General features: G+C 34.4%; 56 protein-coding genes and 1 pseudogene (1 of these 57 running past the window's edge). 27 read left to right on the top strand and 30 right to left on the bottom strand.

The window, feature by feature from the left end; genetic code table 11:
- Positions 1-880: IS3 family transposase (locus tag A9G38_RS01170; protein WP_081297939.1), on the top strand; the 880-nt coding region annotated here is incomplete at its 5' end.
- Here the strand turns inward: A9G38_RS01170 and A9G38_RS01175 are convergent.
- The 19 genes from A9G38_RS01175 to A9G38_RS01265 form a co-directional block, all read right to left on the bottom strand.
- Positions 857-1,384, bottom strand: coding sequence for a hypothetical protein (locus A9G38_RS01175; RefSeq protein WP_051634257.1), 528 nt, complete (start codon positions 1,382-1,384; stop codon positions 857-859). The genes A9G38_RS01170 and A9G38_RS01175 overlap by 24 nt on opposite strands.
- 3 nt (positions 1,385-1,387) lie before the next feature.
- The gene (locus tag A9G38_RS01180; RefSeq protein WP_034913579.1) at positions 1,388-1,708 is read right to left on the bottom strand and encodes a hypothetical protein; all 321 of its coding nucleotides are present in this window, start codon (positions 1,706-1,708) and stop codon (positions 1,388-1,390) included.
- Between the two features lie 85 nt (positions 1,709-1,793).
- Positions 1,794-2,039, bottom strand: coding sequence for a hypothetical protein (locus A9G38_RS01185; protein WP_034913576.1), 246 nt, complete (start codon positions 2,037-2,039; stop codon positions 1,794-1,796).
- Positions 2,040-2,196: 157 nt separating this feature from the next.
- On the bottom strand, positions 2,197-3,324 hold the full coding sequence (locus A9G38_RS01190; protein ID WP_141671672.1) for a hypothetical protein: 1,128 nt from the start codon (positions 3,322-3,324) through the stop codon (positions 2,197-2,199).
- 97 nt (positions 3,325-3,421) lie between these two features.
- Positions 3,422-3,691: a DUF7710 domain-containing protein gene (locus A9G38_RS01195; protein ID WP_034913569.1), complete on the bottom strand. Its 270-nt coding sequence runs from the start codon at positions 3,689-3,691 to the stop codon at positions 3,422-3,424.
- Between the two features lie 41 nt (positions 3,692-3,732).
- A complete protein-coding gene (locus A9G38_RS01200) occupies positions 3,733-4,122 on the bottom strand; it encodes a hypothetical protein (protein WP_141671117.1) in 390 nt (129 codons plus the stop codon).
- Positions 4,112-4,444 carry a DUF7716 domain-containing protein gene (locus A9G38_RS01205; RefSeq protein WP_442902849.1) on the bottom strand — a complete coding sequence of 111 codons (333 nt, stop codon included), beginning with the start codon at positions 4,442-4,444 and terminating at the stop codon, positions 4,112-4,114. The genes A9G38_RS01200 and A9G38_RS01205 overlap by 11 nt, the downstream gene beginning before the upstream one ends.
- 101 nt (positions 4,445-4,545) lie before the next feature.
- On the bottom strand, positions 4,546-4,824 hold the full coding sequence (locus A9G38_RS01210; RefSeq protein WP_034913558.1) for a hypothetical protein: 279 nt from the start codon (positions 4,822-4,824) through the stop codon (positions 4,546-4,548).
- A gap of 33 nt (positions 4,825-4,857) precedes the next feature.
- Positions 4,858-5,187: a hypothetical protein gene (locus A9G38_RS01215; protein WP_034913554.1), complete on the bottom strand. Its 330-nt coding sequence runs from the start codon at positions 5,185-5,187 to the stop codon at positions 4,858-4,860.
- 168 nt (positions 5,188-5,355) lie between these two features.
- Positions 5,356-5,838, bottom strand: coding sequence for a hypothetical protein (locus tag A9G38_RS01220; protein ID WP_034913549.1), 483 nt, complete (start codon positions 5,836-5,838; stop codon positions 5,356-5,358).
- Between the two features lie 16 nt (positions 5,839-5,854).
- Positions 5,855-6,238 carry a hypothetical protein gene (locus A9G38_RS01225; protein WP_034913545.1) on the bottom strand — a complete coding sequence of 128 codons (384 nt, stop codon included), beginning with the start codon at positions 6,236-6,238 and terminating at the stop codon, positions 5,855-5,857.
- Between the two features lie 211 nt (positions 6,239-6,449).
- On the bottom strand, positions 6,450-6,755 hold the full coding sequence (locus A9G38_RS01230; protein ID WP_034913541.1) for a hypothetical protein: 306 nt from the start codon (positions 6,753-6,755) through the stop codon (positions 6,450-6,452).
- A gap of 78 nt (positions 6,756-6,833) precedes the next feature.
- Entirely contained in the window at positions 6,834-7,283 is a 450-nt protein-coding gene (locus A9G38_RS01235; protein ID WP_034913537.1) for a hypothetical protein, read from the bottom strand.
- 68 nt (positions 7,284-7,351) lie between these two features.
- Entirely contained in the window at positions 7,352-7,534 is a 183-nt protein-coding gene (locus A9G38_RS01240) for a hypothetical protein (RefSeq protein WP_202961573.1), read from the bottom strand.
- Positions 7,535-7,836: 302 nt separating this feature from the next.
- Entirely contained in the window at positions 7,837-8,307 is a 471-nt protein-coding gene (locus A9G38_RS11510; RefSeq protein WP_051634255.1) for a CPCC family cysteine-rich protein, read from the bottom strand.
- A gap of 138 nt (positions 8,308-8,445) precedes the next feature.
- Entirely contained in the window at positions 8,446-8,988 is a 543-nt protein-coding gene (locus tag A9G38_RS01250; RefSeq protein ID WP_218056473.1) for an SMI1/KNR4 family protein, read from the bottom strand.
- A 78-nt stretch (positions 8,989-9,066) separates the two neighbouring features.
- Positions 9,067-11,481, bottom strand: coding sequence for a glycerol-3-phosphate 1-O-acyltransferase PlsB (gene plsB, locus A9G38_RS01255; RefSeq protein ID WP_034913582.1), 2,415 nt, complete (start codon positions 11,479-11,481; stop codon positions 9,067-9,069).
- Positions 11,482-11,815: 334 nt separating this feature from the next.
- A complete protein-coding gene (aroD, locus tag A9G38_RS01260) occupies positions 11,816-12,580 on the bottom strand; it encodes a type I 3-dehydroquinate dehydratase (RefSeq protein WP_034913534.1) in 765 nt (254 codons plus the stop codon).
- Positions 12,581-12,690: 110 nt separating this feature from the next.
- A complete protein-coding gene (locus tag A9G38_RS01265) occupies positions 12,691-13,563 on the bottom strand; it encodes a shikimate dehydrogenase (protein WP_034913530.1) in 873 nt (290 codons plus the stop codon).
- A gap of 183 nt (positions 13,564-13,746) precedes the next feature.
- Here A9G38_RS01265 and A9G38_RS01270 point away from each other — a divergent pair, with 183 nt between their 5' ends.
- From A9G38_RS01270 to radA, 4 genes are all read left to right on the top strand, one after another.
- Entirely contained in the window at positions 13,747-15,090 is a 1,344-nt protein-coding gene (locus A9G38_RS01270) for a Na+/H+ antiporter family protein (protein WP_034913526.1), read from the top strand.
- A gap of 37 nt (positions 15,091-15,127) precedes the next feature.
- The gene (rsmB, locus tag A9G38_RS01275; protein WP_034913522.1) at positions 15,128-16,417 is read left to right on the top strand and encodes a 16S rRNA (cytosine(967)-C(5))-methyltransferase RsmB; all 1,290 of its coding nucleotides are present in this window, start codon (positions 15,128-15,130) and stop codon (positions 16,415-16,417) included.
- A 146-nt stretch (positions 16,418-16,563) separates the two neighbouring features.
- On the top strand, positions 16,564-17,538 hold the full coding sequence (serB, locus tag A9G38_RS01280; RefSeq protein WP_034913517.1) for a phosphoserine phosphatase: 975 nt from the start codon (positions 16,564-16,566) through the stop codon (positions 17,536-17,538).
- Positions 17,539-17,547: 9 nt separating this feature from the next.
- The gene (radA, locus tag A9G38_RS01285; protein ID WP_034913515.1) at positions 17,548-18,927 is read left to right on the top strand and encodes a DNA repair protein RadA; all 1,380 of its coding nucleotides are present in this window, start codon (positions 17,548-17,550) and stop codon (positions 18,925-18,927) included.
- Between the two features lie 99 nt (positions 18,928-19,026).
- Here radA and ppnN read toward each other — a convergent pair whose 3' ends face one another.
- Both ppnN and murJ read right to left on the bottom strand, forming a co-directional pair.
- Positions 19,027-20,403: a nucleotide 5'-monophosphate nucleosidase PpnN gene (gene ppnN / locus A9G38_RS01290; protein ID WP_034913512.1), complete on the bottom strand. Its 1,377-nt coding sequence runs from the start codon at positions 20,401-20,403 to the stop codon at positions 19,027-19,029.
- 229 nt (positions 20,404-20,632) lie between these two features.
- Positions 20,633-22,171 (bottom strand): murein biosynthesis integral membrane protein MurJ, encoded by a 1,539-nt coding sequence (murJ, locus tag A9G38_RS01295; RefSeq protein WP_034913509.1) that lies wholly within the window; start codon positions 22,169-22,171, stop codon positions 20,633-20,635.
- A gap of 510 nt (positions 22,172-22,681) precedes the next feature.
- Here murJ and cobB point away from each other — a divergent pair.
- A complete protein-coding gene (gene cobB / locus A9G38_RS01300; protein ID WP_034913504.1) occupies positions 22,682-23,365 on the top strand; it encodes a Sir2 family NAD+-dependent deacetylase in 684 nt (227 codons plus the stop codon).
- Between the two features lie 9 nt (positions 23,366-23,374).
- Here cobB and mtgA read toward each other — a convergent pair whose 3' ends face one another.
- Both mtgA and mobB read right to left on the bottom strand, forming a co-directional pair.
- Entirely contained in the window at positions 23,375-24,070 is a 696-nt protein-coding gene (gene mtgA, locus A9G38_RS01305; protein WP_034913501.1) for a monofunctional biosynthetic peptidoglycan transglycosylase, read from the bottom strand.
- 50 nt (positions 24,071-24,120) lie between these two features.
- Positions 24,121-24,615: a molybdopterin-guanine dinucleotide biosynthesis protein B gene (gene mobB, locus A9G38_RS01310; RefSeq protein ID WP_034913496.1), complete on the bottom strand. Its 495-nt coding sequence runs from the start codon at positions 24,613-24,615 to the stop codon at positions 24,121-24,123.
- A 576-nt stretch (positions 24,616-25,191) separates the two neighbouring features.
- On the opposite strand from mobB, the gene A9G38_RS01320 reads away from it, so the two are divergent.
- Positions 25,192-26,763 carry a hypothetical protein gene (locus A9G38_RS01320; RefSeq protein WP_141671675.1) on the top strand — a complete coding sequence of 524 codons (1,572 nt, stop codon included), beginning with the start codon at positions 25,192-25,194 and terminating at the stop codon, positions 26,761-26,763.
- A gap of 571 nt (positions 26,764-27,334) precedes the next feature.
- Here the strand turns inward: A9G38_RS01320 and mobA are convergent.
- Positions 27,335-27,922 carry a molybdenum cofactor guanylyltransferase MobA gene (mobA, locus tag A9G38_RS01325; protein WP_034911795.1) on the bottom strand — a complete coding sequence of 196 codons (588 nt, stop codon included), beginning with the start codon at positions 27,920-27,922 and terminating at the stop codon, positions 27,335-27,337.
- A 144-nt stretch (positions 27,923-28,066) separates the two neighbouring features.
- Between mobA and A9G38_RS01330 the strand changes: the two genes are divergently transcribed.
- Both A9G38_RS01330 and A9G38_RS01335 read left to right on the top strand, forming a co-directional pair.
- Entirely contained in the window at positions 28,067-28,336 is a 270-nt protein-coding gene (locus tag A9G38_RS01330) for a YihD family protein (RefSeq protein ID WP_034911797.1), read from the top strand.
- Positions 28,337-28,350: 14 nt separating this feature from the next.
- On the top strand, positions 28,351-29,064 hold the full coding sequence (locus A9G38_RS01335) for a DsbA family protein (RefSeq protein ID WP_051634209.1): 714 nt from the start codon (positions 28,351-28,353) through the stop codon (positions 29,062-29,064).
- 105 nt (positions 29,065-29,169) lie between these two features.
- Here A9G38_RS01335 and A9G38_RS01340 read toward each other — a convergent pair whose 3' ends face one another.
- Together A9G38_RS01340 and A9G38_RS01345 are read right to left on the bottom strand one after the other, a co-directional pair.
- Complete coding sequence (locus tag A9G38_RS01340; RefSeq protein ID WP_238552641.1) at positions 29,170-31,167, bottom strand: MacB family efflux pump subunit; 1,998 nt, start codon at positions 31,165-31,167, stop codon at positions 29,170-29,172.
- On the bottom strand, positions 31,139-32,320 hold the full coding sequence (locus A9G38_RS01345; RefSeq protein ID WP_034911860.1) for an efflux RND transporter periplasmic adaptor subunit: 1,182 nt from the start codon (positions 32,318-32,320) through the stop codon (positions 31,139-31,141). The genes A9G38_RS01340 and A9G38_RS01345 overlap by 29 nt, the downstream gene beginning before the upstream one ends.
- Positions 32,321-32,900: 580 nt before the next feature.
- Between A9G38_RS01345 and ftsY the strand changes: the two are divergent.
- From ftsY to rpoH, 4 genes and pseudogenes are all read left to right on the top strand, one after another.
- Positions 32,901-33,824 (top strand): annotated as a pseudogene (ftsY, locus tag A9G38_RS01350) (signal recognition particle-docking protein FtsY); the annotation flags it as partial.
- Positions 33,825-33,832: 8 nt separating this feature from the next.
- Entirely contained in the window at positions 33,833-34,492 is a 660-nt protein-coding gene (gene ftsE / locus A9G38_RS01355; protein WP_034911799.1) for a cell division ATP-binding protein FtsE, read from the top strand.
- The gene (ftsX, locus tag A9G38_RS01360) at positions 34,492-35,460 is read left to right on the top strand and encodes a permease-like cell division protein FtsX (protein ID WP_034911801.1); all 969 of its coding nucleotides are present in this window, start codon (positions 34,492-34,494) and stop codon (positions 35,458-35,460) included. Before ftsE ends, ftsX begins: the two co-directional genes overlap by 1 nt.
- 195 nt (positions 35,461-35,655) lie before the next feature.
- Positions 35,656-36,516: an RNA polymerase sigma factor RpoH gene (gene rpoH / locus A9G38_RS01365; RefSeq protein ID WP_034911804.1), complete on the top strand. Its 861-nt coding sequence runs from the start codon at positions 35,656-35,658 to the stop codon at positions 36,514-36,516.
- Between the two features lie 254 nt (positions 36,517-36,770).
- On the opposite strand, the gene ubiA is transcribed toward rpoH, so the two are convergent.
- Both ubiA and A9G38_RS01375 read right to left on the bottom strand, forming a co-directional pair.
- A complete protein-coding gene (gene ubiA / locus A9G38_RS01370) occupies positions 36,771-37,598 on the bottom strand; it encodes a 4-hydroxybenzoate octaprenyltransferase (protein ID WP_034911807.1) in 828 nt (275 codons plus the stop codon).
- A gap of 148 nt (positions 37,599-37,746) precedes the next feature.
- Entirely contained in the window at positions 37,747-38,304 is a 558-nt protein-coding gene (locus A9G38_RS01375) for a TorD/DmsD family molecular chaperone (protein ID WP_162162650.1), read from the bottom strand.
- A 546-nt stretch (positions 38,305-38,850) separates the two neighbouring features.
- Between A9G38_RS01375 and fdnG the strand changes: the two genes are divergently transcribed.
- From fdnG to A9G38_RS01415, 8 genes are all read left to right on the top strand, one after another.
- Positions 38,851-41,919, top strand: coding sequence for a formate dehydrogenase-N subunit alpha (fdnG, locus tag A9G38_RS01380; protein ID WP_080702331.1), 3,069 nt, complete (start codon positions 38,851-38,853; stop codon positions 41,917-41,919).
- Positions 41,920-41,935: 16 nt separating this feature from the next.
- Complete coding sequence (gene fdxH, locus A9G38_RS01385; RefSeq protein WP_051634210.1) at positions 41,936-42,910, top strand: formate dehydrogenase subunit beta; 975 nt, start codon at positions 41,936-41,938, stop codon at positions 42,908-42,910.
- The gene (locus A9G38_RS01390) at positions 42,903-43,595 is read left to right on the top strand and encodes a formate dehydrogenase subunit gamma (protein ID WP_051634211.1); all 693 of its coding nucleotides are present in this window, start codon (positions 42,903-42,905) and stop codon (positions 43,593-43,595) included. The genes fdxH and A9G38_RS01390 overlap by 8 nt, the downstream gene beginning before the upstream one ends.
- A 116-nt stretch (positions 43,596-43,711) precedes the next feature.
- Positions 43,712-44,620, top strand: coding sequence for a formate dehydrogenase accessory protein FdhE (fdhE, locus tag A9G38_RS01395; protein WP_034911809.1), 909 nt, complete (start codon positions 43,712-43,714; stop codon positions 44,618-44,620).
- A gap of 199 nt (positions 44,621-44,819) precedes the next feature.
- Positions 44,820-45,779 (top strand): ABC transporter substrate-binding protein, encoded by a 960-nt coding sequence (locus A9G38_RS01400; protein WP_034911812.1) that lies wholly within the window; start codon positions 44,820-44,822, stop codon positions 45,777-45,779.
- 260 nt (positions 45,780-46,039) lie between these two features.
- Positions 46,040-47,017 carry an ABC transporter substrate-binding protein gene (locus A9G38_RS01405; protein ID WP_051634212.1) on the top strand — a complete coding sequence of 326 codons (978 nt, stop codon included), beginning with the start codon at positions 46,040-46,042 and terminating at the stop codon, positions 47,015-47,017.
- A gap of 61 nt (positions 47,018-47,078) precedes the next feature.
- On the top strand, positions 47,079-48,023 hold the full coding sequence (locus tag A9G38_RS01410) for an ABC transporter permease (RefSeq protein ID WP_034911815.1): 945 nt from the start codon (positions 47,079-47,081) through the stop codon (positions 48,021-48,023).
- A gap of 2 nt (positions 48,024-48,025) precedes the next feature.
- Complete coding sequence (locus A9G38_RS01415; protein ID WP_034911817.1) at positions 48,026-48,820, top strand: ABC transporter ATP-binding protein; 795 nt, start codon at positions 48,026-48,028, stop codon at positions 48,818-48,820.
- A 67-nt stretch (positions 48,821-48,887) separates the two neighbouring features.
- On the opposite strand, the gene A9G38_RS01420 is transcribed toward A9G38_RS01415, so the two are convergent.
- The gene (locus tag A9G38_RS01420) at positions 48,888-50,237 is read right to left on the bottom strand and encodes a histidine-type phosphatase (protein WP_034911821.1); all 1,350 of its coding nucleotides are present in this window, start codon (positions 50,235-50,237) and stop codon (positions 48,888-48,890) included.
- A gap of 249 nt (positions 50,238-50,486) precedes the next feature.
- Here A9G38_RS01420 and dauA point away from each other — a divergent pair, with 249 nt between their 5' ends.
- Together dauA and A9G38_RS01430 are read left to right on the top strand one after the other, a co-directional pair.
- Positions 50,487-52,160: a C4-dicarboxylic acid transporter DauA gene (dauA, locus tag A9G38_RS01425; RefSeq protein WP_034911824.1), complete on the top strand. Its 1,674-nt coding sequence runs from the start codon at positions 50,487-50,489 to the stop codon at positions 52,158-52,160.
- A gap of 195 nt (positions 52,161-52,355) precedes the next feature.
- Entirely contained in the window at positions 52,356-52,898 is a 543-nt protein-coding gene (locus tag A9G38_RS01430; RefSeq protein WP_034911827.1) for an HdeD family acid-resistance protein, read from the top strand.
- 138 nt (positions 52,899-53,036) lie between these two features.
- Here the strand turns inward: A9G38_RS01430 and rsgA are convergent, their stop codons facing one another.
- Positions 53,037-54,065 (bottom strand): small ribosomal subunit biogenesis GTPase RsgA, encoded by a 1,029-nt coding sequence (gene rsgA, locus A9G38_RS01435; RefSeq protein WP_034911829.1) that lies wholly within the window; start codon positions 54,063-54,065, stop codon positions 53,037-53,039.
- 79 nt (positions 54,066-54,144) lie between these two features.
- Here rsgA and orn point away from each other — a divergent pair, with 79 nt between their 5' ends.
- From orn to A9G38_RS01455, 4 genes are all read left to right on the top strand, one after another.
- On the top strand, positions 54,145-54,711 hold the full coding sequence (orn, locus tag A9G38_RS01440; protein ID WP_034911832.1) for an oligoribonuclease: 567 nt from the start codon (positions 54,145-54,147) through the stop codon (positions 54,709-54,711).
- A gap of 5 nt (positions 54,712-54,716) precedes the next feature.
- A complete protein-coding gene (waaA, locus tag A9G38_RS01445; protein WP_034911835.1) occupies positions 54,717-55,988 on the top strand; it encodes a lipid IV(A) 3-deoxy-D-manno-octulosonic acid transferase in 1,272 nt (423 codons plus the stop codon).
- Between the two features lie 9 nt (positions 55,989-55,997).
- Positions 55,998-56,984, top strand: coding sequence for a ferrochelatase (gene hemH / locus A9G38_RS01450; RefSeq protein WP_034911838.1), 987 nt, complete (start codon positions 55,998-56,000; stop codon positions 56,982-56,984).
- A 199-nt stretch (positions 56,985-57,183) separates the two neighbouring features.
- Positions 57,184-57,671 carry the 5' portion of a CoA-disulfide reductase gene (locus A9G38_RS01455; protein ID WP_034911841.1) on the top strand. It continues 844 nt past the right edge of the window, so the window shows 488 of its 1,332 coding nt (coding positions 1-488); it begins with the start codon at positions 57,184-57,186; the stop codon falls past the right edge of the window.

A 57,671-nucleotide genomic window follows, 5' to 3' on the forward strand; every position in this document is an offset into this window, starting at 1 on the left:
TAAAGCAAGCAGCACTGATAATAGGACGAAAATCGCTATCCTAAAAGCAAATCGACATCGTTATAGCATAACAAAGCTATGTCAATATTTAGGATTATCAAGACATTATGCTTATTATCAGTGTAAATTGAATAGACAAAAATCAGTAGGGCTTTATGCCAATAAAATCGTGACGCTATTTAATCAGAGCTATCAGTCTTATGGTACAAGACGAATTCGTTTTGATTTACAGAAAGAGAATATTTGGGTGTCACGCCGTTACATTGCTCGGGTGATGAAAGCCTTATTGCTGGTATCAAAATACACCGTTAAACGTTATCAATCTCACACTACGGAAGTGAATGAAACCGCCATAGAAAATCACCTGCAACGACAATTTGATGTAGGTGATAAAAAACAAATTGTTGTTGCAGATTTAACCTATATTCAAGTTAAGCAACGTTGGAACTATTTATGTGTTTTAGTGAACTTATCCGATAGGCAAATTGTCGGTTACCATGTTGGTCAACATAAAACAGCAGAGCTTGTTATGTCGGCATTAAGCCAAATTAAACTGCCATTATCAAAATTGGATTTATTTCATTCAGACCGAGGCAAAGAGTTTGATAATCGGTTATTAGAGGCGTGTTTTAAGACATTTAATATCACGCATTCATTAAGCAAGAAAGGGGGTCCATATGACAATGCGGTAGCGGAAGCGACATTTAAAACAATTAAAACGGAATTTGTAAAAGGCCAACGTTTCAACTCAACGGCTGAATTACAACGCGCTTTTTCGGCTTATGCTTATTGGTATAATCATAAACGATTACATTCTTCGTTAGGCTACTTGCCTCCCGTTGAATTTAAAAAACACTTACCCCTTAATTTTTTTGTTTGAAAATGTGTTGCCATTCCAGGGCTTCCATTGAGAATAATTCGTGACATAAAGTTCATTAAGTTTTAAATCATAGGGGATGTCTTTTATATTATCAGCGATTTCATCGTAAGGTGAAGGTAGTGTGAAAGATAGACCATAATCATCATCAACAATCAGCATGCCAAGTAAGATAGCTCGAAACTTAGTTAGATAGCACAACTCTTCCATGGTAATGCCAGCATATAACTCGTTTTGATATTTATTTATATATTTGCCTTGGTAATTTTGGTTACATCCTATTCCAATAATGTCTCCGTCAAAAGTGGTAGTGATTGTCAATGTGCCATCGTTTAACGAATAGAAGCACCATCTATTTTGCTCACCAGGTGGAGAATACAATTCACATTCTTGACATTTAACATCAAAACGTTGGTACATTTCATCCAAATAAGTGAGAATGTTATCACCAATTTGAATGTTTCCTATTGATTTATAGCTAATAATGTTAGCATTCAATGCGATCATGACTTACCATCCTGATATTTGCCCATCGTCGTCTAATATTTTAATCTCAGTCTGACTTCTTATCCATGTAAATAACTGCGCTAAATCTTTTTCGATCCTAGGCGGATGAGCACTTATTTCAATAAAAATTTGAGTATCTTCCAAAAATAGTCTGACATCGAACAATCTACTCTTACTATTATCCCAATATGGTGAGCCTGATAAACAGTATGCGCTATTTTTAGCAATATAAGTGGGTAATGATAAAATTTCATTGGCGATATCACAGGCATTTTGCTGATACCATGTGTGATTTATAAACACTAATCTAAACTCGGCTGACATTGAGTGGTGTTATCCCTATCATAATAAGTTTTATTACTAAAACTTATGCTAACTATTTGATACTCATTACTCAATAACTAAATAGTTAATCACCCGTAACACGTAATTGTTTAATATTTTTTTGTTTGAGCGTGATGATGATCCGTTGCAGTTCAGGAGTAAAATTTTCAATTTGTGACATAATTTGCGTTAAATCAGTTATCAATATTGCCAAATTGCTAGCATTAAACACAACATTAACGGTGTAATAGTCACGAATTCTTTTTAATTGTTTAAGACTTTTCCAGCAGGTTGATGTACTAAATATTTTTCCATGAAGATCTTCGCTCATGGTAAATTATTTCTGATTGCTGATTGTCAAAGTTGATAATAAAATCTAGCGCCATAAATTTAAATACCTATTAGGTAATGAATAGTAAGATATTATCTTACATATTTACAAGATTACTGGATTAATATCTTTGTTTTTATCATAATTATCAGACAGATTAGAGGCTGTTAGATAAAAAAGGTTTATTCAGTTTTTTAGCTAATTTTTCTACACATTCTCTAGCTGCGATTTTGTAATTGATTGCATTTTCATAGGATTCATTTTTATCAACATATTCTTCAAATGTTTTAAGTGCACCTAAAAAACGAGCGGCAACAATAGTAAATTCATTATTGATCCAACAAGCGAAAATTGTTGAAGCAAACCCTTCAAAATTTTTATAATAAACAATATTTTCGATTTTTTTGATATCTAAAATCAGTACATGATTTACCTGTAAACTTTCTGGTAATCGTTTAATCTCTGTCTCATCAATGTATAAAGTTCCGTTTACGGATAAATTTTCGGGCAAGGTGTTAATTTTTTGATTTTGTAAACTTAGATAACCTCCAACTGATAAATTTTCTGATAATTTATTGATTTGCGTGTGAAATAAATCTAAATTACCACCTATAGTAAGATTACGTGGCAATGTTTGAATCTCAGTATATTCAAGTTCTAAACTTCCAGAAACAGAAAGGCCTTCAGGCAGGTTTGTTAATTTAGTGCCACTTAATGCTAAATTACCATTAATAGAGAACTTTTCTGGTAAACTTGTGATATTTGTATAGCTTAAATCTAATCCCCCACCAATTGATAAATATGTTGGTAATACTTCAATTTGAGTATCGTATAAATTTAAATTTCCCTTAACTGTGATATGTTCAGGTAATGCTTTTATCTTAGTATATTGCAAAATTAAGTTACCAAGTACGGTTAAGTTATCAGGTAACGATTCTATTTTTGATGAGTCTAAATCTAAATTTCCTCCACAAAAAAAAGTGTTAGGTAATGTTTTAATATCGCTGTAAGCTAAATATAAATTACCACCAACTGATAGATTATCAGGCAATGTCTGGATATGGGTATAATTTAAATTTAGATTGCCACCAATCGTTAAATTTTGAGGTAATTCTTCTATATGTGAATGAGCTAAATTTAGATGCCCACTAATTGATAAATTATTAGGAAGTGTCTTAATATTTGTATGATATAAGTCCACATTACCATTAATGGTTATTTTATTGTTTTTAATAAAATAATTTATTCCCTTTTTTTTAAGTAATATGAAAAATTTTTCCACCACTTATTTCCTTTTTTGTCAATGCGTTAATGGATTGTTGTGTACATAACTTGGCTTTTTTCTATACAGAATAGTTTTAATGATTAGTAATGTTTTAGTGCTATTGCTGTTGTCCTGCTTCAAAATGGTAGTGTTCCATTGAGGCACAGGTAAAAGATTCAATAAAGGCAGGTTTTGTATGCCACGTTTGTTTGGCAGTAAACAAATCATTAGCAATGGCCCAATCATACACCCCAGTATTCACAGGATAACGGGTTAACACACCAGATAATTGATGTTTTTCAATCCAAGTTTTAGCTTCAGTTAACGAGGTGAATATACCAGCAGGAAAGTTTGCTCCTTCACCATTAAATACCCATATTTCGTTCATTTTTGCTATCCTATTTAATCAATTCTGGTTGCAACATGGTATTATGCTATAAAATTAATATGCGATTTAAAACATGACAATAGTTTAAGAGAAATGTTGTCGAAAATAGATAATTCAAAATTATTAAGATTATCTTGATATTCCATTACTTTATCCACACCATAATTTGAATAGACAAGGCAAGTTATATGTATCATATCGTTTGTGATGCAAATATTAACAATATCATTATCAAATAGTTCCATACTGTTAATTGATAATTTGAAACGCAGATAAATTTGTTGTTTCAAGATATTAACATGTACATAACTAGCCATATCAGTTAATTTAAACTGCCTAGCAATATTCGATTGTAATAAAATACCTAATTGATTGAGTTTATCAGATAAGTTTGATATCAAGTCAACTGTTTTTTTATTGTTATAAATCATAATACTGTAAAAAAGCATCGTTTTCAAAATAAAAGACAAAAGAGCTAAATAAATCCTCTAATGTTGGGTTATTTAATTCATTGTTAGCCACGCTAATAATATCTTCAATTTCGGCTTTTTCTAGCGTTGGTATCCATCCTTCTTCTATAGCTTGTTTAGGCAGGTTTGAATCATCATCATCTAAAATATCTTCATCCTCAAGACTAAAAACTCCTTGGGTATTAAGTGCCCAAGATGAGTGATCAGCGGGAAGATAAAAAAAACTGTATGGCATGTCTTCTATGTTAGAAAGCATATCTCGTATAGTAATAAAATTCATCATTTTCAAAAAAATTAAAAGGTTAAGATACTTTCAGTATTCAGACATCAGTATAATGGCATATTAAATGATTGTCAGTATATTTCAATAAGCAATGTATTCATTTAATCACCATCGGCAATAATCACTTCGTCTTTACTCACAGCTTGCTTAAGTAGCATAATTAGTTTTTGGATTTCGCTGTCGTTATGTTTTTGTAACAAGTTGATTAATATTTTTTGATGATCGGGATAGATTCTGTTTCGACCATAGACATCAATCATGATGCCTGTTTTCCGCTTTAAATCGATAAAAGCTTGCTCAAGTAATTGCACTTTTTTATCACTTAAAACAAGAGATGGCTTACTGTCTTTTTGATCTGATAAGTAGGAAAAATCTAGCATCTTTTATATTCCTTGATATTGGTAATGCTTTGATTATTCTTGGTTACATAAATTAATAATATATTGAGGTGTCTTTTTTCGATAACGTATGCTCTGTTTTAAACCGATGGATCCTTGATTTGCACATTTTAGCAGATCCTCATCACTAATAATAAAATCACTATCTTCCAGAAAAATATCAATCACTGCTTCAGCAAATGAATCTGGAATGTGATTTAAGGCAAAGTTAAAAATACGATTTTTTGCGTCGTTATGTTGTAATATTGATTCAATGATGATCGATGCATTTTGCTGCCACTTTTCGGCAAACCGTAGAAAATCTTGCTCATTGAACGTATCTTGCAGAATGATCTTAGCTACCATTGAATCCCCTTAATAATATTGTATGGTAAATATAATTGTTATTTCAAGGTTGATCCTAACTAACAACAACGATCATCGCTATATTGATATACCAATATGCAAAAATATATAGATAATTATAAACAATTTTTCATCTTAACAACTATCTATTATTTCAATACAAAGATTTTAGTTAAGTGATATTTTATTCTTTTTAATCAAAAAATAGCGTTTGGAAGAAATTGGACGGAAAATGTAAGGTAGATATCTAAGTGCAAACGGAAAGGTTTTTATAGGTTTGTTAAAAAGTTCGAGTAACCAACCATCAGAATCCTTAAACGACATAAATTCAAAACTTATCGAATTATCGGATAAAATTTTAATATCACGAAGACAACAAGCACTGAGCCAAGCATATGCACTACCACCAATTCTGGCTCGGTCGACGATTTTATTACCTTTTAAATCAAGTAAATAAATATATAAAACTTCTTCCCAACCATCGCCGTATGACACAAAAAGTAAGATATAATTATCATTATAACTAAAAGCCGCTTCTAAATAGCCCCCTTTCAGTTTTTCATTACAGCCAACACCATCAACTTCAACAAGTGAATAGATTTCGCCAGGTTTCCTGAGAGGTAATCGCTTTACTACAACATTGGATATCATTTTTATCATACTTAATCTAAAAAATGTTATTTAAAATATCAATAGAAAGCCTATCAACACTAAACTTAATAAAATCACCACTTAAGTAAGCAAAATCATAAAATAAATCATCTTGAAAAACAAGATTCGATAGTATTAATCTATTTTCAAATAGATAACCATTAATATGATGAACAAAAGTATCAGCTTGTTGCATAATAGAAAAATGCTTATCTCCAGATAGTTCAGGCTTTATCTTGTCAATAAAACACAAATTAAGTTCTAATAGATAAATATTGCCCTGATTTAGCGCACAAGCGGAAGAATTGATAAAACAGCAAAGTTGATATTGACCAAAATCAAAAGTAGCCTGCTCCTCAATATATGGATCTATAGCAACTAGCTTTGCGTAATATTTCATTGTTTTTTCCATGTTTGATTGTGACTAGTGAGTGATCGCATAATTAGGGGATATAATAACAGAACATCCTGATGCATAAGATCACTAAAATTCAGTTGTATTATCCTATAATTATCTTGGTTTGTGATTGTATGATATTGATTGCATTATTTCGTGAAATGAATGATTTGATATAAAAAATGAATTTAATAACCTTAATACTTTTCCCAAATCAAAATATTATCTTTGATCCTTTTGCTGGCCCCAATTGATCTATATCAATACCAATAGAGCCTAAATAATCTATCATTTGTTGATACAAATTGAATTCATGAATTTCATCAATAATCGTTTCATGTTCGTCGAAAAAATCCACACCATCGACTAGTTTTATAACTTCGTAAAGAACCCTATACTTTTTATTTTTAAAATTTATAGCAATAGTAGTAAATTGTGAAGCATTATTGGGAAGATCATCAATAATTGTTGTTTGTAATGTTCGCCCTAATCGAATATATTCATCTTTAGTATATTTCATATAACCATAACCTTTTTATTCAATATGATTTTAGAGCCTAATAGGTTTGTCATGCACTAAAGCATAAAAACAAATCATTTACTCAGTCTGATACGTTTTATACAATGCTATTTCAGCCGATATGCATTGGCTAAATTTGCAATTTAAATTTTTTATTACGTCACCTTCTGTATAACAATAGACCATAGGATCATCATGCCTATCCATAAAAAATAGACTTGAATAACCTTGATGTAATAAAAAAGCAAAGAAATTAGTGGGAATAGAAATATTGTTCTCGACCAGTAAAACTAAAGAGCCTTGGTTTGTATCATCAATTTCATGAAATAATATAGCTGTACCAAGCTTAAAATCACCTGCATTAATGCCTAGTTTTGACAAAAAAATTTTATAATATACAGGAAGCCGACCATATTGGTGTTCAAGTTGAGCCAATTGTTGGTCATTACAGCCTTTGGTAACAAAACTTTTGGAAGTCAATATAGCAATTAATTGATTGAGTTGATGATTAAACTCCCATTTATTCAATGTGATTTTACCTTTATTTTTCTAGTTGGTAGATGTTTTTAGCTTGTAATTGTATTTTAAGACAGTAATTAAAGTACTTCAACAGTTGCCACTTGTTTAGGTCCCTCATAAATAATTATTTTAAACCCTTTATTGAGTAAGTAACAGGGCCCATTTTTCATTAAAAAATGCGCTTCACCAAAACCTATTCTTTCATGAGTATTAATGTTCTCATTATTTTTAACATTTATTACCAATGACCAACTTGTCATATCACCCTGCTTATCTTTAAGCGGTTCAGTGATCGGATAGTATTTTGTATTTATAGGAAGCGTTTTTTTCCACCTTGTTGTATGGATCGCCAATAAATTTTGACATTAACTGTCGAATGTAGCATTTTTAGATTCCTATTTAGTCATTTGTTATTCTGTTATTTTTTAATGTGTTTACCAATTTATTTAATGGCCTTCTTAATAATAAATTATCAAATTTTATTTAGCCATAAAGATTGTTTTTTGTTTAAAAAATCAGATTTTACACACTTTCATTGTGATAGGAAAATTTATATAGAAAATTACACTTGCTTCAATTTTAAGCTGGTAGGTGAATACCTTCTTATAAATACATCACTGTATTGCTCAATCAATTCTTTTGTGACGATATTATTTTTATAATCTGTTAAGTAACTTTTGTTTAATTTGCTATAACCATTTTTATCCAATGTATCCGTCTGCCAATTGCAAACAGGGCATATTTCAAAAATAGCATCTTCAGCATTTTCGAACACCACAAATTGGCAACAAGCACAAGCTACCCCTGATATTCCACTATCTGGGTGATCTATAATCTTTATTTTATTACCGGTAATTTGCTCTATTTTTGTTTCGAGATAACGATTTTTTAATAACGGTGAGGGTTTATAATTATCAAAAATATCATTATTAAATATTGCTTGTTTAGCATGCTCGCAAGATTGCTGGTTTATTATGCCATTTTCAAACAAATATGTTGTTCTAGCTTGTAAGCTTAAAACTAAATAACGCATGATAACTTAAAAAATTGATGACCTCATTACGCAAAAAAGATATACACATAATGTTGCTATGCCTCTATTAAGCTCATAATTAAATGAACGCTATAATGCTAATTATCTATTTAGCAAAAATATAATTATCACAAACGGTTATTTTTGGAAATAAATGTAAAGCGCAATTGAAGCAATAACCCAAACCCATATAAGAATATCTAGCTGGCGATCTTTCTTATATTTTTTGTCAAGAGATTGTAATATCTCATCCAAAAATAAAATAAAACAGTTAAATGATTCAAATTGCAGTGTTAATTTTTGCTCTATGACTGACCAGTAGTAAACACAACCATTATCTTGAGGCCTTAATGAAAGCAGGTAACAATTCAAGTATAGATCAGAAGCAAAAGGGAGCATATCTTGTAGCTGCGGAAAATCTCGCTTAAACTGCGCATAAATATTTTCTATTGTAAGGCCATATTTTATGCTAAAAAAATTAATCAAAAACTTGTCATCAACATAATTACTCATTTTACTATCAAGTTGTATAAAAGTTCCTCCGTTAAATTGGCGGTAAAAGTTGATAAAATCATCGGGAATTTTATTCCCAACGAATTGACTAAATTCGTTGAGTTCTTCATCAGTTAATTGTTGTTGTGTTTCTTCAAGTTTCAATATCATTTGTTTTTTCTTTTTCACCCAAACCATATTAACTAAAAAGCATGATTTATTATTTTTTTGTTTAATAGCTTCATTATGGACTTTTTATTATTTGAGTTATAAATTGATTTCGTCGATAGTTTGCATTACTCGTGCTGTAATTAGAGGCTTAAGTATTGTATTCATGGTTTCAATTTTTCCTAAGTTGGTATCATTCTGATCATCTAAATAACCTTGCTCTCGTAGTGATGCGACTAATGTTGAAAATACACCTTTGTCGAAGAATTCTGGAGCATTAATACCATGCAAAACAGATAACCGTTCAGCAATGAGACGCGCCTCTTTTTCTAGTTTTGCACGGCTAATAGTTGGATCTTTTTGCAATAAAGAAAACGCAATAGCATAACGTTGTAAAGTATCTTTAGAAGATGAAGCGATTAATTGTAATCCCGAAATTTTTAAAGAATTTACTGTCAATTTATCTGTCGAGTCGCTAATTAAATTCAATTTGGCATAAGTTTCTATGATTTGTTGTACATATACAGTTAGCTGTTCATCATTATGATAAAGGAATAGTTCTGATTTTATTAAAGGGAAAAACCGTCTTACTTGTTCTAATATTTCGCCAGATGATATTTGGTTATATTTGAGCACAATTCTAGCTACGATTGCAGGAATAATCAGTAAATGCTGAATATTATTTCGGTAGTAGGTCATTAATACTGCTTGTTCAGTTGTAAGTCCAACCATTTCACCAACTTCATCGGTAGTAATAATGAATTTACCCATTTGTTTGGCGTGTTCAAATAATTCTTCAGGTGTTTGATCTGGAATAGTTATCAAATCTGAATAAGGAATATTTTTTAATAATTTTAAAAAATAATCGATATGTTCCAGTAACCTTACTTTGGTTAGTGCGCGTTGGTCTGCGGCCAATAATATTGAACAGCATAAGTTCATCGCATTAATTGCTGCTGAAGAGTTAATATGCTCCATAATTTGTTTAGCAAGTAAATTGGTTGTTGGTGTTAACCAACTAGGGCGCTGTGTACCAGTTGGTTCAATTTCATTTCGCCAATCAGGAACTTGTTGGTTTAAAAATTGATTCAAAGGTATAGGTTGGCCAAAATTAACATAGCCAAACCCTAATTTTTTTAATTTGAAAAATGCTTTAATTGTGCGTCCTAAACTCTCTTTTTCTTTTTTTGCACCACGGAGTTCATTGGCATAAGTTGCAACTTCTAAAACATGTTCATAACCAATATAAACAGGAACAACAGTAATTGGTCGTGAATCACCACGCAATAATGTTTGGATTGTCATCATCAACATGCCTGTTTTAGGATCGAGTAACCGACCTGTGCGTGAGCGTCCACCTTCAATAAAATACTCAACAGAATAACCACGGATAAATAGTTCAGCCAGATATTCACGGAAAACGGCAGTATAAAGCTTATTTCCTCTAAATGAACGGCGAATAAAAAATGCACCTAATCGCCTAAAAATAGGACCTGCTGGCCAAAAGTTCAAATTAATGCCAGCAGCAATATGGGGAGGAACTAAACCTTGTCGATAAAGCACATAGGATAATAAAAGGTAATCCATATGACTACGATGACAAGGAGCATACACAATTTCGTGTCCGTTTTGCGCAAGCTCACGAACTGGATCTGCGTTTGTCACTTTAAGACCTTGATAGAGCCTATTCCATGCCCAAGTGAGCACAAAATCAGTTATTCTTAACATACGATAAGAAAAATTAGCGGCAATTTCGTTTAGCATTACTAAAGCATTTTTTTTCGCTTTATCAATATCAATATTTTTGCTTTTAGCCTCTTCTTGTATTGCTTCTGACAGTCCAGGATTATTTAATAATTTATTAAGCATTTCTTGGCGAATGGGTAGTTTGGGGCCGACAGAAGCTATCCTTTGCTTTGCAAAATGGATACGCGCAACGCGAGCCAATTTATGTGCTAACACTGAAAGATCTTGTTTATCGACATGAATATCTTTAAACGAAACAGTACGAGAAAAGCGTGTATAACAGTCTCTGCCTGATGTCATTATTTTTAATAATTTATTGGGTGCACCAAGTACTTGCAGTGAAAGTTTCTTTTCTCCTTCTTTATCAGGGCGGCGACCAAACATGACCGAAATAGGTAGCATCTGAATATCAAGATCATGATTTTGTTGATGTGCTGAAATATAATCTCTTAAAATTTCAATCGCTTTATTTTTTTGTTGATTGGATGCAAAAATACCAGGTCCTTTATCAATATAGATATAAGCAGGAATAACTTTATTATTGATATCTATGCCAACTAATGGATCAGGTAAACTATATTGCAAGCAAAGAGATCGAACCACCATCAAATCGATTTGAGAGTTATAAGGAAGTACGTATAAAATTGGCTTGTTGGTATCAAGGTCTAATTCTGTTATTGGATCGGTAGGAATTGGCTTGCTTTTAACAAAAAGCTTCACCAAAATTTGGATTAGAAAAAAATAAACTTTAGTCCACCAAGAAAACATAAAAAAATAAACCTCATACGTTTTTATTAATTATCCATTTAACTAACTTAGACTCTGCACTTTCTAACCAAACTGAGAAATAAATGTTTAGATTAAAAATTTAAAGCAGTTTTGTTTTTAGTCTGCAAAAGCACTTAATACTTAGTGAAGTATATACTTCTTACTGCTTGACTGTTAGTAAATTTGCACAATCTTTAGTCCATGTAAGTAGCTGATAAAAACAACTTATATAACAATATTAAAGTCTAATATAAAGGTTTATTGATATCAACTAAATGGATCTCTCTGTTTTTTCTTCTTTAGCTGATTGATTAATAAAATAGTTTCAGTTGAATTAACTACGACTTTGGTATAATGCATCTAAAATATATCGTAATTGTTTAACATCTAATTGACCTGGTGCCGATGGATTTTTAGCCGCTCCAAAAGTCATCGCTGAACCAAATGTCGAACCAGCAATACGACTAACAGTTCCAAGTCCAGCCATTGACATGGTAATAATCGGCGTAGTTGAGTGTTTTGTGTTCATTTCTGTGGTGGCAGCTAGTAAGGTTAATACATCATCCTCGGTGTTGGGCATAACTGCAATTTTGGGAATGTCTGCGCCAAGTTCTTGCATTTTTTTTAGTCGATAGACAATATCGCTCTTAGATGGCGTTTTTTCAAAATCATGATTTGATACCACAACAAATATCTGATGTTTGTGTGCGACATCGATAATATCTTTTACATAGTCATCACCAATAAACATCTCAACATCAATCAGATCGATAAGCCCACTACAAGCCATTTCTTTATTCAATTGGACATAAGATGTTAATGGCCATGGCTTAGCTCCACCTTCGTTTGCGGTTCTAAAAGTGAATAAAATAGGTTTATTTGGTAGTAAATCTGCTATTTTTTTAGCGACTAACTTTACAGTATTAAGATTATCAACGTGGATAAAGTGATCAACACGCCACTCTAAAACGTCAAAATCAATTGATTGTAAAAACTGTACTTCATCAATTAATTCTGCCTCAGTTTTACCGATAATTGGCACAATAATTTTGGGTGCGCCTGAACCGATTTCAAGTTTTTTGATGGTAAGTGTTTTCATTTTGTATCCTGTTAGCTAAAAATTCCGTTAATAGACCATAATTTTATCTGGTTTTAATTTTGTATTAAATAAAACAGTAGAATGAAGTCATTAGCATAAGAAATTATTTATTAATCATTAAAACCCATTTGCTCTTTCACATAATCAATAGGGGCATCTTCGCCTGTCCAAATTTTTATTTGAGCTGCACCTTGCCATAACATCATGCCAATACCATTTAATATTTTACAACCTTGTTGCTCAGCTATTTCAAGTAGTTTTGTTTTACGCGGACTATAAATACAATCTGTAACAACAAGATCGGGGGGTAACATTGTTGGATCTGTAATTAAGCTTTTTCCTTCTAACGGTTTCATTCCGACACCTGTTGCATTGCAAAGTACAACACTATCTGAAATTTCTTTGCGTAGCTTATCTTTATCGACCAGATCGATAACGCGTACATGACATTGAGTATTTTGATTTAATTTTTTTGCAATGGCCTCTATTTTTGTATAGCACTCATCTTTTTGATTAAAGACAGTGATCTCTTTTACGCCATCAAGAGCAGCTTGTACAACAATGGCCGTTGCAGCCCCTCCAGCACCTAGAATGGTTATTTTTTTGCCTATCACATCAATGTTGGCTTCTTTGAGCATGCGCATATAGCCCATTCCATCTGTGTTATAGCCTGTTAAAACACCATTATCATTTGAAATAGTATTACACGCACCACTCATTTCCACAGCAGGTGTTAACTTATCAAGGTATTGGCAGACTAGTTGTTTGTTGGGCATAGACACTGCACTGCCACGTAATCCTAATGCTCGTATTCCTTTAATTGCGTCAGGGAGTTTTTTTTGGTCAACTTCAAATGCTAAATAAACATAAGGTACCTTTAGTTTAGAATAAATGGTATTTTGCATTTGAGGGGATAAGCTATGGCGAATAGGGTAAGCCATTAAACCAATCAGTAAAAAATGTCCGTCGATATTATTTCTCATTAACAACTCTCCACAATAGCCCTACATTTTAGTTAAAGGCTATTTTTAGAATTTTTTATTAACACATTTTTAATTTTATATATATTTATATATAGATGAAAGAGTGAGTATACACTATCGATTGCACTTTCAACATCTATCGCCTAGAATAATAAGTTTTCTTCTTAAATAAGAATTTATTTTATGAATACAGTGCTTGATTTGTTTTCTTCAATAAATGCGGTTGTAGTTGCGGTAATTTGCATGTTAATTTTATCTCTTTGCCGTGTTCATGTCGTTATTAGCTTAATAATTGGCGCATTTGTTGGTGGACTATTTAGCCATTTATCGTTAAAAGAAACCATTGATGCATTTAATACTGGGATCAGCAATGGAGCTAATATTGCGCTTTCTTATGCTATGTTAGGGGCGTTTGCAGTGGCAATATCAAAATCTGGCTTACCCGAATTATTGGCTGATAAAGCTATTAAGCAATTTACATCAAGCGATGCAAAAAAACGTATCAAGTGGATTTTGATTGTTATTATTGGGTTAGTAAGTATTTCATCGCAAAATGTTATTCCTATTCATATTGCTTTTATTCCGCTTTTAATTCCACCGCTTTTATACGTAATGTCCCGTTTACAGCTTGATAGAAGAATGATTGCTTGTATTATGACATTTGGATTAATTACGCCTTATATGTTTTTACCAGTAGGATTTGGGAATATCTTTTTAAATCAAATTTTATTAAAAAATATTACCGCATCAGGAATGGATGTTAGCCATGTAAATGTAATGCATGCAATGGCAATTCCTGCATTAGGCATGTTTGCTGGTCTATTATGGGCTATTTTTGTTAGTTATCGTAAGCCTAGAGAATATAAAATTATTCGTGGAGAGGCAAATCAAGAAGCTTTAAAAGATGTGAATAAGCGCTCTCTTATTGTTTCATTATTGGCGATTGTTCTATCTTTTACTGTTCAACTTTATACTGGTTCAATGATTTTAGGTGCCTTAATTGGTTTTATTTGCTTTATTGTATCGGGTTCGATTAAATGGGGCGAAGCTGATGGCGTTTTTACGGACGGCATCAAAATGATGGCTATGATTGGGTTTGTAATGATTTCAGCGCAAGGTTTTGCCGAAGTGTTAAAGCAGACTCATGAAATAGAACCTTTGGTTAATAACAGTGCAGCATTATTTGCTGGTAATAAAGTGATTGCCGCTTTTGTGATGATGCTAATTGGTCTGGTTATTACATTAGGTATTGGATCTTCATTTTCGACAGTCCCTATCATTGCCGCAGTATATGTACCACTTTGTGTACAACTCGGTTTTTCACCAATTGCCACCGTATGCTTAATTGGTGCATCAGGTGCGATAGGTGATGCGGGATCGCCACCATCAGATACTATTTTAGCGACCTCTTCTGGGCTAAATAGTGATGGGCAACATGATCATATTCGTGATAGTGTTATTCCAACATTTACCCATTTTAATATTCCATTATTTATTGCTGGTTGGATTGGCTCGTTAATTTTATAAGTTAATCCAATTAAATGAATTAAGGTCGCTATTCATTATGAATAAAAAATCATCCCAAAATATTAGAGCCATTTGTGCGCAAGCTATTTTTAATGTGCTAGAAGAAGGACAGTCATTAAGCGCTACATTGACAACTTTAAACCACAAAATAGCCGATAAAGATAAGGCGTTAGTACAAGAAATCTGTTTTGGTGTGATGCGAGTGTTACCAGAACTCAACTTTCATATTCATACCTTGATGAGTAAAGTGTTAACGGGTAAAAATAGAATTTTACATGACCTATTGTTAGTGGGTATTTACCAGATTCTTTATACCCGTATTCCAGCACATGCAGCAGTTGGTGAGACAGTTAATGCGGTCAATACTCTCAAAAAAACACAGCTTAAAGGGGTTGTAAATGGTGTATTGCGTGAGTTTTTGCGCCAACAAACATCATTACAACAACAATTTACACAAGACAGCAAGCAACAAAACCAGCAGACATTACACCCAAGTTGGTTGTTAACACGCCTTAAGCAAGTCTATCCAGAGCAGTGGCAAGCCATTGTTCATGCTAATAATCAAAAGCCACCAATGTGGTTGCGAGTTAATCTTAACCAATATTCAGTAAGTGATTACCAACAATTACTTGCTGAACAACAAATTGAGTCTGATAGCTTTCCAGAGTTACCTAGTGCTCTGCGATTATTGTCGCCTGTCAATGTAAATAAATTACCCTATTTTGATGAGGGTGCTGTCACGGTACAAGATCTGTCTGCGCAATATGCCGCTTATTTGTTAGCACCGCAAAATGGCGAGCTCATTTTGGATATGTGCGCAGCACCTGGTGGTAAAACCACACATATTTTAGAAGTTGCTCCAAAAGCACAAGTTTTAGCGGTGGATATTGAGCCTAGCCGAGTGAAGCGCATTCACGAAAATTTAACTCGATTAAACTTACATGCCGAAGTTAAAGTTGGTGATGGATTAACCCCAGAACGATGGTGTAAAGGGCAACAATTTGATCGCATTTTACTTGATGCGCCTTGCTCAGCAACAGGCGTTATCCGCCGTCATCCAGATATAAAATGGTTACGCCGAGATAGTGATATTGCCCAATTAACTGAGCTACAACATGCAATCTTAACTAATATTTGGTCTTATTTAAAAACTAGTGGTACTTTAGTTTATGCCACTTGTTCAATTCTACCAGACGAAAATAAATTACAAATTGAGCGTTTTTTACAAGAAAACACCAGCGCCAAATTACAAGGTGAAATTAAAGAATTTTTACCTACTGAAAATGGTGGTGATGGTTTCTTTTATGCAGTATTAAAGAAAGTATAATTTTCCCTTTTATTTTTGTTAAAAAGTTTCAGGTAACTATGTGTTTAAGTATAAAAAACTAAAAAAATCACACAATCCTAATTTGGACAATCTTTAGTAGTTGTGATAAATTTTGGGCTTGTTTTATCTTATAAAGATGTTCAGATATGGCTTATACTCTCACCTACAATGATTTACCTGAAAATATCCAACATTGGCAAGGTTTACCACTGTCATTAAATGGCTGTGAAGTGGTTCCTTTAGATTATAATGCAGGTAAAACAGGCTGGATTATTTATGGTAAAAAGTTAAATAAAACAGTCTTATCAAAATTCCAAGATCAACTTGCTATGCCAATGGTGATTGTTTCATCATGGAAAATCAAAACTTATCAGATTGTTCGTATTGCAGGGGTGATACCTAAAAAAGCTAAATCGATATCATTAGCATTAGGTATTGATGTTGCCCCAATCGATAATTTACCCACGCTACGCTCCCCAGGATTACTTGTTATGGACATGGATTCGACAGCGATTGGCATTGAATGTATTGATGAACTGGCCAAATTGCATGGTGTAGGGCAGCAAGTTGCAGCGGTAACTGAACAAGCTATGCGTGGTGAACTTGATTTTGCCACAAGTTTGCGAAAACGTGTGGCAACCTTAAAAGGGGCGCATCAAGCTATTTTAGATCAAGTTAAAGATAATTTACCACTTACTCCTGGGCTTACTTATATAGTAAAAGAACTGCATAAAAAAAATTGGCATGTTGCTATTGCCTCAGGCGGTTTTACCTATTTTGCGGATCATTTAAAGCAAAAGTTAAAATTAGTTGACGTTTATGCTAATGAATTAGAAATCAAACATGGAAAATTAACTGGTAAAGTTTCTGGTCAAATTGTTGATGCAAAATATAAAGCAAGGACATTACAACAACTAGCAGCATCGTTGGAAATTCCCATTGAACAAACTGTCGCAATTGGTGATGGAGCCAATGATTTGATGATGATTCGTATTGCTGGTCTAGGTGTTGCTTATCATGGTAAACCTAAAGTTGTCGAAAAAGCACGAATTAGTATTAATTATGCAGATTTAACAGGTTTATGGTGTATTTTATCCACTAGTTTATTAAGTGAAGGTTAGGAGATTAAATTGGCAAAAGCAGTGAAACGTGCTTATGTTTGTAATGATTGTGGAGCAGATTACCCACGTTGGCAAGGACAATGTAGTTCATGCCATGCTTGGAACACCATTACCGAAGTTAGGCTTGCAAGTACCTCTTCACGTAACGACAGATTAACGGGTTATGCAGGTAGCGGGATTGGGCAAGCTAAAATTCAAAAATTGTCCGAGATCAGTTTAGAGGCACTGCCAAGATTTTCAACCGGTTTTTCAGAATTTGATCGTGTGCTTGGTGGTGGTGTCGTACCGGGGAGTGCCATTCTCATAGGAGGGAATCCCGGAGCAGGTAAAAGTACGTTGTTACTGCAAACCATGAGTAAACTCTCATCACAAATGAATACACTTTATGTTACTGGTGAGGAATCCCTCCAACAAGTTGCGATGCGTGCCCATCGATTAGGTTTACCTGCGGATAATATTAATATGTTGTCCGAAACCAGTATTGAGCAAATCTGTTTATTGGCTGAGCAGTCCAAGCCTAAATTAATGGTGATTGACTCTATCCAAGTGATGCACCTTACTGATATCCAATCTTCGCCTGGTAGTGTCGCTCAGGTTCGAGAAACAGCTGCTTATTTAACACGTTTTGCTAAAACAAAAGGCATTGCCATTATCATGGTGGGGCATGTTACTAAAGATGGCTCTCTTGCTGGTCCAAAAGTACTTGAGCACTGTATTGACTGCTCAATTTTATTAGATGGCGATGCCGACTCACGTTTTAGAACTCTACGTAGTCATAAAAACCGTTTTGGAGCAGTAAATGAGCTGGGTGTATTTGCTATGACCGAACAAGGTTTAAAAGAGGTTAGCAACCCATCAGCAATCTTTTTAAGCCGTGGAGATGAAATGTTACCAGGTAGTTCGGTAATGGTATTGTGGGAAGGTACTCGCCCATTACTGGTCGAAATCCAAGCGCTAGTCGATCACTCGATGTATGGTAATCCAAGACGTGTGACTGTAGGATTAGATCAAAATCGGCTTGCATTATTGCTTGCAGTATTGCATAGGCATGGGGGATTGCAAATGGCCGATCAAGATATTTTTGTTAATGTTGTTGGTGGTGTAAAAGTTACCGAAACAAGTGCGGATTTAGCATTGATTGCAGCACTTGTATCAAGTTTTCGCAATCGTCCGTTGCCACAAGATATCGTTATTTTTGGTGAAATTGGTCTTGGTGGCGAAATTCGACCAGTACCAAGTGGACAAGAACGTATCTCTGAAGCAGCTAAACATGGTTTTAAAAAAGCAATTGTACCTATTGCCAATATGCCGAAGAAGAAACCCGAAAATATGCAGATTTTTGCAGTTAAAAAAGTGTCAGAAGCACTAGATATTTTAAGTGATTTTTAAAAAACATATAAAATAGTAATAGTTAAAATTAATCCGCCAATAAGATTATCGGCGGATTAAAGTTGGATTCAATTTTATTAAATGAGTTAATATTATTGTTTAATAACAAATTTCATAACAAGGTTGATAAGCGCTTCCTCCTGGCAATTTCATTCGGTTTTGTTTAACAAAACTACGCAATAAATTATCAAGTTGCTGCATAATTTCAATATCACCTTGTAATTTGTATCGACCATTTTCGGCAATTTGCTTCATACCAAATTCTTTAACATTTCCTGCAACAATACCAGAAAACGCACGACGCAAATCAGCGGCTAACAGCTCGACAGGTTGCTCACGATGAAGATTTAATGAAGCCATATTAGCGTGAGTAGGTTCGAAAGTATGTTGTAATGATTCATCAATTTTTAATAGCCAATTAAACCCATAAGCATCACCTGTTTTTAAGCGTGAAGCTTTAACATGCTTAACACCCTCTTTCATAATACGAGCTACTTGTTCAGGTGAATCGATAATAATTTGATAAAGTTTAGTGGCCTCATCGCCTAATGTGCTACGAATAAAATTATCTATTGAAGCAAAATAATCTTCGCATTCTTTAGGTCCAGTCAGAATAAGAGGTAGGGTTTGGTGTTTATTTGCAGGGTTTAATAAAATACCCAGAATATAAAGCAACTCCTCAGCGGTGCCTGGTCCACCAGGGAAGATAATAATGCCATGAGCCATTCGCACAAACGCTTCAAGGCGTTTTTCGATATCGGGCATAATAATCAATTCATTGACTAATGCATTAGGCGGTTCTGCTGCAATAATTGACGGTTCGGTCATACCAATAAAACGGCTTTCTTTATAACGCTGTTGCGCATGACCAACGGCAGCTCCTTTCATTGGTGCTTCCATAACACCTGGACCACAACCAGTACAAATATTAAGTTCACGCAAACCAAGTTGCATACCTACTTGACGGGCATAATAGTATTCATTTTCGTTAATCGAATGTCCACCCCAGCAGACAACCAAATTTGGCTCTTCACCCACATGGAGCGCATTGGCATTGCGTAAAATAGAAAAAACAAGGTTTGTAATATAAAACGAATGATCCCTTTCAAATTTGAAATCGGAAATAAGCTCTTTAACTGCACTGATTTGACTATTCAAAAAAAGGATATCGCGTAACACTGCAAACAAATTAGCTTGAATTGAACGAATAATTCGACCATCAACAAAAGCGCTTTCTGGAGCATTAACCAACTCCAACTTGACGCCTCGCTCTTTACTAATCACATTAATTTCGAAAGACTGGAATCTATCTAACAGATCTTTTGTATTATCGGTTTTACTACCTGCATTTAGTGTTGCTAACGAACAATTTCTATATAATTTATAAAGTTCGCTATTGGCAGATTTTTTCAGGATATCGACTTCTGCCTGAGCAAGTAAATCCATTGATCCTAATGGGCTAATATGGGTGATCATTACAACCTCCATTTGACTATTTTATCAGCAAGGCGACTATTATATACTTAAACTGACTGAATATGTAAAGTTGATAAATCTTCTTGATAACAGATTAAATTAGACTACCTAAAAGATAGAATAAAGAAAGAGACTTTCATCTTATATCCTTATTAATTTTTTACTAAAACACATAGTAACCTGAAACTTTTTGACAAAAAGTCAATTTATATTTATCCAATGTTTATTATTAATCAATTCGTTTAATAAAGTGTTTTATCTTAAATCCCATGGCAATCAATGATGCAAAATAGACTAAAATGCCCACAATAACCAATAAAAATAATCGCCCGATACGGATCAACATTGAACCAGTCGACCAGTCAGGTAATAACTGTGAACCGAACCACAATACCGCAGACATTAGAATTACCGCAATGACGATTTTACTCAAAAAGCAACGCCAACCAGGTTGGGGTTGATAAAGCTGTTTTTTACGCAACTGCCAATATAATAATCCAGCATTAAAGCAAGCGGCTAAGCCAATTGATAACGAAAGACCTGCATGTTGTAATGGACCAATAAAAGCAAGATTCATTAGCTGTGTTAAAATTAATGTAATAATTGCAATTTTAACTGGTGTTTTAATATCCTGACGTGAATAAAAGGCTGGAGCTAGCACTTTAATCAAAATCAACCCAAGTAGACCTATAGAATAAGCAACTAAGGCTCGCTGTGTCATTAAGGTATCATTTAAGGTAAATTGTCCATATTCAAATAGCGTTGATATAAGTGGGCGAGAAATAACCCCTAATGCAATTGTACTCGGTAGAGCCAATAAAAAACAAAGGCGTAACCCCCAATCTAACAATTCACAATATTGTTTATGATCACCTTTAGAAAAGCTTTTTGCTAATGATGGCAATAAAATGGTGCCTAATGCTACACCAAGCACCCCAGCAGGAAACTCCATTAAGCGATCAGCATAATACATCCACGAAACCGAGCCTGAAACTAGAAAAGAAGCAAAAATAGTATTAATAATTAAAGAGATTTGCCCTACAGACACCCCTAAAATTGCTGGTCCCATTTGTTTTAAAACCCGCCAAACACCACTATCTTTTAAGCTAATACGCGGTAATACTAGCATGCCAATTTTCTTTAAATAAGGTAGCTGGTAAAGCAATTGTAAAATCCCACCAACACCAACAGATACAGCAAGTGCCAATACTGGTGGATTAAAGTAAGGTGTTAAAAATAGGGTAAATACAATCATACTCACATTGAGTAGTGTTGGAACAAAAGCAGGGACAGAAAACCGATTCCATGTATTAAGGATGGCTCCAACAAGTGATGCCAACGATATAAAAAAGATATAAGGAAAGGTTATGCGTAGCATGGTAGTTGCAAGTTCAAATTTTTCAGTTGATTCTTGCATAAATCCAGGCGCAGTTAGCATAATGATAAAAGGCGCTGTGATAACTCCAATTAGCGTGACTAAAGCCAAGACTAAAGTTAATAATCCAGCAATATAAGCAATAAATGTGCGAGTTGCCTCAGTTCCTTGTTGATTTTTATATTCAGCTAAAATTGGTACAAACGCTTGTGAAAATGCCCCTTCTGCAAAAATACGTCGAAGTAAATTAGGAAGTTTAAATGCAACAAAAAATGCATCGGTGGTCATACCTGCACCGAAAAAACGTGCAATAATGGCATCACGCACAAAACCTAATACACGTGACACCATCGTCATTGAGCTGACAGTAGCTAAAGATTTTAAAAGATTCATATTCAAATTATATACAAAGTATACAGCCTAAAACTGATAATGAAGCATAGTCTACAAACTATTACTTTAAATAACCATGCTTTTTTAATAAACTTAATTTTATACATGCCGCCAGCAAATACTGGCGAATGTTTAGTTTAACGATCTTCATAAGGTGTAAACAGCACGAATTCAACGATATCTTTATAGGCAGGGCGAATAACTAACAATCATCAAAATTGAGTTCTTCAATTCGATAAGCTAATACAAGACATTACTAATAATGCCGCATAAACATCTTTTGGTAAGCCAATCACGTCATAAACAAAGCCTGTATAGCAATCAATTGACACAAACGAGAATAAACTAATAAAGCGCTATTTGAATATATTGAAATCTATTATAATCAAGTTAATCGACATTCCGCCAATGGTTGAATATCGTCACACAAAAATGAAATTAAGTTATATAAGGTAAATACTGCTTAATATTTATTTTGGCGAAAATCTGAAAAAAGAGCATATACCAATTATGAAGATACCAAAAATAGTTATTCTAACCGGTGCCGGTATTTCGGCCGAATCGGGTTTATCAACCTTTCGAGCTCAAAATGGATTATGGGAAGGTTATGATGTTAATGATGTAGCAACTTACGAAGGCTATATACGCAATCCAACAGCGGTACATGATTTTTATAATATGTTACGTCGTAAATTACAAAATCCAGATGTTAAGCCTAATGCTGCCCACTTTGCGCTGGCTGAATTAGAACAGAAATTAGGTAGTGATAACCTCTTAATTGTGACACAAAATGTGGACAACTTACATGAACAAGCTGGATCTAAAAATATTATTCACATGCATGGTGAATTATTAAAAGTGCGTAATGAAAAAACAGGACAGATAATTGATTGCTTTAACGATGTGAATTATCAACAAAACAAATTCATTCGCCCACATATAGTCTGGTTTGGTGAAATTCCGCTACAAATGGAACAAATTTATGATGCGCTTTCACAAGCTGATTATTTTATATCCATTGGCACATCAGGTAATGTCTATCCTGCTGCTGGTTTTGTACAAATCGCTAACCAAACAAGTGCTAAAACGGTTGAACTTAATTTAGAGCCCAGCTTAGGTGAAAGTCTGTTTCAAACCAAAATTTACGGACCTGCAAGTAAAATTGTTCCTGAATTTATCAAAAAATTCATCTAAAGCAAATTGCTACTTTAGTTGTTTAAGATAATTTTTGTTGCCTAAATTACTCATTTGGGCATGAATCCATTTGGTTCTCTTTTTTACTCGTTCACTTGGTTTAATTGGGCTCCAGCGTCTAGGATTAGGTAATACTGCCGCAAGTAAACTTGCTTGCTGTGAAGTTAATTGATTGGCACTTACATTAAAATAATACTGAGAAGCAGCTTCAATGCCAAAAATACCTTCTCCCCATTCTGCACAGTTTAAATAGACCTCAAGAATACGCTCTTTTGACCAAAAAAGTTCTATCCATAATGTAAACCAAGACTCCATTCCTTTGCGAATCCAACTACGAGTTGGCCATAAAAAGATATTTTTAGCGACTTGCTGAGTAATTGTGCTAGCACCTTTAATCTTTTTGCTATTTTGATTATGATTTAGCGCTAGGCGGATAGCGTTAAAATCAAATCCCCAGTGCACAGAAAAATTTTGATCTTCTGAAGCGATTACCGCAATTTTTATATTATCTGAAATTTCGTCCAAATCTTTCCAGATTCGTTGCTGTGGTGTATTCCAATGCATTATCTTACGTTCTATCATTAGCATAGAACCGAAAGGTGGATTCACCCAACGCATTACTAAGGTCGAAAAGATAGATAATAGCATAAATCCAATTATCGCTTTTTTAGTTATATTTAAAAATTTCCTGAATAAAAGCCTCATGCTGATTTAGATAAAATAACGTAAAAAATTAGCAAATAAGATACGATATATTATTGATTAAATAAATAACTTTTTATAACTTCAACAAGTTGAAGTGGGTTGTTTATATCCAAAATGGGTAAAAAAGCATCTAACGGCTCATCACTAGCAATAGCCAAGGTAAAATCATCAATAAAAAACGGTTTTTTAACGGAACTTCGGTGACAAATAATTTTAGGAATTTGCTCATCTTTAAAGCCCTCAACTAAAATAATATCAACATCAGAAAATTGATTAATTAAAGTCTGCAAATCGGCAGGTTTATTGGGTGTTTCACAAATTAAAGCGTAACGGTTATCACAAGCTACAATTGTTTGTAATGATCCAGCTTTACGCAATTTATAGCTATCTTTTCCTGGAATATCCAATTCAACATCGTGATGCGTATGCTTTAAAGTCGCCACCTTAAAGCCTTGCTCAACAAGTAGCGGAATAACCTTCGCCAACAAGGTAGTTTTACCACTACCACTGTAACCACAAATAGCGAGCGTTTTTTTTATATTCATTATTTCTTGGTTCAAAAATGGTTATACTCAATTTAAACCTAATATACACTATTTTCTACCTCGAAAGAGATAAAACCACTGCAAAAGCCACTAAAATTACAACTCAAACAACACCACAGTCAACTATAAACGTTTGATTTGGTTGAAAATAAAAACTTCAATAAAATCAATAGCATACCTGAATAATTTTAGAGCAAAAACACGCCTATAGCACCACAATATTAATATGCTTGCCTTATCAGAGCGCCAAAATATACCGATAACTAAGTAAAGCTAGCACGCCAAACTTGGCTGTTGGGTGTGTTTGTGTTTTAGATGTTATCAGCAATATTAATTATTCCGCAAAAATCAAAAAGTCCTAAAGCTAATACCCTATTTTAATTATAAAATTCACCTATCTCTAAAGCTGAACTGTTTTCATCTTTACATTTCTTTACAAAAAAGTTCGCAAAAAAACTAGTCAATCATTCCTTAAACGGCTATACTTTCATCGCTTTAGAAAAATGAGCTTATTAAATAAGCGAATAAACATAAAAATTAAAATAAAACAAAATATTAATTGACAGGTAAAACGAAATGCAGTACCCTTTTAGGCACAAGCAAACTTATGTCTTAAATTTATCAAATAATCCTATTCGACGAGTTTTTGCACGAAACTCATTTATATCATCGAAATTATCTCTTGAATTATTATCGAAATTATCCACAAAACTATCTTTAAAAATTCCATTGGCAGTAGTGCCTTTGTTGTTATTGCCGTACTCTTTAGAATCGCAGGCATTATCGGCCACGACTTCTGAGCGCATTCATGGTACTGCACCTTATTTAACCTTTGATGGCGGTGTTACTAAAGTGACTGAAATAAGGGAATTATTAGGTATTAAGTTATCAGACGGCCGAACATTCACACCGCAAAATAATCCTTCATCATCGACAGCGCCAATCGAGTTACCTAATGTAGGGGATACTTTTGCTGATATTGAAATGATAGTTCCGTCATCAAGCGACTCAATAAATATAAATGACTTAGTAACACAAGGTAAATGGGGCGATGATGATGGGGATGGACAGGGAGCAGGTGAAGTTACTGCATCAGGAAGTATATCGTTAGTAATAAAGGATAAAGATGGCAATACCGTTAATCGTAGTGATGCATTAGATATATGTAAAGCACCTTATAAGGTAACCTTAGGTAGTTCAGGGGGAACTTTAGAGACTCGTTATGGCATGCCGAATAGTAGTACTTTTAGTGGAGGAACAGCGGAGTATTATATCACTCCGCCATCACAGCCCGTTATTTGTTCGGTCAGGCCGAATTTGTTGTATGGTGGCACAGTAGGTATTGATGCTTGGGATAAACCAAGCTTCGCTGGTCCTGCTAACATATGGAGTCCTACTAAGGGTTTTTTAGTTCAGTCAACAAACCCATCATTTTACGATTTAAATTTTCCAACGACTGGTTCAGATGGCTTGTATTTTGATTTGGATATAGTTGGGGTAGATGCAAGCCAATTGAGTTGGACAGTTACTACGCTTGGTGATATAACGGCAACGGTGAGTTGGACAAGTCCGCGTACAGGGACATTGACAGACCCATGGGGAGGTACGATGCAAGCCGATAAATGGATTACTGATAAATCCAAGAATGTAACACGGGTGACGTTGCATGGTCCAGAGGCAAGAAGCCAGTGGAGGAATCCTAGTCCTAGTCAAATTACCGTGCCATCTTTGCCGCAGACATTTGAGTTGGTTGGTAGGGATAGTCGAGGTAATGAGGTTCGTTATGGATTTGTATTAAGGCAGTGGTTCGTCAATCGGGGTAGGGAAAGTGGAGATTATAGTGATCAATTAGCATGGTGTAGAAGTTTGGGTTATCGAATGCCACGGGTAAGAGATTTAACCAATTCAAAGTATAATAATTTAGGCGCCACGCCGTCGTCGTCAGGTTATTATTACATGCGTTACATAGGTGCAGGATTTTTCACGGAGTGGGGCGTCATGGACTACTACACTGATGCGGGCTTCGTCGGCAGCGCCTACTGGACGAGCGACGTAGAAAGCAGCCAGTTCGATGTCGTCTCGCTCAACGGCCACGTCGACGGCTACGGTGCCAGCATCTCCGGCTATGTCCTTTGCTCCGCACCTTAGCTTTTAGCGTTTATTTCTTAATCCTTAGGGCGCGGAAGGGGGTTACGGTGCCTGAGGGGATAATATAAAAAAGAATAAAGCCCCCGCGTAAGTTGGGGCGCTGAGCAGGCAAAGTCTGTGAACCTAGCGCTTTAATGACTGAAAGTCAAAACAATGCTTCGACCGATACAATTTTCAAGCTTGCGCTTTTGCTATTAACTGACTGTTATTAACAAGCTGTTATTAATAGCTATTATCAAATAACAAAAGCGCTTTTATTAAAAAGCCAAATTCAATGTAATAAAAAACTAGCCTATAAGTGTTTGATTTTATTTAGAAATGCAAATAAAAACTCCAATAAAATCAATAGTCTACCTGAACGTTTTTAGAGCAAAAACACGCTTATAGCACCACAATGCTAATATGCTTGCCTTATCACAGCATCAAAATATACCGATAACGAAATAAAGCTAGCACGCCAAACAGGGCTGTTGGGTGTGTTTGTGTTTTAGATGTTATTAGCAATATTAATTATTCCGCAAAAATCAAAAAGTCCTAAAGCTAACACCCTATTTTTTATGAAAATAAATGATTATTTATCTTCTTTCTGATTAAATGAATTAAGCACCTCTAGCGTGTTGATATTGCTAAAACAAACTGCTTTATCGCTAAAATCAACCGATTTAGCACTGATTTGTTCTAAAAACAGCATCAGCTTGCGTTCGCCTTGCTTTAAATAGATTTTTAGTTGTTGAGTAACTGTTTTATGAATAAGTAGAATGGTTGGATGGTGATATTGTCCATCATATGGATAAATAGCACTGTTATTTGCCGTATAAACAGCTAAGCGGTCAATTAAATCATCCGGCAAAAAAGGCGTGTCACAACTGACAAATAAGTTCCAATCGGTTTTGCTGCGTAATAAACCACTGTAAATCCCCGATAATGGTCCACAAAATCCTGCTAGGTCATCACTAAATATAGGATAACCTGCTTTTTGGTATTGTTCTGTGTGACGATTGCAATTAATCATGATTGCATCAACGTGAGGTTTGATGCAATCAATGACATGTTGATAAAGTGGTTTTTGATGTAATAATAATAGTCCTTTGTCGTTGCCATTCATACGGGTACTTTTACCTCCAGCTAGAATGATTGCAGTAATAGAGGGTTTTTCCATAAATTATTTCTCTTTTACGTTGCGAAAAAACAAAATAACATTACTATATAGTAATGTTATTGCAAGTTGTAGCGTATCATTTTTAATGATTGCTTAATTATCATTATCTTCGAAAAATTTGAAGATTTACTAAAGGTAACAATTATGAAATGTCATCGTATTGATGAAGTAATGGAATTATTGCAACCCGCATGGGAAGGGGATTCTGATCTTAATTTATTACAATTTTTAGCTAAATTAGGTCAAGAGGCTGGTTTTGAAGGTGAATTAAAAGATTTGAGTGATGAAGTTTTAATTTATCATTTAAAAATGCGAGGTTCGGATAAGAATGATGTTATTCCGGGTCTAAAAAAAGATTATGAAGAAGATTTTAAAACCGCATTGTTAAAAGCTCGTGGAATTATAAAAGAATAAGGAGAATCATTAAAATGAAAAAAACACTTATCGCAATTAGTATTTTGCTTTTTTCTGTAAACTGTTTTGCAAATGAAAGCCCAACTATTACTAAGGCCGACACCTCAGCGAATGCATTTGAGCCGATTGAATTAGGTAAACAATATGCCGCGCTACCAACTAATCCATCGCCAGATAAAGAAGTTATTGAGTTCTTTTCGTTTAATTGCCCAAGCTGTTTTAGATTTGAAATTCAAAATCAAGGTCCTCAAACTATTAGCAAGGCTTTACCAGAAGGTGTTAAATTCAAACGCTACCATTTAGAAGATTTTGGACCATTAGCTAAAGATCTTGCGCAAGCATGGGCTGTGGCTAATGTTCTAGGTATAGAAGATAAAGCTTCAGATGCACTTTATAATGCGGTTCAAAAAGATAAAACGATAAAAACAGCAGATGACATTAAAGCTGTTTTTGAAAAATTAGGTGTTAGTAATGAAGTGTATGATAAAACAAAAGATAGCTTTTTGGTTAAATCATTTATGGTACAACAAGCAGATGCGATTAAAGAGATGAAACCAGATTCAATCCCTACGGTTATTGTTAATCGTAAGTTTTTTATCATAGCAAATCAACTTAATGTAACTAGTGATGATGCATTTATTAATGATTATGCAAGAGTTACTGCATTTGTTGCAGGGTTAGATCCTAATGCAAAAATAGAAGAAAAAGCGCATTCTGATAAAAAATAAATGGTTAACAAGTTTAAAAACAACATAAGTTAATCACTTATTTTTGACGTTTTAAGTCCCATTGTATCATTTTGTACAATGGGATTTTTTATTATAGTAAAATTGCTATTCTCGTTCTAAAGCATAAATTGGATCGAGTTTAGCTGCCCGTCTAGCAGGGAAATAACCAAAAATAATACCAATTATACTTGAGAAACTAAATGCCGCTATAATAGCTATTGCCGAGAAATTCATTGCAAATGATGTAACAACAGAATTAAAAATAAAGCCAATGGCAAACGAGAGTACAATACCTATTGTTCCGCCAATTAAACATACTAATACAGCTTCAATTAAAAATTGCTGTAATATGTCGCTTGACCGAGCACCAACGGCCATTCGTACGCCAATTTCTCGAGTTCTTTCTGTGACTGATACTAACATGATATTCATCACACCAATACCGCCAACAACGAGTGAAATCAGCGCAATAGCCGAAACTAATAACGTCATTACCCAAGCGGATGAGTTGATTGTTTCTCGTATATTATCGGAATTAAAGATGAAAAAATCTTTTGTACCATGTCGTTGTAACATAATTCGATTAATAGCTTGTTCAGCAACAGATAAATTAACATTATCTTTAACACGTACTGTAATGCTTTTTAACGAAGTTTGACCTACCATGCGGTTAATCACGGTAGTATAAGGTAACCAAACATTCAGGCTTTCATTGCTACCAAATCCTTGCTGTTGTTTAGTTGCAACACCAATTATTCTTACTGGTAACTGTCCAACCATTAAAATTTTTCCAATTGGGTTTTGATTTGCAAATAACCGTTTAACAGTATTGTCATCAATCACTGCATCTTGTGCCGAGGCAATAATACTTGCTTCATCAAAAGATTTTCCTTGAGAAATAGTGTAACCACGAACCGCAAAAAATTGCTCTCCTACACCATTTACTGTTCCAGTTACTGCTAAATTATTAATTCGGAAATAAACACTGGTTGCAAGGTTAGGAGTCGTACTGTGGACAAAGTTTTGTTGCGCCAAAAAATCTGCGTCTGATGAGCGTAATGTAGTAATTTTATCCGCATTACGATCACCAAAGCCCGATCCTGCATAGATTTCTAACGTGCTAGTTCCTAATGAGTTAATGTTAGATAAAATTTTCTGCTTTGTGCCTTGTCCTAATGCAACAACAGAGACTACCGAGGCAATGCCAATAATTATGCCTAACATGGTTAAAAATGTCCGTAATCGCTGCGAAAGCATTGATAGCATGGCCATTTTAAAAGCATCTCGAAAACGGTAATATTTTGCTAGTAGATTATCTTGGGTTCTGGTTGCTTCGATTTGCTTAACTTGTCGATTATCATTTTGATCAAATTGATAATTAGGGTTAATAGAATCAGAAATAATATTACCGTCACTAATTTCAACAATCCTTTGGGCACTTTGGGCAATATTTGAATCGTGGGTAACAATGATAACAGTGTGACCTTGTTGATGTAACTCTTGTAAGATAGCCATCACTTCTAAACCACTTTTACGATCGAGTGCTCCCGTTGGTTCATCAGCTAAAATGATTTGTCCACCGTTAATTAAGGCTCTGGCAATACTGACCCGCTGTTGTTGCCCTCCAGATAACTGGTTAGGTTTATTGTGGATTTTTTCGGCAAGCCCTAAACGTGTTAAAATTTCGTTCGCTCTTTTTTGACGTTGTTCATTGGTAACACCAGCATAAATAGCAGGGATTTCTACATTGCCTTGTGCGGTTAGTGCATTTAATAAATGGTAACGTTGAAAGATAAAACCAAAATGCTCACGGCGTAATTGAGCTAACTCATCAGGTGACAATTCACTTGTTGTGCGTCCTCCAATAGAATAAGTGCCTGAGGTCGGTTTATCTAAACAGCCTAAAATATTCATCAAAGTGGATTTACCCGATCCTGATGCGCCAATTATCGCCACCATTTCACCAGCATTAATTGTTAGATTTATGCTTTTAAGAACCTGTATGGTTGAATCGCCTGCTGGAAATTCACGAACAATATTCTCAAGCTTAATAAGAGGTATATTATTGACCATATTAGAATCGAATCCTTGGGGCTCTTGCATTATTACCACCTAGTGAAGCGCCATTAGTACTACTGACCACAACCATATCACCCTCTTTAATCCCCGATTTTATCTCAACATTGACATTATTATCGATACCCAAAGTAACTTCGTGTTCTTCGATCTCATTATGTTTATCTAACAGGTAAATAATGGCTTTATTATTGCCCAATTTTTTTTGAATTGCTTGAGATGGAATGGTTAGTACATCTTTTGCTTCAGACAAGACAATATAAACTTGCGCTGTCATTGAAATTCTTAATACATGGTCGGGATTATCTACATCAAATAATCCATTATAATAAATTGCGCTTTTTGTTGTTGATGATGAGTTTGACGAGGTTGTTTCAGTGTTAATTGAGTCTGGTGCAGGCTCTATAGCCCTTAGTGTTAAACCCTCAAAACGTCTATTCGGTTGGCCTAAAATGGTAAAGTAAACAGGCATTCCTTTTTTTACATTGATCACATCAGCTTCAGAAATTTGCGCTTCAATGGTCATTTTATCAAGTTGAGCTACTTTAACAATGGTTGGTGCACTTTGAACAGAGTTAACAGTTTGTCCTTCATTGACTGGAATGGCAACAATCACTCCATCAATAGGGGAGCGAATTTTAGTATATCCCAAATTAACTTTGGCGGTATCGACTGCAATTTGTGCTTTAACGATATCAGCATCAAGTGCTGCAATATCGGCTTTGATTGCATCGAGTTCAGCTTTTGCCGCATCTAACTCCGATTGAACGCCAACGCCTTTATGAACGAGTTTATACTGGCGATCATAGGTTAATTGATTGTTAACTAATCTCGCTTTTTTTGCTTCACGTTGTGCCTCTAAACTATTAAGTGACGCTTCAGATTGTTTTAAATCATTGCTTTGTTTGAGATCGTCAATCTCAGCAATCATATCGCCTTGTTTAACTTCATCGCCCAACTCAACATAGAGTTTTTTAATTTGTCCAGAAACCTGTGCACCAACACTAACTTGTTTAAAAGCACTAATTGTTCCATCAGCTAGTACGGTTTTTTCAATATTACCTTTGGTAACTGGTGAGGTAATATAATTAGCTGTAGGCTCTGAATGAGATATGATTAAACATACAATATAAATAATTGTAAAGAAGATGGTAGCTATAACTAAATATTTAATTTTCATTAATTTTAACAATGTTTTTCACCCTTTATTTTCTTATTGTAATTTTAACATTTTATCGTAATAACGAAAATGATATTGATAATTATTATTAATAAATTGTAATAATTATGAAATTTTAAATTTTAAACTAATTTATAGAAATTCTTCGTGTTGTTTATTGTAATTTGAGGAACTATTGTAATAAACATGAATAAAAAAAGTAAAATTGATCAAACCTACCTATCCACTAATAAGTGGAAAAGCAAAAAGAGTGATACGTACTTAAATGAAGATGTGGCATCGTCAATAAACATTTAGCAACTCAAAAATAAAAAACAAATTTTTACGTGATTTATTAACTATTATAATATGGCTAAACTGCATAAAATGATTGCGAGGAAAATACTTTATGAGTTTTTATAGGATTATTTTAACTTGAAGTGTAAACAACCTAGTGTTTTTCTACATTTTGTAATTAGAAAAAAATCTGACAAAAGAACAAGAATGGTCTCTTTTATTGAATACATTGGGCTTTATTCTAAAATAAGATAAAATGATCTTAGAAAATGTTATGGGATAATTATTTATGGTTGAACAAAAAAAAGAAGGGTTTTTCTCTCGTTTAAAAAAAGGTCTTTTTAAGACTAAACAAAATATTGGTTCAGGTTTTCTTAGTTTATTTAAAGGGAAAAGGATCGATGATGCTTTATTCGAAGAATTAGAAGAGCAGTTACTTATTGCTGATGTAGGTTTTGACACAACCCAAAAAATTATTGATTCCTTAACTAAACAAGCATCAAGAAAAGAGCTAAAAGATGCTGATGCATTACATGATCTTTTAAAACAGGAAATGAAATCTATTTTAGATGGAGTAGATAAGCCCCTTGATATAGAAAGCCATAAACCATTTGTAATATTGATGGTTGGTGTTAATGGTGTTGGAAAAACAACAACAATTGGCAAATTGGCTCGTCAATTTCAACAACAAGGCAAATCGGTTATGCTTGCGGCGGGTGATACCTTTCGGGCAGCGGCTGTTGAGCAATTACAAGTTTGGGGAGAACGGAATAATATCCCTGTTATTGCTCAGCATACTAATGCAGATTCCGCTTCTGTCATTTATGATGCAATACAAGCAGCAAAAGCCAAAAAAATAGATATATTAATAGCCGATACTGCAGGGCGCTTACAAAATAAATCTCATTTAATGGATGAGTTAAAAAAAATAGTACGCGTAATTAAGAAACACGATGAAACAGCACCCCATGAAATTATGTTGACTATTGATGCTGGTACTGGTCAAAATGCGGTTAGCCAAACCAAACTATTTAATGAGGCTGTTGGTGTCACTGGGATGACATTAACTAAATTAGATGGTACTGCAAAAGGGGGAATTATCTTTAGTATTGCCGATCAGTTTAATATTCCTATTCGTTATATTGGTGTCGGGGAGAAAATTGAAGATTTAAGACCTTTTGTTGCTGATGATTTTATCAATGCTTTGTTTGATGAAACAGATGGTTAGAGAGTGTCATGATTCAATTTCAGCGCGTAAGTAAAGTGTATTCTGGCGGTAAACCAGCACTACAAAATATTAGCTTCACTTTATTACCTGGTGAAATGGCTTTTTTAACTGGACACTCAGGGGCTGGTAAAAGTACGCTAATGCGATTAATTTGTGGGTTAGAAAGAGCAAATGATGGCAAAGTGTTGTTAAATGGTGTTGATGTTTCAAGTTTAAGACGCCAAGAGATGCCATTTCTACGTCGCACAATTGGTATGATTTTTCAAGATCACCAATTACTGATGGATCACACTGTTTATGATAATGTAGCTATTCCATTAATTATTTTAGGTAAACCAGCTGAAGAAATTAAAAGAAGAGTTTCCGCTTCACTGGATAAAGTTGGATTACTTAATAAGATGGAATTTTATCCAATACAGTTATCTGGTGGTGAACAGCAGCGAGTAGGTATCGCTCGTGCTATTGTTAATCGTCCTAGTGTTTTGCTTGCTGATGAACCCACAGGTAATTTAGATGATAAACTATCAAAAGATATCTTAAAGCTTTTTGAAGAATTTAATCAAGCTGGTGTAACGATTTTGATGGCAACGCATAATATGGGACTGATACGGCGCAAGCACCATCGAATATTGCATTTAAATCAGGGACGTTTAGAGATTAAAAATTAATGAGCTTAACTAATATCAAACCTAGTAAATCGAAGAAGAATGAAAATAGCTTTTTCTCTCGCTGGATAAGACAAATCGGTTATGCATGGCGTAACACGTTTAATGACTTTTCTCAGCATATTATTGCTTCATTACTGACCATTTTTGTTATTGCTATTTCAATTACTATACCAACTATCAGCTATTTACTTTGGAAAAACGCTAGTCAAACTGCACAGCAATGGAATCCAACTCCCAGTTTGACTGTTTATATCAATAAAGAATTAACATCAGAACAAACAACTGAATTGATTGCTAAAATTAAATTTTATGATGAAGTTGATCAGGTTGAATATCTTTCCAAAGATGAAACAAAAGAAGAATTCGAAACGTGGTCTGGGTTTAGTGATGCACTCGATTTGCTAGATGAAAATCCATTACCTGCAGTAGCAATTGTTATTCCTAAAGATGAGGCAAAAAAGACAGCTGTGTTACATCGATTACAAAAAGAATTGCTTACCATTGATGGTATTGATGATATAAAATTAGATGATAGTTGGTTTACTCGTTTAACAGCACTAACTGATATGGTTAAATCTATCGTATGGATTATTTCTATATTTATGATTATAGCTGTATCTCTTGTGATTGGTAATAGCATCCGTTTAAATATATTCTCTAGAAAACAGACGATTATGGTTATGCAATTAATTGGGGCAACAGAAGGATTTATTTTGCGTCCTTTTCTTTATAGTGGAATGTTTATTAGTTTTATTAGCGCTATTATAGCGTTAGTGTTATCGGAAATATTTATTTATCAAATAGAGTTAATTATGTTGAATGTTTCTGATACATTTGGAACAATAATTCATATTGAAGGGCTATTATGGGATGAGAGTTTATTGATTGTCCTTATAACAGCTAGTATTGGGTGGCTTTCATCGTTGATTGCGACTAAGAAATACTTAAAAATAGCACAAATTGTCTAGCTATTTTGCTATAAATTGCCAAGATATATATCAATTTAATAAAAGGCTAATATTAAGTAAAATATTTTAAGTATTTTAGTTAAAATAGTGAACTAATTTATAATTCATTGGTCTAACATTGTAATAAACGCTAGTTTAACGTTTTTATTGTTGCATATTTAATGTAACGAAATTTATTATTTAAGGGGGAATTAAATGAGTACTGATTTAAAAATGCAAGTAGGTGCTTTAATCCCACAAGGAAATATAGAATCATACCTTCGCATGATTAACACCTATCCAATGTTAACTGCAGAAGAAGAAAAATCATTAGGTGAAAAACTCTATTATCACGATGATGTAGATGCTGCTCGCCAGTTAATTTTATCTCATTTACGATTTGTAGCGCATATTGCCCGTGGTTATTCGGGTTATGGTTTACCACAAGCTGACTTAATTCAAGAAGGTAATATTGGCTTGATGAAAGCAGTACGCCGTTTCAATCCTGAAATGGGTGTTCGTTTGGTCTCATTTGCTGTGCATTGGATAAAAGCTGAGATCCATGAATATGTATTAAAAAATTGGCGTATTGTTAAAGTTGCAACAACAAAGGCGCAAAGAAAGCTATTTTTTAATCTAAGAAAAACTAAACAACGTTTAGGTTGGTTCAGTAATGCAGAAGTGGATATGGTAGCAGATGAATTAGGTGTAAGTCGTAAAGATGTACTTGAAATGGAATCACGTATGTCGGCACAAGATATGTCATTTGATATAGATAGTGATGACGATGATAATTCAATTATTGCACCAGCACTTTACTTAGAAGATAGCAATTCTGATTTCTCAAAATCAATTGAAAATGATAATTGGGAAAATGATGCGACAGATAGGCTACATGATGCATTATTAAAATTAGATGAACGTAGCCAAGATATTATTAAAGCACGTTGGTTAGATTCTGATGAAAGCAAATCAACTTTACAGGTCTTAGCCGATAAATATAGTGTTTCAGCAGAGCGTATCCGACAGCTTGAAAAAAATGCAATGAAAAAGTTAAGAGTTGCTATTGAAGCATAATTTTTTCATTTATAATTTTTTAATTAGTGTTAACTTCCTAAACCTTACTTTTTAAAAAAGTAAGTTTTTTTTTTATAACTTAAACTTATGAAATAAGAAAAAAATCATTGTTTATATTTTGACTATTTATTATTTTTTATTTGATACTATGCTGTGTTCGCTTTTTATAAAATAAAAGGATTAAAATAAACACAGATATGATTAAGTTATATTTTCGATTGAGTCAATCTGTAAATATAGTAGTGATTTAATTTTTAAACAGAAAAGAGACCTAAAAAAACAATCAAACCAACATAATTATTATTCATAAATGCGCTAAAACATTTGTTTCTTTCTCGATCTTTTATCAACCATTGTTGGTAAATAAATAATGCTGTAACTAATAATAAAGCAATATAAACTATCAACGATAGTTGGTTGATTAAACTAATCAATAATAAACCAATAACAGAAGCTATCTGTAATAATCCAATGATTAATTTATCATAACGTCCAAATAAGATGGCAGTGGATTTTATACCAATTTTTACATCATCGTTGCGATCAACCATCGCATATTCGGTGTCATAGGCAATTGTCCAACAAATATTAACAAAGAAAAGCAACCAACAGGTTAATGGAAACTGCTCAATAGTTGCTGCATACACCATCGGAATGCTCCAACTAAATGCGATACCTAAGATGATCTGAGGTAAATGGGTATAACGCTTCATAAAAGGATAAATCAGCGCAGTTAATAACGCAAAACAGCCTATCAACCATGATAGTTTATTTAAAGTTAGCAATAAGCAAAGAGCAATAAATAATAATACAAATAACGTCCATAATGCGTTCTTTTCAGTCAATGCTCCACGAGCCAGTGGGCGATTTTTAGTCCGTTCAACATGTGCATCTAAATGACGATCAGCATAATCATTCACTACACAACCTGCCGAGCGCATTACAAATACGCCAAGTATAAAAATAATTGTTATGTAAATAGAAGGGTGTCCCGCAAGCCAAATTGCCCAAAGGGTAGGCCAGAGTAAAAGCAATGAGCCAATAGGTCTATCTAATCGCATTAGTTGTAAATAGGCTAGCATTAATTATTTACCTTGAAAAAAGCATAGCATGGATTATACCGATTAAGATAAAAGCTGCAATGTTACAGTATGACAAGTTACAATTCAGCATTAAGTAAAATAATCATTTACCTGAAATAACTATTTTTTCAAAAAATAGAAAATACAATTAAAGCATCTGCAAATATTGATCAGCAATCATAGCTAATGCCCGATAAAATGGACTTATCTCATTTTGCTTTAGTCTTTTTAAATAGGTTGAAGACCAGATCAATAAATGTTCATTGATTAACTGTTTTGCTGCTGTATAGTTATTATTTTCAAGCAACATGGCATACGCCATTAGCATTAATCCAAATTGATCTTCGGGTTCGTTCATTCCTGTATTGAGTGTCAAACCATGTTGCTGCAGAAATTGGCGGTAGCATTCTTGTGATTCGCCTAGTAATAAATGTTCTTTATCAAGGTAAAATGATCCCCATGGTGGTGCAGGCATTGTTCCTTGACCTTCAAATAGTAACGAAAATTGATAATTAAGCTCAGAGTCATCGATGTGATTTGCTAATATATTGCACTGTTCAGAAATAATACAAGGATTTAACCATTCGACTAAATCATCAATATGCAATAATGCCTGTATTAATGGTGTAGTAACTTTATTATTTGGTGGATAATAAAAAAAAGTACTAAGTAGTTTTGCTAATGTGATTCTGGTTATGTTATCCAAATAAATATCCTTGAAGGTTTGTTTTTTGCGCCTAAAAACAATAAAGAGACAAGAGCTGCTGAACTTTTGTATTAATGATAACCCTCCTTTATGTTTTTAGCCATATCAAACAATGGTTAATAACCATATTGTAGAAATTAATCGTATTATTTGCAGTAATTTGAGAAACGGTGGTAATGAATATACATAAAAAAATTAATTTCTTCTCAATTGGTAAGAGATATGGCAATTATATCATTAAGAAAAAATAACTTTCACTAATTTGGTTAGACGCTTTATGGTCAGTTGTCTAACTGCCTTATAAATTTTTATACTTAAACGTAGTGTTACCTGAAACTTTTTTATATTAATATAATTTTTCACAATATTAAACATAAATCAAGCTGTCATTATTTTATTTTTTGATATATGTCAAAATTAATAAATTCATATCTGTTTTTCCCTTTATTTCCATTTGATTAAAGATTATCATTACAACCAGTAAGGATGTTAATTGCTTCCAATATAATAAATTAAAACGTAATGTCAGCTTTCTAAGGAGTCCATATGCTATTTAACCGTAGGCAGTTCTTTAAGATCTGTGCTGGTGGTATGGCTGGAACAACGGTAGCTACGCTTGGTTTTTCTCCAAATGTAGCGCTTGCTCAAACTCGCCAATATAAGTTATTGAAATCAAAAGAAACTAGAAATAATTGTACTTACTGCTCTGTTGGCTGTGGTATGTTGCTATATAGCCGTGGCGATGGGGCTAAAAATGCCGAATCGTCTATTTTCCATGTAGAAGGAGATCCCGATCATCCTGTTAGTCGAGGCTCTCTTTGCCCTAAAGGTGCAGGTGTTCTGGATTATGTAAAAAGTGAACAACGAGTTAAATATCCTGAATATCGTGCCCCTGGTTCAGATAAATGGCAACAAATAAGTTGGGATGAAGCCATTGATCGTATTGCTCGTTTAATGAAAGCTGATCGAGATAAAAATTTTGTTGAAAAAAATGCGGAAGGCACAACAGTCAATCGCTGGACAACAACAGGCTGGCTTGTTACCTCAGCAGCTAGTAATGAAACAGGTTGGTTAGCGTTCAAAGTTGCTCGCGCATTAGGTATGTTAAGCCTTGAAACCCAAGCTAGAGTTTGTCATGGTCCTTCTGTATCTAGCTTAGCGGCTACTTTTGGTCGCGGCGCCATGACTAACAACTGGAATGATATCAAAAATGCTAATGTTGTTATCGTAATGGGGGGAAATGCAGCTGAAGCTCATCCGGTTGGTTTTAAATGGGCTATAGAAGCAAAAATTAATAATGGTGCTGAACTAATTGCCATTGACCCTCGTTTTCATCGAACAGCCTCAGTGGCTGATTTGTATGTACCTATTCGCTCAGGTTCTGATATTGCTTTTCTACTTGGTATTATCAATTATCTTATTAGCAATAACGAAGTTAATTTTGACTACTTAGTTACTCATAGTAATGCAAGCCTAATTGTTCGTGATAATTTTAATTTTGATGAAGCTACAGGGCTATTTAGTGGTTATGAAGCTGATACCAAACAGTATGATCAGACAAGTTGGGCATATCAAAAGGATGACAACGGGTATGCTCTTCGGGATAAAACGTTAAGTCATCCCCGTTGTGTATGGAATCTATTAAAACAGCATGTCAAACGTTATACACCCGAAATGGTAAATAAAATAACGGGAAGTCCTATTGAAGGTTTTTTGCATGTTTGCCGCTCACTTGCTAGCACTAAAACTAACAATAGAGCAGCCACATTTTTATATGCATTAGGTTGGACTCAGCATACTTATGGATCACAAATTATCCGTACTGCTGCCATGATTCAGCTTATTTTAGGCAATATTGGCGTAATGGGCGGAGGTATTAACGCACTACGTGGACATTCAAATATTCAAGGCTTAACTGATGTTGGTTTATTATCAAATCGTCTGCCTGCTTATCTTGATTTACCAAAAGATTCTCAAGTTTCACTTACTCAGTACCTAGATGAAAAAACACCAAAACCACTTGGTCCAAGCGAAGTGAATTTTTGGGGGAATTATCCAAAATTCTTTGTCAGCTTTATGAAATCAATGTACGGTGATAAATCGACTAAAGATAACGATTGGGGATTTGATTGGTTACCTAAATGGGATAAAACCTACGATGTTTTAAGATTTAGCAAAATGATGCGTGATGGTCAAGCCAATGGCTTTATTTGTCAGGGCTTTAACCCACTTGCTGCACTTCCCGATAAAAATAGTATTCGCGAAGGTTTGTCTAATTTAAAATTCTTGGTGAGCATTGATCCAATGCCAACAGAAACAGCTGAGTTTTGGAAAAACCATGGCGAATCTAATGATGTAGATTCTAGCAAAATTCAAACCGAAGTATTTAGATTGCCATCAAACTGTTTTGCAGAAGAAAACGGTACAATAGTTAACTCATCTCGCTGGCTACAATGGCACTGGGCAGCAGCAAGACCGCCTTATGAAGCTTTATATGATCCTGAAATTATTGCGCGTATCTTTTTGAGAATAAAAGAGCTGTATGCTGAAGAAGGTGGTGCTTATTACGAGCCAATTGAAAACTTAGTTTGGGATTATAAGGAGCCAGAAGGCCCAGCGGCTGAGGAATTAGCCAAAGATTATAATGGACGAGCACTTGCTGATATAACCGACGAAAATGGCAATGTTATTCTTAAAAAAGGTCAATTACTAAGTGGTTTTTCACAATTAAAAGCAGATGGTACAACTTCATCGGGTATTTGGATATTCTGTGGTTGTTGGACAGAACAAGGTAACCAAATGGCAAGGCGTGATCCAAGCGATCCATCTGGTAAAGGTGTTCATGCTGGTTGGGCATGGTCGTGGCCGATGAATCGACGAGTACTTTATAACCGCGCTTCAACGGATGAAAATGGTAAACCATGGGATCCTAAACGAGTTTTAGTAAAATGGAATGGCTCAAGTTGGGTAGGCAATGATGTACCTGATTTTACAGCAACATTACCACCAAGTAGTGGGGCAGGTGCTTTTATCATGAATAATGATGGTTTAGGTGGGTTATTTTGTTTAAATCGGTTAGTCGATGGGCCGTTCCCAGAGCACTATGAACCGTTTGAAACACCTATTAGTAATAATCCATTGCATCCAAATCAAGTCAGCAGCCCTGTAGCTCGCGCATTTAAAGAAGATTTGGCTCGCTTAGGGAATGCTAGCGAATTTCCTTATGTTGGTACCACTTATAGTATCACTGAACATTTCCATTTTTGGACGCAACATGCAAGGTTAGCTTCAATTACTCAACCCGAGCAATTTGTTGAGTTAAGTGAAAATCTTGCCCTCAAAAAAGGAATCAAATTAGGTGATATGGTTAAAATCACTTCACATCGAGGTTATATTAAAGCTAAAGCAGTTGTGACTAAACGTCTTCCAACTTTAACAGTTGATGGTAAAGAGATCGAAACCATTGGAATCCCAATAGTATGGGGATTCACAGGTCAGACAAAGAAAGGTTTTTTGGTTAATGAATTGACGCCACATTTAGGTGATGCAAATTCACAAACACCAGAATATAAATCATTCTTAGTCAATATCGAAAAAGTTACTACAGCGGCATAAGGTGGGAGGATAAATTATGTCATTACAAACTCAAGATATTATACGCCGCTCAGCAACTAATGCTTTAACTCCAGCGCCACGAGCTAGGGACTATCAACAAGAAGTTGCAAAACTTATTGATGTGACCACCTGTATAGGTTGTAAAGCATGTCAGGTTGCTTGTAGTGAATGGAATGATCTTCGAGCAGAAGTTGGCAATACTGTTGGTGTTTATGATAATCCTGCCGATTTAGAGCCAAAAGCATGGACTGTAATGCGGTATTCAGAAGTCGAGATAAATGGAAAATTTGAATGGTTAATTCGTAAAGATGGCTGTATGCACTGTTCTGATCCTGGTTGTTTGAAAGCATGCCCATCAGAAGGTGCTATCATTCAATATGCTAATGGTATTGTTGATTTTCAATCGGAACACTGTATTGGTTGTGGCTACTGTGTAGCAGGTTGTCCGTTCAATATTCCACGAATTAGTAAAGAAGATAATCACTCCTATAAATGTACATTATGTGTCGATCGCGTTGCTGTGGGTCAAGAACCCGCCTGCGTTAAAACTTGCCCTACTGGCGCTATACACTTTGGTACTAAACAAGATATGATTCGCCATGCTGAACACAGAATTGTAGATTTGAAAAAACGTGGTTTTGAACATGCTGGTCTTTATGACCCGCAAGGAGTTGGGGGAACACATGTTATGTATGTTCTTCATCATGCAGATCAGCCAGAATTGTATCACGGCTTACCAAAAAACCCTAAAATTAGTGAAATTGTCAGATTTTGGAAGGGTATTTGGAAACCATTATCTGCAGCTGCATTTGTGGCAACTTTTAGTGGTTTGCTGTTCCATTACATGGGCGTTGGTGCAATTGAAGTTGATGAAGAAGACATTGAAGAAGAAAAAGAAGCAGATAAACAAGCTCGAAAGCGTTTAGGCTTGCCTGTTTTAGAACAGAAAATTGACTCTAATTCATCACAACAGGAGAATCATCATGGATAAGAAAAGCATGATATTAAGAACACCACTTATTGTTCGCTTCTGTCATTGGTGTATGGTCTGTCTGTTTATCTTGACTGCACTATCTGGCTTATCTTTATTTTTTCCATCTATAAAACTGTTTGGATTATTTCTTGGTACGCCACAATTAGTAAGAGCATTGCATCCATTTTTAGGGTGCATTGTTTTTGTTTTACTCATGTTTATGTTTATAAAACTTGCTCACCATAATATTCCAAATAAAAATGATCTTTTATGGATTAAAAACTTTAAACATGTCATTTTGGGCAAAGAAAGAGGCATTCCAATAGGCAAATATAATGTAGGACAAAAGTTTTTATTTTGGTGCATTATGGGGTTAATTTTAGTTTTATTTGTTACAGGTCTCATCATGTGGCGCCGTTATTTTGCGGATAATTTTTCTGTTCCAGTTGTCCGTATTGCGATATTTCTTCATTCTCTTGCTGCAATTGGCTTAATTCTGCTTGCAATTGGTCATGCTTATATGGCAATTTGGGTTAAAGGTTCCATTAAAGGGATGATAACTGGCTATGTTTCGCGTGCTTGGGCACAAAAAAATCATTCAACTTGGTATGAAGAAGAAATGGAAAAGATCTATCAAAATGAACTAAAGTTAAAGGCTAAATCTGAAGAAGAATCTACAGATATTAAGCATAAACCAGCATAGTAACTTGCCTGCATCTATAATGGTATTTTCCGCTGATAGTAACTATCAGCGGTGACATTTTAATAGTAAAAATAAAAAGCAGTGATGAATAAAATCACAATTAATGAGCATTTATAATGAGTATAAAAATTATCCCCCAAGAACAACTTGAACAACAAGCCATAAACTCAGTTATTAGACAAATCCCGTTACTATTTTATCCATCACCTAAAACACTTTATACTCATCGAGCAGAACGTTTAAAAACTCTTGCAAACAATAATCCAATTAGTGATTATTTGAATTTTTGTGCAATTATAGCTGAACAACAAGCCAATTTAGTTAAACATAAGCCTATAGATATTGATGTATCGTGTTTATTAAATAGCGAATATCCTCCACTTAGTTTAGCTAATTTACCTCTTAAAGATACTTGGCAAGATTACTTTACTTCATTACTCGACTCATTTTCTGATACCACGCAGCAAATCGCTATAGTCATTGAACAGCTTAAAAAAAATGGCGCTTTAGAATTACAAAATAAAGCATTACATTTGCTTAAAGGAGACTTTGATAAAGTTGATGGTAATGAAGCAATATTTATTTGGTCATCATTATCTGTTTATTATTGCCAACTGGCTAGTCAAATTAAAAGTAAAGCTATCGCAGAAAATACAGATAAACTCTGGTTATGTCCAGTTTGTAATAGTATGCCTACTGCTAGTATTATTCAATTAGGCGGTAACAACGGATTACGCTATTTACATTGTAGTTTATGTGAAAGTGAATGGTATGTACCTAGAATTAAATGTACCTGTTGCGATAATATGAAGGACATACAATACCTCTCCTTAGAAAAAGAACTCGCTGCAATTAAAACCGAGTGTTGTGATGCTTGCCATAGCTATTTAAAAATATTTGATCAAGATAAAGATCCTCATATTGAAGTCATCGCGGATGATATTGCTTCGCTAATATTAGATATCAAAACCGAAGAAGAAGGGTTTGCTAAAAGTGGGATAAATCCTTTTATATTTGCTCAGTAAAAAACAAAGATACTGATAATATAGTTTTATAGGCATTATATCGAATATGAAATAATTCATTCAAAGCTCATTAATTATTTAACTATTTTACAATAACGATTATTTTGTAACATGATCATCAAATAAATAAAATACAGCTTCACATTTTTGATTAATAAAGCTAGAATTAAACTATTGTACTAGTTTGCGAGTTTAATTCATGAAACGTTTTATTTTATTAGTAACAATATTATTGCTTACACCTTTTTTAAGTTTTGCAGATACAATTAAAAATGTGGCCATTACGGCAATTGTTGAACATCCTTCATTAGATCAAATCCGCGATGGTGTTAAAGATGAATTAGCAGACAGCGGCTATACGTTAAACAAAAATTTAACTGTCCAATACAAAAGTGCACAAGGAAGTAGCGCTACTGCCGCTCAAATTGCAAGGCAATTTGTCGCATCAAAACCTGATGTTATTGTAGCAATTGCGACACCAAGTGCACAAGCAACAGCTGCAGCGACCAAACAAATTCCTATTGTATTTGCTGGAATTACCGATCCTATCGCCGCTAAATTAATTAAAGATTGGCAACCCGCTGGCACAAACATTACTGGTGTATCAGATTATCAAGAAATTGGCCCACAAATCGAATTTATGAAAAAAATTGTACCTAATGTTAAATCAGTAGGATATATTTATAGTCCAAGTGAAATTAATTCAACTGTGGTATTAAAAAATCTACAAACTCTTTTATCTCAACAAAATATTAATTTTATTGCGGTACCTGCTCAACGAACTGCTGATATTTCAACTGCTGCCAATACATTAAAAGGTAAAGTAGACTTAATTTACACGACAACCGATAACAATGTTGTTTCAGCCTATGAGTCATTAGTCAAATTTGCAAATGAAAATAAAATTCCTCTTTTAGCATCGTTCCCTGATGCGATTGAACGAGGAGCCGTTGCTGCATACGGCATGAGCTACTATGATGTAGGACGCCAATCAGGTAAGCTTGTTGTGCGCATATTAAAAGGTGAAAAACCAGGAAGTATAACTCCAGAAATAGGGCAAGCATTACGCCTTGTTGTTAATAGTGATGCAGCTAAAAAACAAGGGGTTGCTTTGCCTCCTGAGGTAATTCAATCTGCAGACAAAATCATAGGAAAATAATTAAGCCCTACTTCACTAAAATTAATTAAAAATTTTGCTACACTTAGTAGTTAGGTGAGCAAAAAAATGTAACCTACAGTAATCCAATAACTGGATTAACATCAATTAATCCAGTTTACCAAGTTAACATCAAACCACCGATAATGTGTAATAAAAAATTTACACTCATAGCTATTTTTATACTAGAAAATTATCTTTTTTTGCTTTATAGTAACTTAATATTTAGCTTGATTGTAAAAAAAACATTACAGGAGTGCTCTATGCGTAATTCTATCATTAAACTTTGTATGTTACTTAGTTTATCGTTAGCAACATTTTATTCTTTCGCTGAGTCTAAAACCGAACAAAAATTTGTTGCCATTACAGCAATTGTTGAACACCCCGCATTAGATAATGTGCGTAAAGGTGTTGAGGATGAGTTAAAAGATAGCGGTTATATTGCTGGAAAAAATTTAAAGTTACAATTTTTAAGCGCACAAGGCAGTAGTGCAAATGCAGCCCAAATTGCTAAACAATTTGTAGCAAATAAACCAGATGTTATTGTAGGAATTGCCACACCAAGTTCGCAAGCATTAGTTGCTACAACAAAACTTATTCCTATTGTTTTCACTGCCGTTACCGATCCCGTAGCAGCTAAATTAACCCCAAGTTGGGATGCATCAAAAACAAATGTAACAGGCGTATCTGACGCCTTATCACTAGATTCTCAAATCGATATGATGCTAAAAATAAAACCTGATGCTAAAAACATTGGTTATGTTTATAGCCCTAGCGAAGTTAACTCAACAATCATACTAAAACAATTACAAAATGAGCTAGAAAAACGAGGTATGAAAATTATTGCCGCTCCTGCGCAACGCACTTCGGATATATCTACTGCGGCTAGAAGTTTAAAAGGTAAGGTTGATATGATTTATACTACTACCGATAATAATGTGGTTTCTGCTTATGAAGCTTTAGCAAAAGTGGCTAATGAAAGTAAAATTCCTCTTATTGCATCCAACCCTGAATCGGCAGAACGTGGTGCTATTGCCGCTTTAGGCATGAGTTATTATGATCTTGGTCGTCAAGCTGGTAAAATTGTTATCCGTATACTTAACGGCGAAAATCCTGGTGATATTCCACCACAAGTGGGTAATGTTACTCAATTAACAATTAATAAAAAAGCGGCTGAACGCCAAGGTGTTATATTATCTGAAAATGTATTAAAATCAGCTACCAAAATTGTTGAAAAATAATTTTTACTTTTTTTATAACTAAGCCGCCAACTTTGGCGGTTAACTTTTATGGATTTTTTTCATGTCTTCTGAATTTTTATTAGGCTCAATTGGAATTGGGCTTATTTATGCGTTGGTGAGTTTGGGCGTATTTATCTCGTTTCGTTTACTTGATTTCCCAGATCTTACTGCTGATGCAAGTTTTCCACTTGGTGGAGCGATATGTGGATTATGCATTTATATCGGTATCGATCCTTGGATTGCAACGTTATTAGGTATGTTTGCTGGCTGTCTTGCTGGAGCAATGACAGGAATACTGTATGTTAAACTCAATATTCTTCAATTATTATCAAGTATTATTGTAATGATAGGACTCTATTCTATCAATTTAAGAATATTAGGTGTTGGTCCGTATATTATGGATGAAACATCAAGAATGGCAGGATCCCCTAATCTTTCTTTACTTGATGCCAAAACTATATTTTCACCATTTATTGCTGAAGATTACAGCAACCAATATATTGTACAACCTCTTATGGCTTTAGGATTTGTCATTGTGTTTTGGGCTTTACTCAATGCGTTTTTAAATACCCAAATGGGATTGGCCTTAAGAGCAACTGGCACCAACCAACGAATGGCAAAATCGCAAGGCATTCCGACTGGAAGAGTCACAATTATTGGTATGGCTATATCAAATGGTTTAATTGCTCTCGGAGGTTCATTATTTGTACAAACACAAGGTGGAGCTGATATCACCATTGGTGTTGGTACAATTGTAATCGGTCTTGCATCAATTATTATTGGTGAAAGCTTATTCCCCGCTAAACGAATTTGGGCTGTGATGCTAGCAGTTATTGTTGGTTCTATTTTATATCGTTTATTTATTGCATTTGCACTTAGTAATGAGTTTTTACAAGAAATCGGGGTTGGAACAGAAGATTTAAATCTAATTACGGCGATACTCGTTGTGCTGGCTCTTGTTGTGCCTAAGCAATTAAAAAAACACGCAAAAATAAGAGGTAAGTAAGCATGATTAAAGTTGAACAATTACAATTAACTTTTAATCAGGGTACACCAATTGAAAATCATGTATTACGAGGACTAAACCTGAATATTAGTGAAGGTGAATTTGTTACCATAATTGGTAGTAACGGAGCAGGTAAAAGTTCTTTATTGAATGTGATTAGTGGCGATTTACTTCCTGATTCAGGAAAAATTGCTATTAATGGTAAAAATGTCACTCGCTGGCCAGCATGGAAACGAGCTAGTATGGTTGCTCGTGTATTTCAAGACCCCATGGTTGGCACATGTGAAAACTTAACTATTGAAGAAAATCTCGCTATAGCTTATAACCGAGGATATCGTTTTACCTTATCTTCAGCTCTTAATCGAAATATCAGATCAATATTTAAAGAAAAACTTGCTACTTTAAATTTAGGTCTTGAAAATCGATTATCGGATATGATGGGATTACTCTCGGGAGGTCAAAGACAAGCTATTAGTTTGTTAATGTCAACTTTACAACCATCTAAAATATTATTGCTTGATGAACATACCGCAGCGCTTGATCCTAAAACTGCACAGTTTGTTTTAGAGCTAACCAATGAAATTGTTTCAAAAAAACAATTAACAACAATGATGGTGACTCACTCTATGAAACAAGCATTAGAATATGGCACCCGAACGGTAATGCTTCATCAAGGACAAGTTGTGCTTGATGTATCTGGAGAACAACGAGCTAAATTAACTGTAACGGATTTATTAGATATGTTTGAAAAAACACGTGGTGAAAAAGTTACCGATGATGCTTTGCTTTTAGGTTAATCATCAAAAAGCAATATTTCTGATAGAAATATTGCTTTTTATCTATAGCAATTAACTCCATTACCACTTAATTTGCTGTTGCTAGTGACGGGATATAACTTAAACCTAATTTATTAAGCTTATCTGTATAAAACTGTTTTATATCACTCCAACGATAATAAGGATATTGCACTGATTTTATAGGTAAATGTACTTCACGCTCGTTTAATAATACTTTAACTAATACAGGCTGATTTTCTTTCTCGCTTTTATAAAAAATCCATTGAATATTAGCCCCCATAGGAATAATTTTATCCGCTTGCCAAACAGCATAATAATCAAAAATAGACTCAGCAATAGCGGATGTACCTTCAATTTCAAGTAAAGTGGCTAAAGGCGAAATGGTTTCAGCATGGGCAAAACGCAAATTGGCATCAATATTATTATTCGCTATTGCAATATCGGCAGTGTTTAACATATCCCACAACAATGGAGCGGCAATTTTTATTTGGATACTATTGGCATCAAAAGCAGGACCAATTTCCAGATAGTTTTTAGCCGTAACTACGGTATTAAGCCAAGTATTTTCATCAACCGAAAAATACGGATCAAGATCAAAATAATTATCCTTTAATACTTGCGGCGAAAATGCTTGTAGCTCTTGATACAATTGATAAACCGAAATCACAAAATCCCGTGTTTTTACTGATGATTTATCGACAACCTCAATGCCCTTATCTAGCTTTTGGATAAAATCATCAGCAAAAATCTTTTTTACTACCTGTTCGCTTATTTGCTGTGTTTTAGGCGCATTCTCTATCAATTTCACCGAATCTTTCACTACTTTACTGTGTTTATATTCATTATAAACTGATGAATAATCAAAAAAGCGCAATAACGTTTGTTGATCTTCGGGCTGCTGTGTAACATGGATATCAGGATATTTAGATTTGAAAGAACTAATGAATATTTCTGCGGTTTCTTTGGCTCTAGGGGTTCGAGATGAAACAACATCAATTTTATTTCCTTTAAAAACAGTTGGATTATTCTCCTGCATACGCTGACTAATAAAAGCAATATCTTTACGACCAAAATCAGTAAGCTCGCCGTAATGATTTTTATTTAACTCAGCAATACGAATTATCTGCCTAAATAAATCTTTTCCTAAGCTAGTCAATTGATTTTGCTTTTCAGCCATTAACAAAATTTGATAAGCAATATCTTCAGATTTTGGTTTACTGATATAACGTGAGCCATGTCGTCCAACATGATCAATGTAAAAAGCCATATACCCTGTCGGCGCTGGTGTAATCTTTTGTTCAGCATCATATTGATAGGCTGTTTTAGAACCCACACACATAGTTTGTTGAGCAAGACTTACAGAAGAAAACGCACATAAAAAAACAATAAACCACTTACGAAAACGAACCATAACCATTCGCTTTTCCCCTTGAAATAAACAACGTTAATATACCATTAAAAATGGCCTCAACATCACTATCTATAGTGTAGATTAGCATAAAAATCAAAATAAGCAGTACTTATAAAATGATAGTGTTAATAAAACAATATCTATAAAACTATTTCACAAAAAAGATGATTATTTTCATAACACTCTTTCATTTTTCGTAAAAAAGATTATCTTATTAGACACTCGATACAACTTCCTTTTAATTAATTAAACACAATGAAATTATATGGCCTTTCAGGTACAAAAATTAGCTGTGCATTTATATCTGCATGTATAAGTACCCCTTACAACACAACTCGTTTTATTAAAGATTTAATAGCTGGCATAACTGTTGGGATTATTGCTATACCACTAGCAATGGCACTAGCTATTGCTAGTGGTGTACCTCCACAGCATGGTTTATATACAGCAATTATAGGTGGTTTTATCATTGCATTAACGGGGGGATCAAGGTTTAGTGTTTCTGGACCTACAGCAGCATTTGTAGTTATTTTATACCCTGTATCATTACAATACGGATTATCTGGACTACTAATTGCAACATTGCTATCCGGTATATTTCTTGTATTAATGGGATTAATTCGATTAGGTAGATTAATCGAATATATTCCTTTACCCGTTGTATTAGGTTTCACATCGGGCATTGCCATAACTATAGCAACCATGCAAATTAAAGATTTTTTTGGTTTAACACTTGAGCACATGCCAGAAAGTTATATTGGTAAAGTTACGGAACTAGCTAAAACACTACCAACCATTAATATTGCTGACACTATAGTCGGCGTAGTAACACTGATTGTGTTAATAGTATGGCCAAAACTTAGACTTAAAATATCAGGACACCTACCTGCACTAATTGCCGGCATTGCTGTTATGTTTATTTTTAATCAATTTGGCTATCAAATTGAAACAATTGGTTCACGATTTACCTATACACTAGCTGATAATACGATAGGTCATGGCATACCCTCTGTTCTACCAGAGTTTATTTTACCTTGGCAGCATGCTGATTTTACTTGGGATTGGTCAACATTTACTGCCTTACTGCCAATTTCACTGACCATGGCAATGTTATGCGCAATTGAGTCATTACTCTGTGCTGTGGTATTAGATGAAATGACACACACTAAACACCACTCAAATAGTGAACTCATTGGCCAAGGCTTAGGTAATATTATTGCACCATTTTTTGGTGGCATTTCAGCAACAGCGGCAATTGCGCGTTCAGCGGCAAATGTCAAAGCAGGCGCAACCTCGCCTATTGCTGCCGTTTTGCATTCTTTAATTGTTTTACTTGCTCTTATTTGCTTCGCACCAGCATTATCATTTATCCCACTTTCTGCAATGGCGGCATTATTACTTATCGTGGCATGGAATATGAGTGCAGTTCAACGCGTCATTTATATTATCAAATGTGCTCCTAAAGATGATATCTTGATTATGCTTATTTGTATGTCGTTAACAGTACTATTTGATATGGTGATTGCAATTACACTTGGGATTGTACTTGCCTCAATCCTATTTATGCGCCGTATCGCCCGTATGACTCGCTTAGTTGAACTTAATCGCAGTAACGATAAAACCTTAGTACTACGTATTAACGGACCACTATTTTTTGCTGCCGCTGAACGTACATTTTTAGAAATCTATCAAAAGATTAATGGATATGAACACATAGTGCTACAATGGGATGCGGTACCAATTCTTGATGCTGGTGGGCTCAATGCTTTAATTCATTTTATTGATGAACTACCTGAACAAGTTGATCTATCAATTTGTGAGTTACAGTTTCAACCATTAAAAACATTAGCTCGCGCAAAAATTGTTCCAATTTCTAACAAACTAATGTTCTATTCAACGCTAGAAGAAGCACTGAAAGATAAAGATTAATTCTAAAATTAGATTTATTATATTAACTAATTTATATGCACAGTAACGGTTTGAACAGAAACTAATTACTGTGCAATAAATTGTACCTTCACTACCTTTCTTTTCATTTACTAAATCACCATTGACAGACTATAAGTCTTAAAAAGTGGTTTTAATTTGAAATCCAAAATTAACTTATAAAAATAGGTAAATAACATGATATCTAACGAAAACAATGTCTACAATCTTAAAGAAAAATCAAGTTGGTTTATTTTAGTTGGTGTTATTTTAATTATATTGGGGAGCTTAGCATTAGGTTATCAGTTCACGGCAACTGTTTTTTCTGTCTATTTTATTGGTTCATTAATTTTAATGGCAGGTATTGCGCAAGCGCTACATTCATTTCGCATTAAAGGTTTCAGTCAGTCAGCATTATGGGCAGTAATGGGAGTTTTATACATTTTTATTGGTCTAATGTCATTTTTCCAACCTGTTGCGGTTTCATCAGCCTTAACATTGGTGATTTCATTCTTGCTAATTATGAGCGGCTTTACACAAATATTTGCGGCTATGAATAACCGCAATTTACCTCGTTGGGGATGGGTTTTAACTTCAGGGATTATTACATTAATTTTAGGATTTATGATTATTGCAGGTTGGCCATATGATAGTCTTTGGGTATTAGGTATGTTTTTAGGTATTGACCTTATTTTTCAAGGTTGGGCATATGTAGCTATTGGTTTTGCATTAAAAAAATAGATGTTAAATAACATATTCGTTGCTCACAATCTAGCAATGACTTTCAAGAAGGTTACCACTAATTGTGAGCAGCAAGTAATGACTCGAACACAAATATAACTTATTTAAGTTAATTTTGTTATAAATAAATTAAGCTGATTATTTATAGATTTTGTTAGTTTTTGCCTTAACTTCTTGCATTGTCTGTAAAATTCGATGATAGTTATCAAGCCTTGATGGTGCAATTTTACCGTCTTGTACTACTTTTTGTAGTAAACAACCTGGCGTATCAAAGTGATTACAATCGCGAAAGTGGCAACCGCCTAAATAATTATCAAATTCTTTAAAACCACTAATCACTTGTTCAGGCTCTAAGTGCCATAAACCGAATTCGCGGATCCCTGGTGAGTCAATAATATCTCCACCATTTGGTAAGTGGTAAAGCCGAGAGGAAGTAGTTGTATGTTGACCAAGTCTGGATATTTCTGAAATACCTCCAGTCATAACTGATTGTGATTGATGAGGTAACAGTAAATTAATAATACTTGATTTTCCCACACCAGACTGCCCAACTAAAATGGAAATCTTACCTTGCAAAACTTCTTGTAATACAGCAATGCCTTGTTGATTTTGACATGAGACATACAAAACTTGATAACCGATATGAGTATAAATCGTCAACTTTTTTTCAACTTCAGTGCGTTGATCATCATTAAGTAAATCAATTTTGTTTAAAACAATAATAGGTTTTATATCCGTGCATTCACAAGCAACTAAATAACGATCGATAATATTTAGTGATAATTCTGGCAAGACAGCCGAAATAATCACGATTTGATCAACATTTGCGGCAACGGGTTTAACGCCATCATAAAAATCAGGCCGGACAAGTTCAGAATGTCTCGGGTGAACCGCTTCAATAATACCATTGGTGTTTGGCTCTAAACTTTCGCGCCATACTACTTTATCACCAGTGACTATTGAAGGTAACGTGCGACGAATACTACAACGATAAATAAGACCTGCACTATCTTCAACATCAGCAGACTTACCAAAACGACTTATTACTACACCGTCACGAGGTGACGAAAAATTTGCTAGACTCTCATCTTGCTTTATTGCTAATCGTTGCTGATGTTTTGCCGCTACACGTCTTTTTTGATTATTGGATAGTTTATTTTTTGCCATAGTACTCATTTTTTACTAAAACAGATTGTCAGTTATGCTACACTACTCAGTATCAAAAAGAAAATCTCTATAGCAAATTATGAACAAACAATCTCAAATTAATAGTAACAATCTTATTTGGATAGATCTTGAAATGACTGGACTCAATCCAATAACTGATCGCATTATTGAGATCGCAACCATTGTTACCGATTCTAACTTAAATATTCTTGCTGAAGGACCTGTGATTGCAGTTCATCAATCTGATGAGCAATTAGCATTAATGGATGAGTGGAACCAAAACACCCATGGCAAATCAGGACTTATTGAGCGTGTTCGCAAAAGTACTATTAGTGAACAACAGGCCGAGCAACAAACCATCGAATTTTTAAAACAATGGGTACCAGAAAACAGCTCTCCAATTTGTGGTAATACTATTGGGCAAGATCGTCGTTTTTTATTTAACTATATGCCTAATTTAGAAAGTTATTTTCATTATCGCTATTTAGATGTCAGCACAATTAAAGAATTAGCTAAACGTTGGAAACCTGAAATACTAAAAGGGATTAGCAAACAGAGTTCTCATCAAGCTCTTGATGATATTCGTGACTCAATTGCTGAACTTGTTTATTATCGTGAACACTTTTTTGATCTAACCAACTTATAATTAGTATGCAAATTTTATATACTTTTTTATTATATTTGATTCAACCACTGGTTTGGCTAAGACTGCTTTGGCGTAGTCGTAAAGCACCAGCTTATCGAAAGCGTTGGCTTGAACGCTATGGTTTTTGCAAAAATAAAGTTAAATCTAACGGTATTTTAGTGCATGCCGTATCGGTGGGTGAAACGATAGCAGCCATCCCGCTAATCAAAGCACTTAAACAACAGTATCCTAGTTTACCTATCACAGTTACCACCATGACGCCAACAGGCTCAGAGCAAGTTAAATCATTACTTGGTGATAGCGTCAGCCATGTATATTTACCTTATGATTTGCCCTGCGCGATAAATCGTTTTTTAAATACGGTTAAGCCCAAATTAGTGATCATTATGGAAACTGAGCTTTGGCCTAATTTTATCTGTCAGTGTTATAAACGAAATATTCAGCTAATTATTGCCAATGCCAGATTATCAGAACGTTCAGCTAATCGATACAGTAAACTAGGGCGATCCATTAGCAATTTACTATTAAAAATTAGTGCAATTGCCGCACAAAATAAGCAAGATGGGGAACGTTTTATTTCACTGGGTTTACCCCGTGATCACTTAACAATAACCGGTAGTATTAAATTTGATATTGATTTAACAGATCAACAACAGCAAAAAATCAAAACGCTAAAACAGCGGTGGCAATTAGACCGCCCTATCTTTATTGCCGCAAGTACACACAATGGAGAAGATGAAATCATCTTATCTGCCTTTAAGCGGTTATTACAAAAATATCCCGATTTGTTATTGATTATTGTCCCCCGCCACCCAGAACGCTTTAAAACCGTCGAAAAATTAATTAATGATTGCGGATTAAATTATATAAACCGCAGTAGCGGTCAAATTCCTGCTAAACAAACCCAAGTCATTTTGGGTGATACGATGGGAGAATTAATAGAACTTTATGGTATTGCCGATATCGCCTTCGTTGGTGGCAGTTTAGTGAAACATGGAGGGCATAATCCATTAGAACCCGCACTTCACCACATCCCAATCATTAGTGGCGAACATTTTTTCAATTTTAAAGTGATTTGTGAGCAACTTATTTCAGCTGATGGCATGATCATTTGTGCTAGCACAGCCGATTCCCTTTATTCAGCGATTAATGAGCTTTTAGAAAATAAAACGCGTAGTCAACAAATTGGCGAACAAGCGTATCAAGTATTAAAACAAAATCAAGGCGCACTACATAGGCTTTTTAACATTATCAACTATTATCTTTGCTCAAAATAAGGATTACTTGTGAATAAAAAACAAGGGTTATTGCTTATTAATCTAGGTACACCAAACGCGGCAACACCAGATGCAATAAAACGGTATTTAACCGAGTTCTTACTCGATCGCCATGTCGTTGATTTACCGAAACTGTTTTGGTATCCGATTTTAAAGTACCTTGTAATACCTAAGCGAGTGCCTTATATTATTCATCATTACCAAAAAATTTGGATAAATGGCTCATCACCTTTACTTCATTACAGCCAATTATTATGTGATAAATTACAACACCACTTACCAAATATTCAATGTGAATTAGCCATGACCTATGGTGAACCCAATATTCAATCTGCATTGAACAAGCTTCAATCATGTTCAAAAATTACGGTATTGCCACTTTTTCCACAATACTCAACAACCACAACACTCGCTGTACTTGATAAACTTAAACAAATTATAGCAACCGACAAAATCATAAATAGTATTGACTATATTCGTGATTATGCCGATCATCCAAGCTATATCAATGCACTTTATTTACAAATTAAGCAAGCATTTCAATGCCAAGGCGAGCCTGAAGTGCTTATACTTTCTTATCATGGTATTCCTGAGCGTTATATTTACAAACGAAAAGAGGATTATATTCAACGTTGTGAAATGACCACACAGTTATTAATCGAAAAATGCCGAACAAATAACATAAATATACCAATTCAAATGGCTTATCAATCGAAATTTGGAAAAGGCAAATGGGTTACACCAAGTACCAGCGATACACTACAAACATTAGCAAAAAGTGGTGTTAATAATGTGCACGTCATCTGTCCCGGATTTTCGGTAGATTGTATTGAAACTATTTACGAAATTGACGAAGAAAATCGAGAAATCTTTTTAAATGCAGGTGGAAAATCATTTTATTATATTCCCACATTAAATGACACAGACTTACAGATTAATTTAATCATGGCATTAATCAACCAAACTCAGCCACCTATACTTAATAATTTATACTGAAACACATAGTTACCTGAAACTTTTTGACAAAAATGATACGACTTAAAAATTACACTAAATAGGTAAATGTTGATTTTTAAACGAATGAAATTTTAAATTAACGAATATTAGTGCTAACTATCTATCACCTAAGTAATCTATGGCGTATGATAAGGCATTATTTTATAATTCAGTATCTGAGCACTGAGGAGAAAATTAAGTGAAAATAATCATCATTGGCGCTCAAGCTGCAGGCGCAAGTGCTGCTGCAAAGGCTAAAAGAATGAACCCTGAGGCAACCATCCGTATTTATGAAAAATCAGATATTGTTTCGTTTGGTGCTTGCGGTTTACCTTATTTTATTGGTAACCACTTTACTGACGCCAACGAAATGATATCCCGAACGCCTGAGCAATTTCAAAAAGATAATATTGAAATAAAAACTTTACATGAAGTCATTGCTATTGATACTAATCAAAAAAAATTAACTGTTAAAGATCTCAATACTGGCAATTGCTTTGATGATAGCTATGACAAGTTACTACTTGCAGTTGGTGCAAGTCCCATCATTCCCCCTTTTGAAAATAGCCAACTAAAAAATATCTTCACATTACGCAACCTGCATGACGGGTTAGCTATCAAACAGACATTATCCAACTCAAATATCAAAAATTTGATTGTTATAGGTGCTGGATATATTGGGCTTGA

Source organism: Gilliamella sp. Imp1-1, from assembly GCF_001690415.1.
GTDB lineage: Bacteria > Pseudomonadota > Gammaproteobacteria > Enterobacterales > Orbaceae > Gilliamella > Gilliamella bombi.

Excerpts from the sequence above, each read along its gene's own strand:
- A9G38_RS01420 (WP_034911821.1), bottom strand. The coding sequence starts at position 50,237 with ATGGTTATGGTTCGTTTTCGTAAGTGGTTTATTGTTTTTTTATGTGCG.
- A9G38_RS01335 (WP_051634209.1), top strand. The coding sequence starts at position 28,351 with ATGAAAAAAACACTTATCGCAATTAGTATTTTGCTTTTTTCTGTAAAC.
- aroD (WP_034913534.1), bottom strand. The coding sequence starts at position 12,580 with ATGAAAACACTTACCATCAAAAAACTTGAAATCGGTTCAGGCGCACCC.
- waaA (WP_034911835.1), top strand. The coding sequence starts at position 54,717 with ATGCAAATTTTATATACTTTTTTATTATATTTGATTCAACCACTGGTT.
- orn (WP_034911832.1), top strand. The coding sequence starts at position 54,145 with ATGAACAAACAATCTCAAATTAATAGTAACAATCTTATTTGGATAGAT.
- A9G38_RS01430 (WP_034911827.1), top strand. The coding sequence starts at position 52,356 with ATGATATCTAACGAAAACAATGTCTACAATCTTAAAGAAAAATCAAGT.
- serB (WP_034913517.1), top strand. The coding sequence starts at position 16,564 with ATGGCTTATACTCTCACCTACAATGATTTACCTGAAAATATCCAACAT.
- cobB (WP_034913504.1), top strand. The coding sequence starts at position 22,682 with ATGAAGATACCAAAAATAGTTATTCTAACCGGTGCCGGTATTTCGGCC.
- A9G38_RS01205 (WP_442902849.1), bottom strand. The coding sequence starts at position 4,444 with ATGATGAATTTTATTACTATACGAGATATGCTTTCTAACATAGAAGAC.
- murJ (WP_034913509.1), bottom strand. The coding sequence starts at position 22,171 with ATGAATCTTTTAAAATCTTTAGCTACTGTCAGCTCAATGACGATGGTG.
- mobA (WP_034911795.1), bottom strand. The coding sequence starts at position 27,922 with ATGGAAAAACCCTCTATTACTGCAATCATTCTAGCTGGAGGTAAAAGT.
- A9G38_RS01345 (WP_034911860.1), bottom strand. The coding sequence starts at position 32,320 with ATGAAAATTAAATATTTAGTTATAGCTACCATCTTCTTTACAATTATT.
- A9G38_RS11510 (WP_051634255.1), bottom strand. The coding sequence starts at position 8,307 with ATGCGTTATTTAGTTTTAAGCTTACAAGCTAGAACAACATATTTGTTT.
- A9G38_RS01195 (WP_034913569.1), bottom strand. The coding sequence starts at position 3,691 with ATGAACGAAATATGGGTATTTAATGGTGAAGGAGCAAACTTTCCTGCT.
- A9G38_RS01265 (WP_034913530.1), bottom strand. The coding sequence starts at position 13,563 with ATGAGAAATAATATCGACGGACATTTTTTACTGATTGGTTTAATGGCT.
- A9G38_RS01320 (WP_141671675.1), top strand. The coding sequence starts at position 25,192 with ATGCAGTACCCTTTTAGGCACAAGCAAACTTATGTCTTAAATTTATCA.
- A9G38_RS01185 (WP_034913576.1), bottom strand. The coding sequence starts at position 2,039 with ATGAGCGAAGATCTTCATGGAAAAATATTTAGTACATCAACCTGCTGG.
- A9G38_RS01180 (WP_034913579.1), bottom strand. The coding sequence starts at position 1,708 with ATGTCAGCCGAGTTTAGATTAGTGTTTATAAATCACACATGGTATCAG.
- mtgA (WP_034913501.1), bottom strand. The coding sequence starts at position 24,070 with ATGAGGCTTTTATTCAGGAAATTTTTAAATATAACTAAAAAAGCGATA.
- dauA (WP_034911824.1), top strand. The coding sequence starts at position 50,487 with ATGAAATTATATGGCCTTTCAGGTACAAAAATTAGCTGTGCATTTATA.
- ubiA (WP_034911807.1), bottom strand. The coding sequence starts at position 37,598 with ATGCTAGCCTATTTACAACTAATGCGATTAGATAGACCTATTGGCTCA.
- A9G38_RS01340 (WP_238552641.1), bottom strand. The coding sequence starts at position 31,167 with ATGCAAGAGCCCCAAGGATTCGATTCTAATATGGTCAATAATATACCT.
- A9G38_RS01200 (WP_141671117.1), bottom strand. The coding sequence starts at position 4,122 with ATGATTTATAACAATAAAAAAACAGTTGACTTGATATCAAACTTATCT.
- A9G38_RS01210 (WP_034913558.1), bottom strand. The coding sequence starts at position 4,824 with ATGCTAGATTTTTCCTACTTATCAGATCAAAAAGACAGTAAGCCATCT.
- ftsX (WP_034911801.1), top strand. The coding sequence starts at position 34,492 with ATGAGCTTAACTAATATCAAACCTAGTAAATCGAAGAAGAATGAAAAT.
- A9G38_RS01270 (WP_034913526.1), top strand. The coding sequence starts at position 13,747 with ATGAATACAGTGCTTGATTTGTTTTCTTCAATAAATGCGGTTGTAGTT.
- A9G38_RS01225 (WP_034913545.1), bottom strand. The coding sequence starts at position 6,238 with ATGAAATATTACGCAAAGCTAGTTGCTATAGATCCATATATTGAGGAG.
- fdhE (WP_034911809.1), top strand. The coding sequence starts at position 43,712 with ATGAGTATAAAAATTATCCCCCAAGAACAACTTGAACAACAAGCCATA.
- mobB (WP_034913496.1), bottom strand. The coding sequence starts at position 24,615 with ATGAATATAAAAAAAACGCTCGCTATTTGTGGTTACAGTGGTAGTGGT.
- A9G38_RS01215 (WP_034913554.1), bottom strand. The coding sequence starts at position 5,187 with ATGGTAGCTAAGATCATTCTGCAAGATACGTTCAATGAGCAAGATTTT.
- plsB (WP_034913582.1), bottom strand. The coding sequence starts at position 11,481 with ATGTTTTCTTGGTGGACTAAAGTTTATTTTTTTCTAATCCAAATTTTG.
- ppnN (WP_034913512.1), bottom strand. The coding sequence starts at position 20,403 with ATGATCACCCATATTAGCCCATTAGGATCAATGGATTTACTTGCTCAG.
- A9G38_RS01175 (WP_051634257.1), bottom strand. The coding sequence starts at position 1,384 with ATGATCGCATTGAATGCTAACATTATTAGCTATAAATCAATAGGAAAC.
- A9G38_RS01415 (WP_034911817.1), top strand. The coding sequence starts at position 48,026 with ATGATTAAAGTTGAACAATTACAATTAACTTTTAATCAGGGTACACCA.
- fdnG (WP_080702331.1), top strand. The coding sequence starts at position 38,851 with ATGCTATTTAACCGTAGGCAGTTCTTTAAGATCTGTGCTGGTGGTATG.
- rpoH (WP_034911804.1), top strand. The coding sequence starts at position 35,656 with ATGAGTACTGATTTAAAAATGCAAGTAGGTGCTTTAATCCCACAAGGA.
- A9G38_RS01400 (WP_034911812.1), top strand. The coding sequence starts at position 44,820 with ATGAAACGTTTTATTTTATTAGTAACAATATTATTGCTTACACCTTTT.
- A9G38_RS01220 (WP_034913549.1), bottom strand. The coding sequence starts at position 5,838 with ATGATATCCAATGTTGTAGTAAAGCGATTACCTCTCAGGAAACCTGGC.
- A9G38_RS01240 (WP_202961573.1), bottom strand. The coding sequence starts at position 7,534 with ATGACAAGTTGGTCATTGGTAATAAATGTTAAAAATAATGAGAACATT.
- fdxH (WP_051634210.1), top strand. The coding sequence starts at position 41,936 with ATGTCATTACAAACTCAAGATATTATACGCCGCTCAGCAACTAATGCT.
- A9G38_RS01405 (WP_051634212.1), top strand. The coding sequence starts at position 46,040 with ATGCGTAATTCTATCATTAAACTTTGTATGTTACTTAGTTTATCGTTA.
- A9G38_RS01230 (WP_034913541.1), bottom strand. The coding sequence starts at position 6,755 with ATGAAATATACTAAAGATGAATATATTCGATTAGGGCGAACATTACAA.
- rsgA (WP_034911829.1), bottom strand. The coding sequence starts at position 54,065 with ATGGCAAAAAATAAACTATCCAATAATCAAAAAAGACGTGTAGCGGCA.
- ftsE (WP_034911799.1), top strand. The coding sequence starts at position 33,833 with ATGATTCAATTTCAGCGCGTAAGTAAAGTGTATTCTGGCGGTAAACCA.
- A9G38_RS01410 (WP_034911815.1), top strand. The coding sequence starts at position 47,079 with ATGTCTTCTGAATTTTTATTAGGCTCAATTGGAATTGGGCTTATTTAT.
- rsmB (WP_034913522.1), top strand. The coding sequence starts at position 15,128 with ATGAATAAAAAATCATCCCAAAATATTAGAGCCATTTGTGCGCAAGCT.
- A9G38_RS01390 (WP_051634211.1), top strand. The coding sequence starts at position 42,903 with ATGGATAAGAAAAGCATGATATTAAGAACACCACTTATTGTTCGCTTC.
- A9G38_RS01330 (WP_034911797.1), top strand. The coding sequence starts at position 28,067 with ATGAAATGTCATCGTATTGATGAAGTAATGGAATTATTGCAACCCGCA.